General features: G+C 73.5%; 51 protein-coding genes (2 of these 51 cut by a window edge). 30 read left to right on the top strand and 21 right to left on the bottom strand.

All coding sequences use genetic code 11. The features are described from left to right. Positions 1 to 674, top strand: partial view of a uroporphyrinogen-III synthase gene (locus AB0873_RS03015; RefSeq protein ID WP_155330128.1) — the final stretch only. 907 nt of this gene lie to the left of the window's left edge; only the last 674 of its 1,581 coding nucleotides appear in the window; the start codon falls outside the window, past its left edge; the stop codon is at positions 672 to 674. A 14-nt stretch (positions 675 to 688) separates the two neighbouring features. Continuing rightward, positions 689 to 1,672 (top strand): porphobilinogen synthase, encoded by a 984-nt coding sequence (gene hemB / locus AB0873_RS03020; RefSeq protein ID WP_366598183.1) that lies wholly within the window; start codon positions 689 to 691, stop codon positions 1,670 to 1,672. On the opposite strand, the gene AB0873_RS03025 is transcribed toward hemB, so the two are convergent. Continuing rightward, positions 1,666 to 2,784, bottom strand: a complete 1,119-nt coding sequence (locus tag AB0873_RS03025; protein ID WP_366598184.1) for a hypothetical protein — start codon at positions 2,782 to 2,784, stop codon at positions 1,666 to 1,668. The two genes, hemB and AB0873_RS03025, sit on opposite strands and share 7 nt — an antisense overlap. 2 nt (positions 2,785 to 2,786) lie before the next feature. Next, positions 2,787 to 3,326 (bottom strand): sigma factor-like helix-turn-helix DNA-binding protein, encoded by a 540-nt coding sequence (locus AB0873_RS03030; protein ID WP_155330131.1) that lies wholly within the window; start codon positions 3,324 to 3,326, stop codon positions 2,787 to 2,789. Positions 3,327 to 3,586: 260 nt separating this feature from the next. Between AB0873_RS03030 and AB0873_RS03035 the strand changes: the two genes are divergently transcribed. Then, positions 3,587 to 4,087, top strand: a complete 501-nt coding sequence (locus tag AB0873_RS03035; protein WP_155330132.1) for a helix-turn-helix transcriptional regulator — start codon at positions 3,587 to 3,589, stop codon at positions 4,085 to 4,087. Between the two features lie 57 nt (positions 4,088 to 4,144). On the opposite strand, the gene AB0873_RS03040 is transcribed toward AB0873_RS03035, so the two are convergent. The 3 genes from AB0873_RS03040 to AB0873_RS03050 all read right to left on the bottom strand — a co-directional run bounded on the left by AB0873_RS03040 (position 4,145) and on the right by AB0873_RS03050 (position 9,884). After that, positions 4,145 to 7,423 (bottom strand): lamin tail domain-containing protein, encoded by a 3,279-nt coding sequence (locus tag AB0873_RS03040; RefSeq protein ID WP_366598185.1) that lies wholly within the window; start codon positions 7,421 to 7,423, stop codon positions 4,145 to 4,147. Positions 7,424 to 7,514: 91 nt separating this feature from the next. Further along, entirely contained in the window at positions 7,515 to 8,531 is a 1,017-nt protein-coding gene (locus AB0873_RS03045) for a GNAT family N-acetyltransferase (RefSeq protein WP_366598292.1), read from the bottom strand. Positions 8,532 to 8,603: 72 nt separating this feature from the next. Beyond that, positions 8,604 to 9,884 (bottom strand): lytic murein transglycosylase, encoded by a 1,281-nt coding sequence (locus AB0873_RS03050; protein WP_366598186.1) that lies wholly within the window; start codon positions 9,882 to 9,884, stop codon positions 8,604 to 8,606. Between the two features lie 56 nt (positions 9,885 to 9,940). Here AB0873_RS03050 and AB0873_RS03055 point away from each other — a divergent pair, with 56 nt between their 5' ends. Continuing rightward, a complete protein-coding gene (locus AB0873_RS03055; RefSeq protein ID WP_155330135.1) occupies positions 9,941 to 10,156 on the top strand; it encodes a zinc ribbon domain-containing protein in 216 nt (71 codons plus the stop codon). A gap of 154 nt (positions 10,157 to 10,310) precedes the next feature. Then, positions 10,311 to 13,184 (top strand): adenylate/guanylate cyclase domain-containing protein, encoded by a 2,874-nt coding sequence (locus AB0873_RS03060; RefSeq protein ID WP_366598187.1) that lies wholly within the window; start codon positions 10,311 to 10,313, stop codon positions 13,182 to 13,184. Positions 13,185 to 13,286: 102 nt separating this feature from the next. Here AB0873_RS03060 and AB0873_RS03065 read toward each other — a convergent pair whose 3' ends face one another. Continuing rightward, a complete protein-coding gene (locus tag AB0873_RS03065) occupies positions 13,287 to 13,820 on the bottom strand; it encodes a phospholipase (RefSeq protein ID WP_155330136.1) in 534 nt (177 codons plus the stop codon). Between the two features lie 174 nt (positions 13,821 to 13,994). Next, the gene (locus AB0873_RS03070) at positions 13,995 to 15,650 is read right to left on the bottom strand and encodes a family 10 glycosylhydrolase (protein ID WP_366598188.1); all 1,656 of its coding nucleotides are present in this window, start codon (positions 15,648 to 15,650) and stop codon (positions 13,995 to 13,997) included. Positions 15,651 to 15,987: 337 nt separating this feature from the next. On the opposite strand from AB0873_RS03070, the gene AB0873_RS03075 reads away from it, so the two are divergent. Then, the gene (locus AB0873_RS03075; RefSeq protein ID WP_366598189.1) at positions 15,988 to 16,995 is read left to right on the top strand and encodes a LacI family DNA-binding transcriptional regulator; all 1,008 of its coding nucleotides are present in this window, start codon (positions 15,988 to 15,990) and stop codon (positions 16,993 to 16,995) included. Positions 16,996 to 17,129: 134 nt separating this feature from the next. Here the strand turns inward: AB0873_RS03075 and AB0873_RS03080 are convergent, their stop codons facing one another. The 3 genes from AB0873_RS03080 to AB0873_RS03090 form a co-directional block, all read right to left on the bottom strand. After that, entirely contained in the window at positions 17,130 to 17,855 is a 726-nt protein-coding gene (locus tag AB0873_RS03080) for a methyltransferase domain-containing protein (protein ID WP_366598190.1), read from the bottom strand. 221 nt (positions 17,856 to 18,076) lie between these two features. Beyond that, complete coding sequence (locus tag AB0873_RS03085) at positions 18,077 to 18,394, bottom strand: hypothetical protein (protein ID WP_155330140.1); 318 nt, start codon at positions 18,392 to 18,394, stop codon at positions 18,077 to 18,079. A 38-nt stretch (positions 18,395 to 18,432) separates the two neighbouring features. Continuing rightward, complete coding sequence (locus tag AB0873_RS03090) at positions 18,433 to 20,070, bottom strand: ABC-F family ATP-binding cassette domain-containing protein (protein ID WP_366598191.1); 1,638 nt, start codon at positions 20,068 to 20,070, stop codon at positions 18,433 to 18,435. 143 nt (positions 20,071 to 20,213) lie between these two features. Between AB0873_RS03090 and AB0873_RS03095 the strand changes: the two genes are divergently transcribed. Together AB0873_RS03095 and AB0873_RS03100 are read left to right on the top strand one after the other, a co-directional pair. After that, positions 20,214 to 20,975: an ROK family protein gene (locus AB0873_RS03095; RefSeq protein WP_366598192.1), complete on the top strand. Its 762-nt coding sequence runs from the start codon at positions 20,214 to 20,216 to the stop codon at positions 20,973 to 20,975. A 113-nt stretch (positions 20,976 to 21,088) separates the two neighbouring features. After that, complete coding sequence (locus AB0873_RS03100) at positions 21,089 to 21,451, top strand: tetratricopeptide repeat protein (protein ID WP_155330143.1); 363 nt, start codon at positions 21,089 to 21,091, stop codon at positions 21,449 to 21,451. 60 nt (positions 21,452 to 21,511) lie between these two features. On the opposite strand, the gene AB0873_RS03105 is transcribed toward AB0873_RS03100, so the two are convergent. After that, positions 21,512 to 22,249, bottom strand: coding sequence for a class I SAM-dependent methyltransferase (locus AB0873_RS03105; protein WP_366598193.1), 738 nt, complete (start codon positions 22,247 to 22,249; stop codon positions 21,512 to 21,514). A gap of 145 nt (positions 22,250 to 22,394) precedes the next feature. Here AB0873_RS03105 and AB0873_RS03110 point away from each other — a divergent pair, with 145 nt between their 5' ends. Together AB0873_RS03110 and AB0873_RS03115 are read left to right on the top strand one after the other, a co-directional pair. After that, positions 22,395 to 22,649: a Smr/MutS family protein gene (locus AB0873_RS03110; RefSeq protein ID WP_155330145.1), complete on the top strand. Its 255-nt coding sequence runs from the start codon at positions 22,395 to 22,397 to the stop codon at positions 22,647 to 22,649. A 60-nt stretch (positions 22,650 to 22,709) separates the two neighbouring features. Then, the gene (locus tag AB0873_RS03115) at positions 22,710 to 22,928 is read left to right on the top strand and encodes a hypothetical protein (protein ID WP_155330146.1); all 219 of its coding nucleotides are present in this window, start codon (positions 22,710 to 22,712) and stop codon (positions 22,926 to 22,928) included. A 91-nt stretch (positions 22,929 to 23,019) separates the two neighbouring features. On the opposite strand, the gene AB0873_RS03120 is transcribed toward AB0873_RS03115, so the two are convergent. Next, positions 23,020 to 25,392, bottom strand: a complete 2,373-nt coding sequence (locus AB0873_RS03120; protein WP_366598293.1) for a M28 family peptidase — start codon at positions 25,390 to 25,392, stop codon at positions 23,020 to 23,022. Positions 25,393 to 25,737: 345 nt separating this feature from the next. On the opposite strand from AB0873_RS03120, the gene AB0873_RS03125 reads away from it, so the two are divergent. From AB0873_RS03125 to AB0873_RS03155, 7 genes are all read left to right on the top strand, one after another. Next, the gene (locus AB0873_RS03125) at positions 25,738 to 26,943 is read left to right on the top strand and encodes a PP2C family protein-serine/threonine phosphatase (RefSeq protein WP_155330148.1); all 1,206 of its coding nucleotides are present in this window, start codon (positions 25,738 to 25,740) and stop codon (positions 26,941 to 26,943) included. After that, a complete protein-coding gene (locus tag AB0873_RS03130) occupies positions 26,940 to 28,715 on the top strand; it encodes an ATP-binding protein (RefSeq protein ID WP_366598194.1) in 1,776 nt (591 codons plus the stop codon). Before AB0873_RS03125 ends, AB0873_RS03130 begins: the two co-directional genes overlap by 4 nt. Next, the gene (locus AB0873_RS03135; RefSeq protein ID WP_155330150.1) at positions 28,712 to 29,164 is read left to right on the top strand and encodes a response regulator; all 453 of its coding nucleotides are present in this window, start codon (positions 28,712 to 28,714) and stop codon (positions 29,162 to 29,164) included. The genes AB0873_RS03130 and AB0873_RS03135 overlap by 4 nt, the downstream gene beginning before the upstream one ends. After that, positions 29,157 to 29,969, top strand: coding sequence for an inositol monophosphatase family protein (locus tag AB0873_RS03140; RefSeq protein ID WP_366598195.1), 813 nt, complete (start codon positions 29,157 to 29,159; stop codon positions 29,967 to 29,969). The genes AB0873_RS03135 and AB0873_RS03140 overlap by 8 nt, the downstream gene beginning before the upstream one ends. Positions 29,970 to 30,147: 178 nt before the next feature. Continuing rightward, the gene (locus AB0873_RS03145) at positions 30,148 to 31,155 is read left to right on the top strand and encodes a hypothetical protein (RefSeq protein ID WP_366598196.1); all 1,008 of its coding nucleotides are present in this window, start codon (positions 30,148 to 30,150) and stop codon (positions 31,153 to 31,155) included. Positions 31,156 to 31,191: 36 nt separating this feature from the next. Continuing rightward, a complete protein-coding gene (locus AB0873_RS03150) occupies positions 31,192 to 32,745 on the top strand; it encodes a fused MFS/spermidine synthase (protein WP_366598197.1) in 1,554 nt (517 codons plus the stop codon). A 70-nt stretch (positions 32,746 to 32,815) separates the two neighbouring features. Then, positions 32,816 to 34,513 carry a serine/threonine-protein kinase gene (locus AB0873_RS03155; RefSeq protein ID WP_366598198.1) on the top strand — a complete coding sequence of 566 codons (1,698 nt, stop codon included), beginning with the start codon at positions 32,816 to 32,818 and terminating at the stop codon, positions 34,511 to 34,513. Positions 34,514 to 34,524: 11 nt separating this feature from the next. On the opposite strand, the gene AB0873_RS03160 is transcribed toward AB0873_RS03155, so the two are convergent. Then, the gene (locus AB0873_RS03160) at positions 34,525 to 35,157 is read right to left on the bottom strand and encodes a TrkA family potassium uptake protein (protein ID WP_366598294.1); all 633 of its coding nucleotides are present in this window, start codon (positions 35,155 to 35,157) and stop codon (positions 34,525 to 34,527) included. 25 nt (positions 35,158 to 35,182) lie between these two features. Beyond that, positions 35,183 to 36,517, bottom strand: coding sequence for a potassium transporter TrkG (locus tag AB0873_RS03165; RefSeq protein WP_366598199.1), 1,335 nt, complete (start codon positions 36,515 to 36,517; stop codon positions 35,183 to 35,185). A 147-nt stretch (positions 36,518 to 36,664) separates the two neighbouring features. Here AB0873_RS03165 and AB0873_RS03170 point away from each other — a divergent pair, with 147 nt between their 5' ends. Continuing rightward, entirely contained in the window at positions 36,665 to 37,792 is a 1,128-nt protein-coding gene (locus tag AB0873_RS03170) for a glycerophosphodiester phosphodiesterase (RefSeq protein ID WP_366598200.1), read from the top strand. A 557-nt stretch (positions 37,793 to 38,349) separates the two neighbouring features. Here the strand turns inward: AB0873_RS03170 and AB0873_RS03175 are convergent. Further along, positions 38,350 to 38,580, bottom strand: coding sequence for a winged helix-turn-helix domain-containing protein (locus AB0873_RS03175; RefSeq protein WP_366598201.1), 231 nt, complete (start codon positions 38,578 to 38,580; stop codon positions 38,350 to 38,352). Positions 38,581 to 38,879: 299 nt separating this feature from the next. Here AB0873_RS03175 and AB0873_RS03180 point away from each other — a divergent pair, with 299 nt between their 5' ends. From AB0873_RS03180 to AB0873_RS03215, 8 genes are all read left to right on the top strand, one after another. After that, positions 38,880 to 39,173 carry a DivIVA domain-containing protein gene (locus AB0873_RS03180; RefSeq protein WP_366598295.1) on the top strand — a complete coding sequence of 98 codons (294 nt, stop codon included), beginning with the start codon at positions 38,880 to 38,882 and terminating at the stop codon, positions 39,171 to 39,173. Further along, positions 39,170 to 39,421: a hypothetical protein gene (locus AB0873_RS03185; RefSeq protein ID WP_366598202.1), complete on the top strand. Its 252-nt coding sequence runs from the start codon at positions 39,170 to 39,172 to the stop codon at positions 39,419 to 39,421. The genes AB0873_RS03180 and AB0873_RS03185 overlap by 4 nt, the downstream gene beginning before the upstream one ends. Positions 39,422 to 39,881: 460 nt before the next feature. Beyond that, on the top strand, positions 39,882 to 41,087 hold the full coding sequence (locus tag AB0873_RS03190) for a substrate-binding domain-containing protein (protein WP_366598203.1): 1,206 nt from the start codon (positions 39,882 to 39,884) through the stop codon (positions 41,085 to 41,087). 5 nt (positions 41,088 to 41,092) lie between these two features. Continuing rightward, positions 41,093 to 41,836 carry an ABC transporter ATP-binding protein gene (locus AB0873_RS03195; protein ID WP_155330161.1) on the top strand — a complete coding sequence of 248 codons (744 nt, stop codon included), beginning with the start codon at positions 41,093 to 41,095 and terminating at the stop codon, positions 41,834 to 41,836. After that, positions 41,833 to 42,561, top strand: a complete 729-nt coding sequence (locus tag AB0873_RS03200) for an ABC transporter ATP-binding protein (protein WP_366598204.1) — start codon at positions 41,833 to 41,835, stop codon at positions 42,559 to 42,561. Before AB0873_RS03195 ends, AB0873_RS03200 begins: the two co-directional genes overlap by 4 nt. Next, the gene (locus AB0873_RS03205) at positions 42,561 to 43,451 is read left to right on the top strand and encodes a branched-chain amino acid ABC transporter permease (RefSeq protein ID WP_155330163.1); all 891 of its coding nucleotides are present in this window, start codon (positions 42,561 to 42,563) and stop codon (positions 43,449 to 43,451) included. Before AB0873_RS03200 ends, AB0873_RS03205 begins: the two co-directional genes overlap by 1 nt. Then, positions 43,448 to 44,575, top strand: a complete 1,128-nt coding sequence (locus AB0873_RS03210; RefSeq protein WP_366598205.1) for a branched-chain amino acid ABC transporter permease — start codon at positions 43,448 to 43,450, stop codon at positions 44,573 to 44,575. Before AB0873_RS03205 ends, AB0873_RS03210 begins: the two co-directional genes overlap by 4 nt. 114 nt (positions 44,576 to 44,689) lie before the next feature. Beyond that, entirely contained in the window at positions 44,690 to 45,436 is a 747-nt protein-coding gene (locus tag AB0873_RS03215; RefSeq protein WP_366598206.1) for an SDR family oxidoreductase, read from the top strand. A gap of 87 nt (positions 45,437 to 45,523) precedes the next feature. On the opposite strand, the gene AB0873_RS03220 is transcribed toward AB0873_RS03215, so the two are convergent. Further along, positions 45,524 to 46,330, bottom strand: coding sequence for a hypothetical protein (locus tag AB0873_RS03220; RefSeq protein WP_366598207.1), 807 nt, complete (start codon positions 46,328 to 46,330; stop codon positions 45,524 to 45,526). Positions 46,331 to 46,475: 145 nt separating this feature from the next. Here AB0873_RS03220 and AB0873_RS03225 point away from each other — a divergent pair, with 145 nt between their 5' ends. The 3 genes from AB0873_RS03225 to AB0873_RS03235 all read left to right on the top strand — a co-directional run bounded on the left by AB0873_RS03225 (position 46,476) and on the right by AB0873_RS03235 (position 51,410). Then, entirely contained in the window at positions 46,476 to 48,185 is a 1,710-nt protein-coding gene (locus tag AB0873_RS03225) for an AfsR/SARP family transcriptional regulator (protein WP_366598208.1), read from the top strand. A 43-nt stretch (positions 48,186 to 48,228) separates the two neighbouring features. Beyond that, on the top strand, positions 48,229 to 50,340 hold the full coding sequence (locus tag AB0873_RS03230) for a DEAD/DEAH box helicase (RefSeq protein ID WP_366598209.1): 2,112 nt from the start codon (positions 48,229 to 48,231) through the stop codon (positions 50,338 to 50,340). 122 nt (positions 50,341 to 50,462) lie between these two features. After that, positions 50,463 to 51,410 (top strand): hypothetical protein, encoded by a 948-nt coding sequence (locus AB0873_RS03235; protein WP_366598210.1) that lies wholly within the window; start codon positions 50,463 to 50,465, stop codon positions 51,408 to 51,410. Positions 51,411 to 51,435: 25 nt separating this feature from the next. On the opposite strand, the gene AB0873_RS03240 is transcribed toward AB0873_RS03235, so the two are convergent. The 3 genes from AB0873_RS03240 to AB0873_RS03250 all read right to left on the bottom strand — a co-directional run bounded on the left by AB0873_RS03240 (position 51,436) and on the right by AB0873_RS03250 (position 55,097). Beyond that, positions 51,436 to 51,852: a helix-turn-helix domain-containing protein gene (locus tag AB0873_RS03240; RefSeq protein WP_155330170.1), complete on the bottom strand. Its 417-nt coding sequence runs from the start codon at positions 51,850 to 51,852 to the stop codon at positions 51,436 to 51,438. Positions 51,853 to 51,993: 141 nt separating this feature from the next. Then, entirely contained in the window at positions 51,994 to 53,217 is a 1,224-nt protein-coding gene (locus AB0873_RS03245; RefSeq protein WP_366598211.1) for an SAM-dependent methyltransferase, read from the bottom strand. 227 nt (positions 53,218 to 53,444) lie between these two features. Then, complete coding sequence (locus tag AB0873_RS03250) at positions 53,445 to 55,097, bottom strand: DEAD/DEAH box helicase (protein ID WP_366598212.1); 1,653 nt, start codon at positions 55,095 to 55,097, stop codon at positions 53,445 to 53,447. Between the two features lie 297 nt (positions 55,098 to 55,394). Between AB0873_RS03250 and AB0873_RS03255 the strand changes: the two genes are divergently transcribed. Next, complete coding sequence (locus AB0873_RS03255; RefSeq protein ID WP_366598213.1) at positions 55,395 to 56,087, top strand: ferritin-like fold-containing protein; 693 nt, start codon at positions 55,395 to 55,397, stop codon at positions 56,085 to 56,087. Between the two features lie 81 nt (positions 56,088 to 56,168). Here the strand turns inward: AB0873_RS03255 and AB0873_RS03260 are convergent, their stop codons facing one another. Both AB0873_RS03260 and AB0873_RS03265 read right to left on the bottom strand, forming a co-directional pair. Beyond that, on the bottom strand, positions 56,169 to 56,396 hold the full coding sequence (locus AB0873_RS03260; RefSeq protein ID WP_155330173.1) for a DUF3107 domain-containing protein: 228 nt from the start codon (positions 56,394 to 56,396) through the stop codon (positions 56,169 to 56,171). Positions 56,397 to 56,460: 64 nt separating this feature from the next. Continuing rightward, positions 56,461 to 56,821 carry the 3' portion of a TetR/AcrR family transcriptional regulator gene (locus AB0873_RS03265; RefSeq protein ID WP_155330174.1) on the bottom strand. Its footprint extends 278 nt past the window's final position, so the window shows 361 of its 639 coding nt (coding positions 279-639); its start codon lies beyond the right edge, outside the window; it ends in the stop codon at positions 56,461 to 56,463.

The raw sequence follows: 56,821 nt of genomic DNA on the forward strand, positions 1-56,821 counted from the left end.
GGGTGATCTTCACCTCGGTGAACGCGGTCCGCGCGGTGTGGGAGAAGTTCGCCGAGCACGGTCTCGACGCCCGGCACTTCGGCGGCGTCAAGATCGCCTGCATCGGTGAGGCGACTGCCGACGCCGTTCGCGCGTTCGGCATCCAGCCGGAGCTGATCCCGTCCGGGGAGCAGTCCTCGGAGGGCCTGCTGGCCGAGTTCTCGCCGCACGACGAGGTGCTCGACCCGGTCGGCCGGGTGCTGCTGCCGCGCGCCGACATCGCCACCGAGACGCTCGCCGCCGGGCTCACCGAGCGCGGCTGGGAGGTCGACGACGTGACCGCGTACCGGACGGTCCGGGCGGCGCCTCCGCCGGCCGAGATCCGCGACGCCATCAAGTCGGGTGGGTTCGACGCCGTGCTCTTCACGTCGTCGTCCACGGTCCGGAACCTGGTCGGCATCGCCGGGAAGCCGCACGCGCGTACCGTTGTTGCTGTCATCGGGCCCAAGACGGCGGAGACCGCCACGGAGTTCGGCCTGCGGGTCGACGTGCAGCCTCAGCACGCCTCGGTGCCCGACCTGGTGGAGGCGCTGGCCGCCTACGCCGTCGAGCTGCGCGAGAAGCTCGCCGCCATGCCGGCGAAGCAGCGGCGCGGTTCGAAGGTGCAGGGGCCGACCGCCCTGAGGTTCCGCTGACCCTGGAGGGTTCCGTGCCGTACCCCGAGATCCGGCCCCGCCGGCTGCGCCGCAACGCCGCCGTGCGGCGGCTGGTCTCCGAGACCCGCGTCGACCCGGCCGAGCTGGTCGTACCGATGTTCGTCAAGGAGGGGCTGACCGAGCCGCGGGCCGTCGCGTCGCTCCCGGGCGTGCTCCAGCACTCCCGGGACTCGCTGCGCAAGGCCGCCGTCGAGGCGGTCCAGGCCGGGGTCGGCGGGATCATGCTCTTCGGGGTACCGGAGTCGCGGGACGAGCACGGCTCGGGCGGGATCGACCCGAACGGCATCCTCAACGTCGCCATCCGGGACGTGATCTCCGAGGTGGGCGACGCCACGGTCGTGATGAGCGACCTGTGCCTGGACGAGTTCACCTCGCACGGGCACTGCGGCCTGCTCACCCCCGACGGCGGGGTGGACAACGACGCCACCCTGGCCGCGTACGGCGAGATGGCGGTGGCCCAGGCCGCCGCCGGGGTCCACGTGGTCGGGCCGTCCGGCATGATGGACGGCCAGGTCGGTGTGGTCCGCCGGGCCCTGGACGCCGCCGGGCACCAGGACGTGAGCATCCTGGCGTACGCCGTGAAGTACGCGTCGGCGTTCTACGGCCCCTTCCGGGACGCGGTGGAGTCGGCGCTGGAGGGCGACCGCCGCAGCTACCAGCAGGACCCGGCGAACCTCCGCGAGTCGCTGCGCGAGGTCGAGTTGGACGTCGCCGAGGGCGCCGACATGGTGATGGTCAAGCCGGCGCTGCCGTACCTCGACGTGGTCGCGGCGGTCCGGGCGGCGGTGGACGTCCCGGTCGCCGCCTACCAGGTCTCCGGCGAGTACGCGAAGGTCGAGGCGGCCGCCGCTAACGGCTGGATCGACCGTGAGCGGGTGATGCTGGAGTCGCTCACCTCGATCCGTCGGGCCGGCGCCCAGATCATCCTCACCTACTGGGCGGTCGAGGCGGCCGGGCTGCTCCGCCAGCGCTACTGAACGCGGACGGTCGCCACCTTCCGCACCAGATCGTCCACGGAGGCGTCCCGGCCCAGGTGCACCGGCAGCCCGGCCCAGGCGACCCGGACCGTCGCGTCGTCGGCCCAGGCGACGCCCGTGATCGGGCCTGGCACGAAGGCCGGATCGGCGATCAGCTGGTCGGCCCGGAGCGCTCCCGTGGCGGTGTCGAACACGGCCAGCCGTTGCTCCCGTCGGTCGCCTGAGGTGTCGAGGGGGCGGTAGGGGACCGCGACCAGGGCGCCGTCCGGTGAGAGGCGCAGGCCGTTCACGCATAGGCCGCTGACGGTCAGCCGGGCGATCCGCTTCCCGTCGGTGGTCCGCCGCACGTCGGTGTGGCAGCCGTGGTCGTCCCGCTGCTCGACGAGCCGGTCCGGGCGTACGTCGGTCTGGCTCGCCGCGAGCAGGTCGACGCCGGCGGTCGACGACCGGAGAAGCGACTTCTCCCGACCGGTGAGAAGGTCGTGCGTCACGATTCCGGCGTCCCGGGCGAGGTAGGCGACCGTCGTGTCGGCGCCCAGCAGTTCGATCCCCTGACCCTCGACCCGCACCTCGCGGCTGCGTTCCACACCGTCCGGACCCAGCACCACCAGCCTGATCGAGAGCCCCTCGACGTCCGGGCCGTCGCTGCGCGCGACACCCGGCGTCAGGTCGGTGTACACGAGTCCGACCAGCCGCCCGTCGGGCAGCGCCGCGCCCAGCGAGAAGTCCTCCGGTACGCGGTGCCGGCGTATGGACCCGCCCGGCAGCACCTCCTCGACGACTCCGGGCGGGCTGTCGCGGTCCACGGTGACCATCAACCGCTGCGCTGGTTCCGGCCACCGCGCCGGCGGTGACGGGGTGGCGGTCATCGTCGGCCGGCTCGTCGTCCCCGCTGGCCCGCTCGTCGAGGCCGACGGGCTCCGGGCCAGCAGCGGTACCGCCCCACTGGTGAGCGCCACCAGCAGGGCCAGCCCACCTGCCGTCGTTGCGCTCCGCCGACGCCGTCGAGCCCGTGCCCGGCGGAGAACGGCGGCCAGATCTGAGGTGCGCGACGGGGTCGTCCGCGCGGCGCGGTGCACCGCCTTGGCCAGATCCTCGGGTACGTCGTCCATCGTCACTCCTTCTCGGCCAGCGCCGCTCGCAGTCCGGCGAGACCTCGGGAGAGCCGGCTCTTCACCGTGCCCTCGGTCAGGTCGAGCACCGCTGCGGTCTCGGCGGTGGACAGGTCCAGCAGGACACGACAGACGATCACCGCCCGCTGGGCGGTGGGGAGCCGGTCCAACGCCGACCGGGCGGCCATCCCGGCCGGGTCCGGCCCGGACACGGCCGCACCCCGGTCGCCCGGTGCGGGTGGGCGTTCCCGGCGGACCTTCCGCCACCACGAGGTCGCCCAGTTCAGCCCGACCCGGAACACCCATCCGGCGGGGTTGTCGAGCTGCCGGACCCGGTCCCACCGTGCGTACGCCCTTGCCATCGCCTCGTCGGCGGCCTCGCGGGCCAGTCCGACGTCCCCCGTGGCGAGGGCCAGTGCCCGGTGGATCCGGTCGACGTGCGCCCGGTAGAACCGCTCGAACGGCACGGCCGGGTCGGCGTCGGGCCCACCCGGACCGAGCTCGTCGGACGGCCGGACCGGCGAGGCGACGTCGCTTCCCATGCCAGGTACACGCTTCCCACCCGGGATCGGTTCCCACCCGTCCGCGCCGACTCTGCGAACAGTCGGCGGGTGGGACGAACCTCTGTTCCGCCCCCTTTGCTCTGCTTCAACGGACGCAACAGATCTCGTTGATTTCTGATGCGTGGGTTGAAGCAGAGCAAAGGAGGCGAATGGGCAGGGTGTGACCCCCGGCGAGCCGTTGTCCACAGGCTTGTCCACAGGGGTTGCCGCGCCGGCCGCCGAGCCAGGACAGTTTCGACATGACCTCCGCCTTCGACCCGCCCGACACGGGGCCGACCCTGGGACCGTTTCCCGTCGAGGGAATCGTCCGCCGGGCGCGCCGCATCGTCGGCCTCAGCCAGATCCGCATGGCACGGTTCGCCAAGGTGGCACCGTCGACCGTCGCCCGGGTGGAGGCCGGCACCCTGACGCCGAGCCTGGCGGTGCTGGAACGGCTCCTCGGCGCGGCGGGGCTCTATCTCGTCGTGGTCGACCAGGAAGGCCGCCTCGTCCGTCCGATGGAAGTGTGGGACGACACGCGCGACGGCGCCGGCCGTCGCTATCCGGCGCACCTCGACACGATCCTCGACCCGAAGCCGGGCGAGTGGTGGGCGGACATCTACGGGCTGGCGCGGCCGCCGGAGACGTTCCACCGCTGCCCCGTCGAGCGGGAGATGCGGCGCCGCCTCAGCGTGTGGGAGGTACGCGTCGCCCAGAACCGGTCCGCCCCTCGACCGCCTGATCCGGACCGGTACGGCTGACGGCCCGCCGGCCAGGCGAAGGGCCTGGCCGGCGGGCCGTCGTCGAGCGGACCCGGATCAGTCGTCGTCGACGATGGTCCCGGTGCCGAGCGGGTCGGCGAGGCGCAGACCCGGTATGCCGGCCACGAGCAACGTCAGCTTCTCGTCGGCCTCGCGCTTCCGGTCACCGCGCACGGTCACCGGGAAGGTGAGGGTCGTCTGACCGGCTGCGAGGGTCCTGCACCCGACGTACGACTCGTAGTCCGAGCCGGACCGGGCGGTCGTCCCGTAGGTCGCGGCGCACACCAGCACCGGCTGGGACAGCGGTCGCGAGACGGTGACGGTGAAGTCGAGCCGGACGTTGCCCCGGTCGCCCTCGACCACCGACGCGTCGGCCACGCTGAGCGACGCGCGGGAGCGGAACCGCGCCACCTGCGGGTCGTGGTCGCTGGAGCCGCGCGTGCCGTCACCGGCGTGCTCGGCCGGCCAGTCGGCGTTGATGTGCGCGGCGCGCATCTGCACCAGGTCGCGGTGCAGCGCCCCGTTCACGAACAGGTGGTCCAACGTCTGCGCCTGCCCCTCGAAGCTGTACGAGTAGGCGGACGACGGTGCGTCGGCGAGCAGGTCCTCCCAGAGGTTGCGCAGCCCCGCCTCGTACAGCGGACCGAGCTGGTCCGACGGGGTCGGGTCCGCCCCGGTCGCGATCGGGTCGTCGGGGCGTGGGAAGACGTTCAGGTCACCGCCGTACACCACGCGCGCGTTCGGGTCGGACGCCTCGATCGCCGTCACGATCGCGGCGCCGTAGGCGGCCTGCTCCCGGCGCTGCCCCACCCGGGCGTCCGGCGTGGACGAGTAGTGGTTGCTCGCCGCCCACACCGTGAACCGCTCGCTCGACCCGGGCGCGGCGGCCACGGAGAACTTGCCGAGCTGCGGCGCCCGGGTGAAGACGTTGTTCCCGTCCTTGCCGGTCGAGGTGTCCACGTCGGACGGCAGCACCGCGTTGAGCGCCTTCGGGTTCTGCACGTCCGCGTTCGTCGGCAGCCCCGCCGAGCGGTACTGCACCGTCGGCGACGAACCCAGCAGCGGGTCACCGGCGGTCGCCTCGGCCAGCGAGACCCGGTCGGTGCGGAAGAGGAACGCCGAGGTGATGCCCCGGTCGTCCGCGCCGGTGCGGTCGTACGCGGCCGCGTAGGCGGGGCCGCCCTTCGCGGCGATGGTCAGCGCCAGCTCCTGGAGGGTGTCCGGGGCGCCGTCGGCGTCGTTCGTGGTGCCGCAGACCAGCTCACTGCCGCTGACCGTGCAGATGTCCTGGTCCTCCGCCTCCTGCACGAGGATCAGGTCGGGGGAGTGCAGGTCGGTGGTGATCTGGTCGGCCAGCGCGGCGAGCTGCTCCCGGTACTCCTCGTCACTGCCCGGCACGTAGTCGAACGGCGGGCGGACGCCGGTGCAGCCGGCGTTGCCGGCGAAGTCGCAGCCGTCGAACGGGTCGTCGCGGAAGTCGTACAGGTTCTCCACGTTGTACGTCGCGACCGCGAACTCCGCCGACCGCCTGGCCGGCTGCGGCGGGTTGTTCTTCGACGGGTCGGCCCCGGCGGCGAAGGCGGCCGACTCGACCTGGACGCCGTACTTCTCGAAGGAGTAGTAGAGGCCGCCGACGGCGTCACCGGTCAGCGTGTCGAAGGTGTGCGCCGGCGGCAGCAGGGCAGCGTTGTCCCCGGCCACCGCCTTGACGCCCATGCTGCCCAGCATGATCCGCTGACCGTTGCCGTCGTCGAAGGTGCGCGTCGGGTCGTTGTCGAGCGGGTGGGTGTCCCGGAAGACCCGGCGGGTGTACGGGTCCGCGCGGTCGAGCAGCGGGTCGTCCCGGTCGATGACGAAGGTCTCGGCGTCGGCCGTGGAGGCGAAGACGTTCCGTCCGCTCACCGCGGCGCTCCCGGCGCGTACCCGGAGCCGCGCGCCCTCGTGCCGCTCCCAGAAGCGCTGCGCGTCCGCCAGGTCGACCGGCGGAACCGCGTCGGTCACCGCGACCACCGCGTTCACGTCCAGCCCGGAGGCGACCTTGCGGACCAGCGACGCGCTGGACAGCTGGGTCATGTTGAAGTACTCGGAGACGCGGGCCCGCAGCACCACCTCGTCGCCGACGGTCGGCACGTAACCGCCGATGAGCGACGTGAACGAGCCCATGAAGACGAAGATGCCGTCGGAGCTGGTCGGGTCGCCGTCGGTGGCGTCGGAGCGGCTCTGGAGGAAGAAGCCGTGCTGGTCCCGGCCGGACGAGTCCCGGGCCAGGGTGCGCTGGGTGACGACCCCGCGGACGTCGTGGAGCGTGCTGCTGGTGCCGTTGCCGCTGGCCGGCGCGAGCGGCGAGCGGTCGGCCGGGCCGGACTCGGCGTCCGTGGTCGGGCCCTGCACCTCCCCGACGGTCAGCTCCCGGGTGACCTGCACGGTCAGGGTGCAGGTGGCGGTGGTGCCGTCCGCGTCGGTCGCGGTCAGGAGCACTGAGTACGCCCCGGCGGCCAGGTCGGCGCTCGCGGTGACGGTGGCCCGGGCGGTGCCGCCGGCCGCCTCGGCGGGGGTGACCGCGGTACGGCTGATGGAACCGGCGGTCGGCGTCGGGCTGACCGAGGTGACGGCCAGGTCGACGATCCGGTCGTCCGGGTCGGTGGCGGTGACCTCGCGGGTCGCGGCGGTGCCGGCCGACGTGGCGAGCGTGCCGCCACACGTGACGGTGGCCGGCGCGTCGACCGGGCCGCCGCCGTCGGTCGTGTGCGCGCCGAGCCCGTCGACCGTGTCGACGGCGAAGCCCGCCCACTGGGCGGCCGGGTCGAAGGCGTCGGCGGGATCGGTGTCGCCGGCGGTGACGGCGCCCAGGCGGCGCAGCGTGTTGTCGGCGGTGCTGGTCGCCCCGGCACCCCATTCGGTGCCCGGGTCCACGCCCACCTGGCCGATCGAGTCGAGCACGGTGTCGCCCCGGCGGAGCACGACCGCGTCGTCGCCGTTGAACAGGCCGCTGCCGGTGGTCTGGTCGGCCTGGGCGAGGATCGCGGCGTTCGCCGAGGAGTGGGCGAAGACGTGGACGTCACCCGCCGCCACCGTGCCGGTCAGGGGGAAGGCCGTCGGAGTGGTGGAGCCGTTGAAGTACAGCAGCAGCTGGTAACCGCCGGCGCTCAGGTCGATCGGCGCGCCGGTGCCGTTGAAGAGCTCGATCGCCTTGTTGTTGGACGAGCCTTCGACGTACTCCGAGATGAACAGGTCGGTGGGCGCGGCGCTGGCCGCGGTGGGTGCGACTCCGACGGCCGTGACGGTGACGGCGGCGGTGGCGGTCGCGAGCGCGGCGAACGTGCGGCGCGGGCGCATGGAGCCTCCACGGTGGGTGGACATGAACTAACGCACGTTAAGTGGCGTGGTTGACTGCCGTCCATCCCCCGACGGACGCTTTCGTGAACTCTCAGCGCCCCGGGTCGAGCCGGTGCACCAGGTCGGCGACGTCCACGCTGTACTCGCACCACTCGCGGTCGGGGCGGTACCCCAGCTCGGCGTTGACCTTGAGCATCGCCTCGTTGGCCTGGGCGTTCCAGGTCTGCACCTCGACGAGCTGCGGTTCGGCGGAGCGCAGCTCCAGCAGCATGCGTGCCTTGATCGCCCGGTCGATGCCGTACCCGCGGTGGTCCTGGACGACGATCGTGTCGTACTGGTCGGCGCGGGTCGGGTGCTGGGCCGGCACCACCACCTCGGTCAGGCCGGCCACCTCGCCGGAATGCTCGTGCAGGGCGAGCACGATGTACGGCTTCATGCCCCGCCGGTGCAGGCAGTCCAGGCTGTCGCGCAGCCGCTGCGGATCGTACGAGCTGGGGCGCAGTTCGCCGTCCTCGACGTCGCGCACCTCGGCCTTGGCCCGCGCGTACGCCTCGATCAGCTCGTCCGGGGGCCCACCGGGGTGGAACTCCAGGTGGTAGCCCGCGCCGATGCCGGAGGCCATCTCGGTCAGCTCGGCCCAGTCCACCGTGGCGAGGTCGAGCACGCTGCGGGTCTCCACGTACTCCTTGGCGAAGCCGAGCGCCTCGTAGAAGCCGACCGCCGGGGTGTCGCCGACCACCTCGACGCCGATCGACTGGAACCCCTCGTGGTAGACCCGGCGGGCGGCGGTCAGCACCAGCTCGCGGCCGAGGCCGGTGCGGCGCGCGGACGGGTGCACCAGCACCTCCAGCACGCCGATGTCACCGAGCAGCAGCACGTGGACCTGACCCATGATCGCCCCGGGGACGCCGTTCGAGGCCGGCTCCGCCTGGGCGACCCAGGAGATCCGGCGCTCACCGGGCATCACCTCGGCCAGGTATTCCCGCAGGGAATTTTCCTGCCACGGCGGATCCTGCGGCAGATCGGCCGCCAGGACCGCGTTCAGCGTGTCCAGCAGCGACGCGATCTCGGCGGACGACGCGGTCCTGGGGTCCCACTCGCGCACCATCACCCGTCTAGCTTGCCGCTAACGGCTGCCCGGGGGAAGTGTCCAGTTCTCCAATGTATGCGGACGATCACGTCACGTGCGGCTGGCCTGCCCGTACTGGTTGGCCCTGTCGAACACGTCCTGGGCGTACGCCCGGACGTCGTTGTACGACAGGATGGCGTTCCACCAGTCACCGGCGATGGTCAGGTTGCGGCTCCCCTTGCACAGGTAGTTCGCGGCGGCCAGGGCGGCGTCGTCGATGTCGTGCGGGTCCTTGCGGCCGTCGTTGTCCGCGTCGGCGCCGACCTCCTGCCACGTGGTCGGGATGAACTGCATCGGCCCGATCGCCCGGTCGTAGGTCGGGTCCCGGTCGAGCACCCCGCGGTCGGTGTCGCGGATCAGCATCCGGTTGTCGCGCCCGTCCAGCGGGAGGCCGATGATCTCGGGGGCGGCCCGGCCGTCCGTCCCGAGCCGGGCGCCGTTGGCCTGCCCGTGCGCGGACTCGACGTGCCCGATCGCGGCCAGCGTGGTCCAGCTCAGCCCGCAGCTCCGGTTGGTCTGGGCGAGCACCAGCTCGGCGTACCCGTACGCCTGCATGGCCACCGGGGCGATGCCCACCTTCGGGCCGATCTGAGCGGCCCAGGCGGCGAGGGCGTCGGCGGGCCGGCCGGTGCCGGGCGCCGGGACGACCGTGCCGCCGGTGGGCGCCACGGCCGTGGGTCCGCCGAGCGGCGGCAGCGTCGTGGCCGGCAGCGGTGCGCCCGCCGCCAGGGTCGGGTCGGCAGCGGTCGTCGGCGCTCCCGCGCTGGCGTCGACCGCGACCGGCCGGGAGCGCACGGCCGCGGGTACCAGCAGGGCGCCGGCCGCGGCGGTCGCCGCCACCAGGAAGAGCAGGAAGACGCCGGGCAGGGTGAGCCGCCCGCTGGGGCGCCGCGACCAGTCGCGGACCGCCCGTGTCGCACCCGCCGCCAACCGTCCCGGCGGGATCCGTACGGCGTGCGCGAAGGGGACCCGGCGCCGCCGGGCTGCCGCGGACCGGTCCGGGGCGGCCGGGTCGACCGGGGGCAGCGGGTCGACCCGGGTGACGGTGAGGTCGTCGCCGGTGCGCGGCGGCGCCGTCCCGGCAGGGCCGTCGGTGTGCGCCGCCGTGTCGTCGGTGTGCGGCGGGTCGTCGTCGGTGTGCGGCGGGTCGTCGTCGGTGTGCGCCGCCGTGTCGTCGGCGGAGGGTGTCGCCGAGCGCAGCCACGGCCGGCGTGGACGGGGCACCGAGGCGAACGGCTCGTCCGGGGCGGCGCCGGAGCCGACGAACGGGCCGTCGGGCGGCGCGGCCGGCCGGAGGGGTCGAAGGGTCGTCCTGTCCTCGCCGTCCACCACCCGTCGAGTATCACCCATGTTCCGCGCGACGTCAGGACCGGTCGTACGCTGATGCCATGCCCCGGTACGAGTTCCGCTGCCGCGCCTGCGGCGACACCTTCGAGGTCAACCGTCCCATGGCGCGGGCCGCCGAGCCGGCGTCCTGCCCGCAGGGGCACGACGACACGGTGAAGCTGCTGTCCACGGTCGCGGTGACCGGCCGCGGTGGGGCGGGCGCGCCCGCCCCGGCACCGAGCGGTGGCGGCTGCTGCGGCGGTGGCTGCGGCTGCTGAGCCGCACTCGGAGTCCGTCGGTACGACTGTCGCGCTTGCCCGCACGAGGTCCTAGTGGCACGTTGGGGCGGAGCCGGGGCGACCGTTCTCACGATGCGTGACGGCTTGCCTTCAGGCAGCATGAACCCGACGTCACGGGGCGGAGGTTCCACGCATGTCGCCACGGATCCACCTCCCGACCGGGTTGGTGACCTTCGTCTTCACCGACATCGAGGGCTCGACCCGGTTGGCCCAGATGCTCGGGCCCGACTACCGGCCGGTGCTGCGGGAGCACCGGCGGCTGCTGCGCCGGACCATCGCCGCCACCGAGGGCGCGGAGCTGCTCACCGAGGGGGACTCGTTCTTCCTGGCCTTCGGTGACGCGACCGCCGCGCTGACCGCCTGCCTGACCGCCCAGCGGGCCCTGGCCAGTCACGACTGGCCGACGCAGGAGGCCGTGCCCCGGGTGCGGATGGGCCTGCACACCGGGTGGGCCGAGCCGCGCGACGGCGAGTACGCGAGCCCCGAGGTCCACCGCGCGGCCCGGGTCGCCGCGGCCGCGCACGGCGGGCAGGTGCTCTGTTCCGCGGCCACGGCGAGGCACGCCGACCCGCTGCCGTCCGGCGCGTCGCTGCTCGACCTCGGCCTGCACCGGCTGCGCGGCTTCGACGACCGGGAGCGCCTGTTCCAGCTCGTCGCCCCCGGGTTGGAGCGCCAGTTCCCGCGCCCGCGTACCGCCGACGCGGTGGCGCACAACCTGCCGACCCAGGTCACCTCGTTCGTGGGCCGGCAGAGCGAGCGCGCCGAGCTGCGGCGGCTGGTGGAGGGGCACCGGCTGGTCACCGTGCTCGGTGCGGGCGGCACCGGCAAGACGCGCCTCGCCGTGGAACTCGCCGGTGACCTGGTGGAGTCCTATCCGGACGGGGCCTGGTTCGTCGACATCGCCACCGTCACCGACCCGGGTCTGGTGGCGTTCGCCATCGCCGCCGTGCTCGGCCTCCGCCCGGAGCCGGGCCGCCCGATGGTGGACACCCTGGTGGAGTACGCGGCCGCCCGCCGGATGCTCGTCCTCCTGGACACCTGCGACGCCCAGCCGGCCGCGTCGGCCGAGGTGATCTCCCGGCTGCTCGCCGGCGGGACGGGCGTGCGGGTCCTCGCCACCAGCCGGGAGTCGTTCGGGCTGCCCGGCGAGGTGGTGTGGCGGATCCCTCCGCTGTCGGTGGACCGGCCCCCGGACGGCGCGGAGAGCGACGCGGTCGCGCTGCTGCTCGACCGGACGGCCGCGGCCCGGGGCGGCCGGCAGCCGGATCCGGCCGAGTCGGCCGACCTGCGCCGGGTCGTGCAGCGGCTGGACGGCCTTCCGCTCGCCATCGAGCTGGCCGCCGCCCGGCTGCGGGTGCTCTCCGTCGGCCAGCTCGCCGAACGACTCGACGATGTGCTGGGCACCCTGGACGCCGGCCGGGACGACCCGGAGCCGCCGCCGGCCGACGGCGGCTGGACGGGTAACCAGCAGGACACGGTGGATCTCGTCGCGGCGGCGGCCGGGATCAGCCCGCCCAGCCCGGCGACCCGGGCGGTGCAGCGGTCGGCGACCGAACGGCACGTCACCATGCAGGCCACCGTCACGTGGTCGTACCGGACGCTCGGGCCGCGCGCGGCCCGGCTGCTGCGGTGGCTGGCCGTGTTCGCCGGGCCGGTGGACCTGCCGACGGTGGAGTGGCTGCTCGGGGACGACCCGCTCGACCCGCTGTCGGTACTGGTGGACAAGTCGATGGTGCTGGCCGAGCCGCACGCGTCGGGCAGCACGTACCGGATGCTCGACCCGATCCGCGCGTACGCGGCGCGGCGGCTGGTGGAGGCGGGGGAGGAGCAGACCGCCCGGGACCGGCACGTGGCCTGGTCCGCCCACGCCCTCCAACGGGTGCACCTCGGTCCGGACGGCCGGCCGGCGACCCTCTCGCTGTACGCGCTCGATCCGCTCGCCGGCGAGCTGCGCGCCGCGCTGCGCTGGTGCGCCACGGGTGGCAGCGCCCGGGCGGGGCTGGAACTGGCCGGTGGGCTGGACCAGTGGTGGCGGGAGCGGGGGCTGGCCCGGGAGGGGCGGCTCTGGCTGTCCCGGCTGTACGGCCGGATCGCCGAGACCGGGGAGCGCATCCCGGAGGCGGAGCTGGCGGCGGCGTACCACATGCACTCGCTGCACGCCGGCGCCGACGGCGAGTTCGCCGAGGAGCTGCGCTTCTCCCAGCGCGCGGAGGAGGCGGCGCGGCAGGCCGGTGACGCGGGCCTGCTCGCCCGGGTCCTGGCCGGTCGGGCGGCGCCGCTGGTCGACATGGGACAGTTCGCCGAGGCGGAGCGGGTGTGCCGCGAGGTGATCGACTGGGCGCACCGGCAGGACGTGGTGGGTGACGCCCTGTTCGCCGTGTTCAGCCTGGCCGAGCTGCTCTGGCGCCGGGGCGCGCTGGACGAGGCGGCCGAGCTGCTCGGGGCGGCCCGCCCGGTGGAGGCGGCCCGCCCGGTGGAGCGCGGCCGGCGCTCGGTGGACATGCTGCTCGGCCTGGTCGCGCTGGCCCGGGGGGACCTGATCGCCGCGCACGAGCACCTGCTGGTGGCGCTCCGCTCCCGCATGGCGCACGGTTTCCACGGTCGCGCCTGCGACACGCTGCACGCGATCGCCGTGCGCTGCGCCGCCGGGGGTGACCCGCTGGCCGCCGCGCGGCTGTTCGGGGCGGCGCAGGCGACGCGGGCGAGCCTGCGCTCCACGCCGGGCATCTACGGGGCGTACTGGGCGCACCGCCAGATGGAGCTCCGCGAGGCGTTGGGTGACGCCGCCTTCGACGACGCGTACGCCGTGGGTGCGGAGTTGGGTCTGGAGGAGGCGGCCGCACTGGCGCTCAGCATCGAGCACCCCGACCTGGCCGCCGATTCGACCCGCTTCGCCACGGGCACCCCCACCCCCACCCCCAACCCCCGCCAACCCACCGCCACCCCCACCCCCACCCCAACCCCCACCCCAACCCCCACCCCCACCCCCCACACCGAACACGCCTGACCCTCACCGCGTTGATCATGAAGTTAGCGGGCGGTTCGATCTCCATTTCACCCGCTAACCCCATGATCAACTTGGTGATACCCCTGGGTGCGGGGGTGTCGGTCAGGTGCGGGCGCGGCGTTCGGCGTCGGCCTTCATCTTCGCGGCGCGGTCGATGTCGGACTGCTGGACGGCGGCGACCGAGCCGAAGATGCTGACCGCCTGGTAGTAGGTCCAGGCCAGGCTGTAGCAGGCGGGCCGGACGACCGAGCTGTACGTGGCGCAGACCCGCTTCAGGTCCTCGTAGAAGGCGCTGTCCAGGCGGGCCTTGTTCGACGAGAACAGGCCCATCGCCTTGTAGTTGCGGTACCCGAAGTCGTGGCGGTAGCAGGAGAGGCTGAAGTTGAACCCGAGTGGGTTGTCCGGGCTCGACGAGCAGTAGTCGGTGGACCAGTCGAAGGCGTACTCGGACCAGGCGGCCTTGTTCAACCGGCCGGCGTTCCAGGCGTTGTAGCTGGTGGCGCTGGTCTGGGTCCAGCCGGACAGGACGGAGAGCTTCTGCTCCCGGGTGACGGCCGCGGCGGGGGAGGCGAGGCCGAGGGCGACGAGCAGGGTGACCGTGAGCGAGGCGAGGAGGGTGGCGAGGCGTCTGGACACGATTACCTCCGCGAGGGTGAGCGGGACGGCATGTTACCGGCGGGTTACCGGGTGTAGATCAGTGTCGATGCCGTACCTCGCGGCGACCTCGCGGCGGTCTCAACATTTCGTGTCCGGCGCCTAAACAGACGAATGCCCCGGGCGCCAGGGGCGCCCGGGGCATTCAGCGCAGGGTCAGCGCACGAAGGCCGGCGGGCTGGCCGGTCCCTCGTTGGCCACCCGGTCGACCGCCCGCACGTAGTACGTGTACGAGTGGCCCGCCTCCGCGGTGGTGTCCACCCAGGACTCGACCCCACCGGTCGCCCGGACCGTGTCGACCAGGTGCGCCGCGTCGGCGAAGTCGCACCGGCCGGCCAGGTCGAACCCGTCGAGGCGGTAGATCGCGTACGACGTGGCGGTGCCCAGCGGGCCCCTCCCGTCGGCCGGCTGCCGCCAGGTCAACTTGACGCCGTCGTCCTGCCGTTCCTTACCGGTGACCACCGGCATGAGTAGCGGCTTGGCGGGCAGGTGCGGCATCGCCGGCAGCAGGGCCGGGCGGGAGTAGTGCTCGGCGGCGTAGATGTCGGTCGCGCCGAGGCGGTTGGCCCGCACCTGGACGGCCGAGAAGTGCACGTTGCCGAGCACCTCGGGGTACTGCCGGTTGAGCGTCAGGTGGTCGGACAGCTCGCGCGGGTTCATCCAGAACGAGCCGTACGCCGGCTCCCCGCTCTTGTAGTCGGCCTGTCCGATGTAGAGCTGCACGCGGGTGCCGCGCACCTGCTCGGCCCACCACGGGACCAGGCGCGCGTAGTCGGCGGCCGGGTACTGGCCGATGTACCAGTACAGCTGCGGCACCACGTAGTCGATCCACTCCTCCTTGATCCACTTGCGGGTGTCGGCGGAGATGATGTCGTACGACTGGCTGCCGGTGGTGTCCGAGCCCAGCGGGTCGACGGACTTGTTGCGCCAGATGCCGAACGGGCTGACGCCGAACTTCACCCACGGCTTCTCGGCCTTGATCTTGGCGTTCATCTCCTGGATCAGCAGGTTGATGTTGTCCCGCCGCCAGTCGGCCTTGTCGGTGAAGCCCCGGTTGAACTCCGCGAACGTCGCGTCGTCCGGCACCTGGTGGGTGCCGCTCGGGTACGGGTAGAAGTAGTCGTCGAAGTGGACGCCGTCGATGTCGTACCGCTTCACCGCGTCGAGCATCGCGGTCCGGACGAACTCGCGGACCGCCGGGATGCCGGGGTTGTAGTAGAGCCGGCTGCCGGCGACGCCGGCCGGCGGGTACGCGAAGACCCAGTCCGGGTGCTCGCGGACCGGGTGGTCGGGCGCCAGCTTGCTGATGTCGGCGCCGGCGCCGCTCGGTGCGGGCATCGAGACGCGGTACGGGTTGAACCAGGCGTGGAACTCGAGGTTCCGCTTGTGCGCCTCCTCGACGACGAAGGCCAGCGGGTCCCAGCCCGGGTCCTTGCCGCGCTCCCCGGTCAGGTACTCCGACCACGGCTCGTGCGGCGAGGGCCAGAACGCGTCGGCGGTCGGGCGGATCTGGACGACGACGGCGTTGTGGTTGAGCCGCTCGGCGAGGTCGAGCCAGCCCAGGTACTCGGCCTGCTGCGCCGCGACCTGGTCCGGCGCGGTCCAGGAGCCCTTGGTGGGCCAGTCGATGTTGGTAACCGACGCGATCCACATGGCACGGAACTGCCGCTTCGGGGTGGCCGGGTCGGTGGTGCAGGTCGTGGTGGAGGCAGCGCTGGCCGTGTCGGGCGCCGCGGCGGCCGGGGTGGCGGCGACGAGCGCCCCCAGCAGCGCGGCAGCGAGCCCGGCGGCGCCGAGCCGAGTTGCCTTCATACGGTGTGTCCCTTCGTTGGGCCCCCGTGACAGGGTTCGACGCGGCCCTCCCGGCAACATCCGCCGTTGAGTAAGTGCCGCTGGTAGAAAATTTTCACACCGTACGTGCTCCGCGCAAGGGTCTGCGCCCGATCGATACGTCCGTCGCTTTCCGGATCCGTCGAGTGGCCCCCGTCACCGTGCCGACGGTGACCATCTCCCCACCCTCTGTCGCCGCCCGGTAGCGCCGACGCAGGTGTCAAGAAGGGCCCCTTGTACAACGCCAGGCGTCAACAAGGGGCCCTTCCTTCCTTGACCGCCACCGTAGAGTGCGGGCCAGCAGTGGGGGGAGGGAGCGGTGCGGCACAGGCTCAAGGACGTCGCGGAGCGGGCCGGAGTGTCGGTCAAGACCGTCTCCAACGTGGTCAACGGCTACGTGCACGTCCGGCCGGACACCCGGGCGCGGGTCGAGGAGGCCATCGCCGAGCTGAACTACCGGCCCAACCTGTCCGCCCGCAACCTGCGCAAGGGGCGCACCGGGGTGATCGCCCTGGCCGTGCCGGAACTGGACATCCCGTACTTCGCCGAGCTGGCCCGGCACGTCGTCACCGCCGCCGCCGAGCTGGGCTGGACGGTCCTGATCGACCAGACCGGCGGCGGCCGGGAGCAGGAACGGGTCGCCGCCGCGGGCATCGGCGACCACATGATCGACGGTCTGATCTTCAGCCCACTCGCGCTCACCGCCGACGACCTGGCCGGCCTGGACGGCATCCCGATGGTGCTGCTCGGCGAACGCGTCGACCACGGCCCGGCCGACCAGGTGGGGATCGACAACGCCGCCGCCGCCCGGGCGATGACCGCCCACCTGATCGGGCTCGGCCGCCGCCGGGTCGCCGCGATCGGGTCGCGGCGCACCCCCGAGGGCGCGAGCGCGCGGCTCCGGCTCGCCGGCTACACCGCCGCGCTCGCCGACGCCGGCATCGCGTACGACGAGTCGCTCGTGGCGCCCGCGCCGGCTTGGCACCGCGCGGAGGGCGCGGCCGCGATGCGGTCCCTGCTGACCTCGGGGGTACGCCCCGACGCCGTCTTCTGCTTCAACGACACCCTCGCGCTCGGCGCGCTGCGCGCCCTGCACGAGGCCGGCCTGCGCGTGCCGGAGGACGTCGCGGTGGCCGGCTTCGACGACATCGAGGACGGCCGTTTCTCGGTCCCCACCCTGACCACCATCGCCCCGGACAAGGAACGCATCGCGCGCCTGGCGGTCGACCTCCTCGCCAACCGCCTCGTGGGCGACCGCACAGCCCCCCCACGCGACCTCCCCGCCCCCTGGACCCTCCTCCCCCGCGAATCCACCACCCACCCCTAACCCCCCACCCACCCCCACCCCCCCGGGGCCGTCCTGGTCGATCATGGAGTTAGCGGGTGGTTTGATCTCCAATTCACCCGCTAACTCCATGATCGACACGACCCGAGTGGGTGGGGTGGGGTGGGGTGGGTGGGTTAGGCGAAGAAGCGGGCCAGGTGGGAGGGGGACGGGCCGTCGGCGTCGGGCGGGAGCGGGGTCAGGTCGGCGAAGATGCTGGCACCGTCGCAGCCGGCGTGCAGCGGGTACCAACGCGGGGTGCCCGGTGGGCGCTGCGTGCAGATCCCCTTGATGGTCTGGACGTCGAGCAGCCGGACATGGGTGGGGTCGGCGACCGCGTTGACGTGCCCCCACCAGGGGCTCATCACGTGCAGGACGCCGCCCGGGCGCAGCACCCGGTGCGCCTCGTCGACCAGCGGCAGGAAGTCGATCAGGTGCTCCAGGATGTGGACGGTGAAGAGCACGTCCACCGAGTCGTCGGCAAGGGGCAGCGTGCTCGACAGGTCCGCGACCGCGTCCACGCCCGGCGCCGGGAAGATGTCCAGTCCCAGGTTGCCCGGCCACTGCTTGGTCGGCCCGCAGCCCAGGTCCACCACGACGGGGTCCCGTCCGCCGACGCGGACTCGGCACCAGACGGCCAGGACCCCGGCGAGCCGGCCGACGCGGTCCCGCACCAGACGCAGGTCGTCCGGCTCGCCGACCTCCCCGGTCAGGTGAGCCACCCCCCGGTCGAAGCGCACCTCGACGGCGAGGTCCCGCAGGCGGTCGTCGTGCCGCGCCTGGTCCGTCCAGGCTTCGGCGAGGAACTCGTCGACCGCCCGCAGCCGCTCGGCCGAGGGCGGGGTCAGTGCCAGCGCGACCATCGGCCCACCTCCGGCCGCCCGTTACCCACATCGCCGCCTGGTATGCCCTGCCCTTCGGTGGACCTGCCCCGGGCCCCGGGACACAACACTCGGCTCGCCCGCCCGCCCGCGATCGACCCGATGGCGGCGGCATCGGGCGGTCCCGGCGTCGTCGACACCGCCACGCCGGCGGCATCGCGGCCGACGTGAGCTCCGGCGCCCGGCCGGTAGTGCGGTGGGCGTCAGCCGGAGATCGTGCGGCGGGGCCGGCCCACCGTACGCATCCGGGCACGCGGCTGGGGAGCGGCCGGCTTGGGCCGTTTCAGGTGGTAGCGGTGCAGCTCGTTGTTGCCGGGCAGGGACGGGTCCTCGCTCATCGCGACCAGCTCCCAGCCCTGGTCGCCGGCCCGGTTCAGATGGGCCAGCGCGGTGTCCCCGTACGGCGTGACGTCGACCATCGTGCCGTCCGGGCCGTACCAGACGAAGACGACCTCCCAGCCGACGTCGGTGGTGGCCGCCTGCCGACGGCGGACCAGCAGCGCGTACTCCCACTTGAGCATGGGCTCATTCTCACCCGCCGCTACCGGGTCGGCACGGATCAGTCCTCGGCGATCCGTCCGGCGTCCACCCGGAGCCGCCGGTTGACGCTCACCGCGCCGAGCATCCGCCGGTCGTGGGTGACCAGCAGCAGCGTGCCGGGGTAGCCGGCCAGCGCGGACTCCAGCTGTTCGATGGCCGGCAGGTCGAGGTGGTTGGTCGGCTCGTCGAGCACCAGCAGGTTCACCCCGCGCCCCTGCAACAGCGCCAGCGCCGCCCGGGTGCGCTCACCGGGAGAGAGGGTCGCCGCGGGCCGCAGCACGTGCGCCGCGCGCAGGCCGTACTTGGCCAGCAGGGTCCGCGCGTCGGCCGGTGACAGGTCGGGTACGGCCAGCCGGAAGGCGTCGAGCAGCGGCGCGTCGCCGAGGAACAGCCCGCGGGCCTGGTCCACCTCGCCGACGACGACACCGGGCCCGAGCGAGGACCGTCCGGCGTCCAGCGGCAGCCGGCCGAGCAGGGCGGCGAGCAGGGTGGACTTGCCGGACCCGTTCGCCCCGGTGACGGCTACCCGGTCCGCCCAGTCGATCTGGAGGTTCACCGGGCCGAGGGTGAAGGCGCCGCGGCGTACCACGGCGTCGCGGAGCGTGGCCACGACGGCGCCGGCGCGGGGCGCGGCAGCGATCTCCATGCGCAGCTCCCACTCCTTGCGCGGCTCCTCGACCACCTCCAGCCGTTCGATGAGCCGCTCGGTCTGCCGGGCCTTGGCCGCCTGCTTCTCGCTCGACTCGGAGCGGAACCTGCGGCCGATCTTGTCGTTGTCGGTGGCCTTGCGCCGGGCGTTGCGCACGCCCTTCTCCATCCATCCCCGCTGCATGCGGGCTCGCCCCTCCAGGTCGGCGCGGGTCTCGGCGTACTCCTCGTAGTCGGCGCGGGCGTGCCGCCGCGCCACCTTCCGCTCCTCCAGGTAGGCGGCGTAGCCGCCGCCGTAGTGGTTGACCTGCCGCTGGTGCAGGTCCAGTTCGAGGACGCGGGTCACGGTGCGGGTGAGGAACTCGCGGTCGTGGCTGACCAGGACGGTCCCGGCGCGCAGGCCGGTGACGAACTCCTCCAGCCGCTCCAGCCCGGCCAGGTCCAGGTCGTTGGTGGGCTCGTCGAGGAGGAAGACGTCGTACCGGCTGAGCAGCAGCGACGCCAGCCCGGCGCGGGCGGCCTGGCCGCCGGAGAGGCCGGTCATCTCCAGGTCGAGGGAGACGGCGAGGCCGAGGTCGGCGGCGACCTGCTCGGCGCGTTCGTCCAGGTCGGCGCCGCCGAGGGCGAGCCAGCGGTCCAGCGCTTCGGCGTACGCGTCGTCGGCGCCGGGCGCCCCCGCGGTCAGCGCCTCGGTGGCCGCGTCCAGCGTCGCCTGCGCCCCGGCGACCCCGGTGCGCCGGGCCAGGAAGTCGCGGACCCGCTCGCCGGCCCGCCGCTCCGGCTCCTGCGGCAGGTGCCCGACGTTCGCGGTGGGCGGGCTGATCGTGACGCTCCCGGCCTCGACGGGCGACAACCCGGCGAGCGTACGCAGCAACGTCGACTTGCCCGCACCGTTCGGCCCCACGAGCCCGACGACGTCCCCGGGCGCAACGACAAGATCGAGCCCGGCGAAGAGCTCCCGCTCCCCGTGCCCCGCGCTCAGGCCTTTGACAACCAACGTCCCACTCATCAGCCCGCAACCCTATCCGCACCCCACCTACCCCGCGATCTTCACTTCGCGTCCGGACGCAACGGGGCAAAGCTGGCATACGGTGGGCCGGAAATGCATGATCGGCGAGGGTGGTCCGCCACGGACCGGGCACACTTCTCGGCGTGGTGACGACTCTCGCGATCGACTGCGGCGGCGGTGGGCTCAAGGCGTCGGTTCTCGACGCCGCCGGGACCATGCGGGCGCGGCCGGTACGCGTGCCGACGCCGTACCCGCTGCCGCCCGCGCTCTTCGTCAAGACCCTGCGGGACCTGGGGTCGCGGCTGCCGCCGGCGGACCGCCTGACCGTGGGGATGCCGGGCATGATCCGGCACGGGGTGGTGGTGGCCACGCCGCACTACGTCACCCGCTCCGGCCCGCGCAGCCGGGTGGACCCCGAGCTGGTCGCCGAGTGGTCGGGGTACGACGCGCGCAGCGCCCTCGCCGACGCCTTCGGGGTGCCGGCGCTGGTGCTCAACGACGCCGAGGTGCACGGGGCCGGGGTGGTCGCCGGCACGGGTTGTGAGCTGGTGCTGACCCTCGGCACCGGGCTGGGCAGCGCCCTCTTCGACGGGGGCGTGCTCGCCCCGCACCTGGAGCTGTCCCACGCCCCCGTGCGCTGGGGCACCAGCTACGACACGTACGTCGGGGAGGTCGAGCGGCGGCGGCTCGGGGACGCCTTCTGGTCGCGACGGGTACGGCAGGTGGTGGAGGGCCTGCGGCCCGTCTTCCGCTGGGACCGGCTCTACCTCGGCGGGGGCAACTCGCGGCTGATCCGCCCCGAGCAACTGACCCGGATGGGTGACGACGTGGTGGTGGTGCCGAACACGGCCGGCATCGTCGGCGGCGTCCGCGCCTGGGACCTCGCCACCGCCCGGTCGGTCTGACGCGCCGCCCGGTGCCGCAAGGCGGCGCAATTCCCAGCGGGGAACAGTCGCGGTACGGCTGGTGTTGTGCCAGCGTCGGTTCAGTGACGATGTGACACGAGGGGGTGGGTCGGATGGATCTTCTGGCCGAGTACCGGCGGGCGACTCTGTTCTTCGAAGCCGGTGACCCGACCGCAGCGGCCCGGCTGCTCGAGCCGATCGTCGAGGCCGAGCCCGGCAACTCCGCCGTCCGGCAGCTGCTGGCCCGCGCGTACTTCCAGTCGGCCCAGCTCAACCGGGCCGAGGAGCAGCTCCGCGAGCTGGTCGACCGGGACCCCAGCGACCACTACGCCCACCACGTGCTGGGCCGGACGCTGGAGCGGCTGAACCGGCCGGCCGACGCGCTGCGGCACCTGCGCATCGCGGCGGCGATGCACCACGCGAACGACGACTACCAGGCGGCGCTGCGCCGGGTGGAGACCCGGTTCGGCCGCTGAGCGGCGACGACGGGGCGGTCCCTTTCCCGGGGGCCGCCCCGTCGTCGTCTCCGCCCCCGGTCAGGCCGGGAGGCGGTAGACGGACACGTGGGACCGCGAGTCGGCGGTGAACTCCGCCCCGGCCCAGTCGGCGTGCCGGCTCTCCAGCTCGAACCCGGCCAGCTGAGCCATCAGGTCCAGCTCCGCCGGCCAGATGTAGCGGTGCGGGCTCAGGGTGACCCGGGCCTGGCCGTCCTCGTCGTACCGGACGTGGTGCGACACGGCCCGCTGGTGCAGCACGTCGTACGTGTCCAGGCCGAGGTAGCCGGGCTCGCAGTGCCAGACCACGGCCGGCTGGCCCGGTGGGAGCTTGCGGAGCTCCGGTACCCACAGTTCGATCACGAACCGGCCACCGGGTTCGAGGTGCCGGGCCGCGTTGCGGAAGCAGGCGACCTGCTCCGCCTGGGTGTACAGGTTGGAGATCGTGTTGAAGACGAGGTAGACCAGCGTGTACGTCCCCGGGGCGGCGGTGACCGCCATGTCGCCCCGGACCACCGGGATCGTCTCCTCGTCCACCTTCGTCCGCAGCCGCTCGATCATCGGGCGGGACAGTTCGATCCCGGTGACGGGTACGCCCCGCTCGGCGAGCGGAACGGCCACCCGGCCGGTGCCGACGGCGAACTCGAGGGCGCGGCCGTCCCCGGCCAGCTCGACGAGTCGGTCCACCGTCGGCCCGAGCACATCGGGGGCGAACATGCCCGTGCCCGGGGTGTCGTAGCGGGCCGCGGCGTCGGCGTTCCAGAGGTCCTCCTGTCGCATCCCCCGACGGTGGTCGTCGGCGGCGGCGATGTCGACCGATTTCCGGCGGGCGGAGCCGCCCGGCAGGGCCGGTGCCCGGGTCCGCCGAGCGGCGGGCCGCCTACGATGGGGCTGCCATGGAACCCGACCCGGTGGAGGCCCGGCCGTGAAGCTCAAGCTGGACCTGCACGACATCTACAACAAGGGCACCGACATCGACCGTGCCCTGCGCGGGATCATGGACGAGGCGGTGGCGAAGAAGGCCACCCTCGTGGAGATCATCCCCGGTAAGGGTTCCGGCCAGCTCAAGAAGCGGGTGCTGCGGTTCCTCGACCAGAAGGACGTCAAGGCGCTCTACCACCGGGTCGAGAAGGACTCGAAGAACTTCGGCCGCCTCTTCATCCATTTCCGCTGGAAGTAGCGACGGTGGCCTGGTGGCTACCGCTACCGGCCGTCCGGGCAGCTGTTGTACGGTCGCCAGGTGATCGTCGAGGAGCACTGGTGGAACGGGGACGCGACGGCGCGAGGACGTCGTGACGTCTATATCCGCACCGACGGTCGGCGCTGGGAGGTGCAGGCGCAGATCGGTGGTGCGAACGGCCGGTCGAAGGTGCTGGAGTGCCACAGCCGTAGTTCGGCGGCCATCCTTGCGGGGGCTTGGCGCGGGGCCGACCCGGCCTGGCGCGAGGTGCTCCGCTGAGCGTCACCGGCTGCTGATCCCGGCCGGGAGGGTTCGCCCCGGTCGGGACCCCTCGTCGTTCCGGCTACCAGGTTTCCTCGGGTGACCGGGTTCAGAGCGGGTACGTGCGGGCCACCGCGAGCAGCTCCGAGCTGTGTGAGCCGACGATGCCGACGTCCGGTGGGCGGGGGCGGAAGCCGGGGAGCGCGTCCAGGCCGTCGCTGGCGTCCATCGCGCGGAACGCCACCTGGCCCGCCTTCGGTGTCACCGTCAGCGTCACCTCGATGCCCTCGGCCGGCGGTGCGTGGACGACCACCCCGAAGCCCCAGCGGCCCTCGCGCGGCTCGACCGGCACCGACCGGCCGGCCACCTCCGCGCGCAGCACGGTCGCCGTGCCGGTGTCGACGTGCAGGGCGGCCAGGCGGGCCGGCCGCTGCGGCGTGAGCCGTAGCCGCAGGGTGCGTTCCGCACCGGCGGTGGTGTCGGCGAGGACGTCCAGCCTCGGGGCGGGCAGGCCCGCCGCCTGGGCCGGCCCGGCCAGCAGCCGCTCGTCCCCGAAGGCCGGGAACTCGTCGGCCACGGAGACGGGGTCGCCGTCCACGTACCCGTCGGTCCACGGCCGCGGCTCGGCCTCGTGGCTGAGCCAACGGGCCTGGCCGGTGCCGGCGTCGAGCGCGTACATCAGGTGGGTCGGCACGGGGTGCGCGGCGTCGAACCGGTCGACGCCGAGCCCGACGCCGGCGAACACCACGGCCGCGAGCGTCGCGGCGGCGGCCGGCAGCGCGCCGAGCCGGCGGGCCCGGAGGGCGACCGTCCCGCGCTGCCCGCCGGCCTGCGGGTGCAGCAGGTCGACCACGGGCAGCGCCGCCAGGCCGAGCAGCACCGCCACGAGCGCGGCGACACCACCCATCGCCATGCCGAGCGCGGGGAAGAGCAGCACGACGGTGGGCAGCAGCACCGCCACGGCCACCGCGCCGGCCAGCGTCACCGCGACCACCGGCCACGGCCCGTCGATCCGCGTGGCGAGCGCGACGAGCCCGGCGAGGGCGCCGGCCAGGGCGGGCAGGGTCACCAGGTACGCGCCGCCGGGCACCAGCACGGCCAGCAGCACCCCGAGCAGGGCCAGCCACCCGAGCGCGCCGACGGCCAGCGCGGCCGGGCCGATCCGCCGGCGGGTGAGGGCGTACCAGGTGAACAGGAGCGCCGCGGCGAGCGCCAGCACGGCGAGCCGGTACCAGGTGGGCCGGTACGGGTCGAGCAGTTCGGCGTAGCCGGGGCGTGCCGCGGTGATCCCCGCCCAGAGCAGGGTCGCGCCGACCGGGGCGGCCACCAGCGGCACGAGCGCCAGGCCGAAGCCGGCGGCCAACCGGCCGGTGGTCACCCGCCCCCGGCGCCGGGCGAGCCAGCCGAGCGCGACCACGCCGGCGAGCGCGAGCAGCGCCAGCGGCAGCACCAGCCAGCCCGGGTAGCGGACCAGCCCACCGGGGACGGGGAAGTACGTGGCGTCGTGCCCGGCGTCGAGCGTCGCCAGGTCGACCCGGCCGAACTCGCGGGCCAGGCCGAGCGTGTTGTCGCCGTGGTGCTGGAGGCTGGCCCGGTCCATCGCGGCCGGCGTGTCCAGCGGGGTGTGGTAGATCGCCCCGCCGTCGATGTACGCCGAGTTCAGCCCGACGAAGCCGGCCTCGTCGAGGAAGGCGGTGAAGTCGGTGTCGTTCGGCAGGGCGCGGTAGATCTCGACCGCGAACGAGGTGCCCACGGGGTGCGGCGCGGCCCGGCCGAAGGCGTCGACCAGGGCGGCGTTCCGTTCGGACGTCTCGAACATGATCACCGGCCCGGTCGAGCCCCGCGCCTCCAGGTTCAGCACGACCCCGCCGTCCGCGGCGAGGGGGTGGGCCGACGCGAACGCGGCCGCGCCGCACAGGCACGCCTCCTCGGCGTCGGTGAGCACGAAGACGACGTCGTTGCGGGGCCGCGGTCCGGCGGTGAGCGCCCGGGCCACCTCCAGGATGGTCGAGGTGCCGGCGGCGTCGTCGTTGCCGCCCGGCCCCACCTGGACGGAGTCGTAGTGCGCGACGAGGAAGACCTTCCCGGTCGGGTCGGTGCCGGGAAGGCGGGCCACCACGTTGCGTACCCGGGCCAGGGTCGCGCCCCCGGCCGCGCCGCTGAGCTGGCCGGCCTCGGGGGCGACCGTGTCCTGCACCCCGGCCTCCAGGCCGAGGCCGCGCAGCACCCCGACCAGGTGTTCGCGGACCTGGTCGTTGGCCGGGCTGCCGGCCACGTGGGTGCGGGCCGCGACGACCCGCACGTGCTCGTACGCCCGCGCCGCGCTGAACTCGCCGGGCGCCGTGTCGGCCGGGCGCGGCTCGGGGGCGCGCAGGTCGAGCAGGGTGACGGCGCCGACCGCGACGAGCGCGACCAGCGCGGCCACGGCGGCGGCGAGGCGCCGGCGGGGTCGGGCCAGGGCGCGTTCGGCGGAGCGGACCAGCGCGGTCGCGGCGGCGGACCGGCGCTTCGTGGTCGGGAGGGGAGGTACGCCCACGGGACTCCTCGGGGTGCGGGTGGCACCATCCTGCACCCCGCCGGGCGCCGGCGGGACTGCCGGTGCGGCCGGTCTCGACGACGGCTCGCCGGATTCATCCCCTCTGCGCCGGCCCGTCCCGTGATCGGGGGCATCGGGCGTCGAGCCGAGGCCGTCGTGTTGTGTGGGACCGTTGTCTAATACAGGATCAGCAGGGCACTCGGAAGGAGCCCCGACATCACCAGCGAACTTCCGCGTCTCGCGGCGGTGACCCGGCCGCACCGGGGGGCCGGCCTGGCCGGCCCTTCCGTCGTGGGCCGGGCCGAACCGGTCGGCGCTCTCGGGCACCACGGCACCGTGCCACCCGGCGAGCGGCTGCGCGTGCTGCTGGTCGAGGACGACGAGGGCGACGCCTTCCTGGTCGGCGAGCTGCTCGCCGAGACCAACTCGGGCATCGACCTGCTGGTGGCGACCAGCCTGCGCGACGCCCGCAAGCGGGTGATGGGTGTGGACTGCGTCCTGCTCGACCTCGGCCTGCCGGACGCGCAGGGCATCGACGGGCTGCGCCAGGTGCTGGAGATGGCCAGCGGCGCGGCGGTGTGTGTCCTCACCGGCCGGTCCGACGAGCACCTCGGCATCGTCGCGGTCGCCGAAGGCGCACAGGACTACCTGGTCAAGGGCCAGGTCGACGGGGTGCTGCTGACCCGTGCCCTGCGGTACGCGGTGGAGCGCAAGCGGGCCGACGAGAACGCCCGCCGGCTGCGCGAGGTGGAGCTGCGCCAGGCCGAGTCGGCCCGCCTGGAGCGCGGCCTGCTGCCGCAGCCGCTGATGACGACCGACCAGGTCGCGGTGCACACCTTCTACCGGCCGGGCCGGCACGCCGCCCTGATCGGCGGCGACTTCTTCGACGTGGTGCAGACCCGCCCCGACCGCCTCGACCTGATCGTCGGCGACGTCTGCGGGCACGGTGTGGACGAGGCGGCGCTCGGCGTCGAGCTGCGGGTCGCCTGGCGGGCGCTGATCCTGGCCGGGGTGCCGGACGACGAGGTGCTGCCGGCGCTGGAGCAGGTGTTGATGAGCGAGCGCCGGCTCCAGGAGATCTTCGCGACCGTCGCCACCACCCGGCTGCACCTGGACGCCAACCGGGCCACCGTGCGGCTGGCCGGGCACCCGCCGCCGCTGCTGCTTCGCGGGGGGCGGGTCGCGCCCGTCCCGGCGACCGGCGGGCTGCTGCTGGGCGTACGGCCCCGGCGGCCGGTCGCGTACGACCTGCAGTTCGACACCGAGGACTGGTCCCTGTTGATGTACACCGACGGTCTGATCGAGGGGCGGGTGGGCGAGGGCGACGAGCGCCTGGACGTCGACGGCCTGGCGGGCCTGCTCGCCGACCCGGCCACCGCCGGGGTGCCCCTGCCCGAGCTGCCGGCCTGGCTGGTCGGCCGGGCCGAGCAGCTCAACGGCGGCCCACTGGCCGACGACGTCGCCATGCTGCTGGTCACCCGCGGCGGTGGCCGGTGACGACCGGGGCCCAGGGCTGGACGCTCCGCCGCCGCGTGGGCGCGCTGCTCGCGGTGGTCGGCGTCCTGCTGAGCATCCTGGTCGCCGCCGTCATCGGGGCGGCCGCCCAGAACCGCCAGTACACCCACGAGGTGCTGGACCGCTGGGGCCCGCTGCGGGCGCAGTCCCAGGAACTGCTCGCGGTCCTGGTCAACCAGGAGACCGCGGTCCGCGGCTACGCGGTCACCGGTGACCGGGCGAACCTGACGCCGTACACCGAGAGCCTGGACCGCGAGCAGGACCTCTACCGGGGGATGCGGTCGTTGGTCGGCACGTACCCGGACCTGGCGCGGCAGTTGGACACGGTGGAGTCCCGCGCCGCCGCCTGGCGGGGCGCGGTCGCCGAACCGGTCATCCAGGCCACCACGCAGGGCGGGACGGCGGCCGGTCAGGCGCTGATCGGCGACGAGAGCCGGCAACGCTTCGACGGCATCCGCGCCTCGCTCGCCGCGCTCCAGGAGGGCATCCTGGCCGAGCGCGAGGAGGGCGCACAGAACATCTACCGGACCAGCACGCTGGTGGTCGTGCTGCTGATCGTGGCCGCGCTGGTGGTCGTCGTCGCCGGTGGGGTGCTGCTGGTCTCGCTGGACCGGATCGTGGTCCGTCCGCTGACCGACCTGGCCGGGCAGGTCCGGGAGGTCGCCGAGGGTGACTACCGGCACCGGATCGCCGGCTCCGGCCCCCCGGAGTTCCTCATGGTCGCGACCGACGTGGACGCCATGCGGCAGAAGATCGCGAAGGACCTCGACGAGGTACGCGAGGCCCGTGAGCGGATCGAATGGGTCAACAGCCAACTCCAGAAGCAGGCCGAGGAGCTGACCCGCTCGAACCGTGACCTGGAGCAGTTCGCGTACGTCGCCTCCCACGACCTGCAGGAGCCGCTGCGCAAGGTGGCGAGCTTCTGCCAGCTGCTGCAGCGCCGGTACGCGGGTCAACTCGACGAGCGCGCCGACCAGTACATCGCGTTCGCCGTGGACGGGGCGCAGCGGATGCAGCGGCTCATCAACGACCTGCTCGCCTTCTCCCGGATCGGCCGGCTCACCACCGGCTTCACCGAGGTCGACCTCAACAAGGTGATGGGCGACGTGGCGGCGCAGACCGAGGCCGCCCGCCAGTACACCGACGCGGAGCTGACCTGGGGCGAGCTGCCGGTGATCCGGGGCGAGGAGCCGCTGCTGACGAACCTGCTGGCCAACCTCGTCAGCAACTCGATCAAGTTCCGGCGCCCGGACGTCCCGCCGAAGGTGCACGTGTCGGCCCGGCTGGTCGGCGACGAGTGGGAGATCAGCTGCGCGGACAACGGCATCGGGATCGAGCCGGAGTTCGCCGACAAGATCTTCGTCATCTTCCAGCGGCTGCACGCGAAGGACGCGTACCCGGGGACCGGCATCGGGCTGGCCATCGTCAAGAAGATCGCCGAGTACCACGGCGGTCGGGTCTGGGTCGACACCAGCCTCGCCGAGGGGACGGCGATCCGTTTCACGCTGCCCGCGCTGCCCGAGGACGTGCGCGCCGCCGAGGGCGACGACACCGGGGAGGCCGCGACCGCCGGCACGACCGACGGGCCGACGGACGACGGGTCGGGCGGTCGCGTGGACGGTGGACCGGCGGGGGACCCGATGACCGGTGCCGGGCCGACGGACGGCGACGCGGACGGCGCCGGAACGGCGGACGGCCCCGGCGGCGAGCGGGGAAGCGGTAGAACGGGTGACATGAGGGAGACGGTGGGATGACCGTGCCGGCGGACGGCAACAGCCCGATCGAGGTGCTGCTGGTCGAGGACGACCCGGGCGACGTGCTGATGACCCAGGAGGCGTTCGAGGAGCACAAGCTCCGCAACCGCCTGACCGTGGTGTCCGACGGTGCCGAGGCCCTGGCGTACCTGCGGCGTGAGGGGCCGTACGCGGACGCGGTCCAGCCGGACCTGATCCTGCTCGACCTGAACCTGCCCCGCCGGGACGGGCGGGAGGTGCTCGAAGAGATCAAGAAGGACGAGCAGCTGTGCCGGATCCCGGTCGTGGTGCTCACCACCTCGCAGGCCGACGAGGACATCCTGCGCAGCTACCAGCTCCACGCGAACGCGTACGTGACCAAGCCGGTGGACTTCGAGCGGTTCATCTCGGTGGTGCGTCAGATCGACGAGTTCTTCGTCAGCGTGGTCAAGCTCCCGCCGCGTGGCTGACACCCTGCTCGACGACGTCGGTGGGCTGCTGCGCGAGGCGGCCGACCAGGCCGTGCTGCCGCTGTTCCGCAAGCTCGACGACGACGACGTCGCGGAGAAGGCCCCGGGCGACCTGGTCACCGTCGCCGACCGGGCGGCCGAGGAGCTGATCTCGGCGGGCCTGCGCCGGCTGCGGCCGGGGTCGGTGGTGGTCGGCGAGGAGGCGGTCGCCGACGATCCGGGCCTGCTGCGGCACCTGCGCGGCTCGGGTGACGTGTGGCTGGTGGACCCGATCGACGGCACCGGCAACTTCGCGGCCGGCCGCCGCCCCTTCGCGCTGATGGTGGCGCTGCTGACCGACGGGGAGCCGGCCGCCGCGTGGGTGCTCGACCCGCTGGCGGACACCCTGGCCATGGCTCGGGCCGGTGCCGGGACGTACCTCGGCGGGCGGCCGGTGCGGACGGGCGACGCGCCCTCCGCGCCCGGTGACCTGCGCGGCGCCGCGATGTTCCGCTTCCTGCCGTCCCCGGCCCGGGCGCGGGTGGAGGCCGGCGGCGCGCGGCTGGGCGAGCTGCTCCCCGGTCAGCACTGCGCCGGCCGGGAGTACCTGGACGTGCTCACCGGCGACCAGCAGTTCGTGCTCTTCTGGCGCACCCTGCCGTGGGATCACGCCCCCGGCACCCTCCTGGTGCGGGCGGCCGGCGGTGTCGCCCGGCGGTTCGACGGCACCGAGTACCACCCGGCCGACGACGGGCACGGGTTGCTCGTCGCCGCGAACGAGCGGGTGTGGACCGCGGTACGGGACGCGCTGCTCGGCGGAGCGTGACCGGCACCGCGACGGAGCGTCGATGTTCGATGGTCTGTCGGGTCGCGGGCCTGGTCAGCGGTGAGCGGTCCGGTATCGTGTCCGGCGGTCTCCGCCCGCGGGCCGCCACCGGCGCCCGGCGGGGCCGCCGCCGCGCAGTGGCACCGACCGGGGGCCGGCGGCCGACGGAAGGATGGACGTGCGTACGACCCTGCCCCGCGGGCGTCGCGGCCCGCTGATCGCCCTCCTCGCCGCCGTGGCGCTGCTCCTCGGCGTCGGTGCGGTGCCCGCGTACGCGGAGCCCAACGAGGGCGGGACGAAGAAGCTGCGGGACGCCCTGGCGGCCACCGCCAAGGCGCACATCGAGGCGACCACCAAGCTGGAGAACTCCAAGCGGCGGCAGAAGGCGCTGACCGCCGAGGTCCAGGCCATCGAGGTGCGCCTGGTCGACCTGACCGCCCAGGTGGCGGAGGTGGCGGCGCAGTCGTACCGGCTGGGCCGGCTCACCTCGGCGGCGATGCTGCTGGAGAGCTCGTCGCCGGAGGCGTTCCTGGAGCGGGTGGCGAGCCTGGACACGATGGCCCAGCGCGACGGCCGGAAGGTGCGGGAGCTGACTGAGGCCCGGCAGGCGGCGCGGGACGCCAAGATCGCCATCGACGTCGAGGTCCGCGAGCAGACCAAGCAGGTCGCCGTGCTGGCCAAGAACAAGAAGGCGGCCGAGGCGGCACTCGCGTCGGTCAGCTCCGGGGGCAGCTCCGGCTTCAGCGGTTCGTCGGCCAGCGCCAGGCCGGCCCCACGCAACTCGGACGGCTCGTGGCCGTCGGAGTCCTGCTCGGTGGACGACCCGACCACCTCGGGCTGCATCACCCCGCGCACGCTGCACATGCTCCAGCAGTCCAAGGCGGCCGGCTTCACGCGGCACTCCTCCTGCCACCGCAGCGGCGGCGACGGCGAGCACCCGAAGGGGCGGGCCTGCGACTTCTCCGCCGCCACGGGCGGCTTCGAGAACGTCTCCGCGACCGGCGGCGACAAGACGTACGGTGATCGCCTGGCCGCGTACCTGAAGAACAACGCGAGCCGCCTCGGCGTGATGTACGTGATCTGGTACCGGCAGATCTGGATGCCGAGCACCGGATGGCGGTCGTACAGCGGTGGGGGCAGCCCCGCCGCCGACCACACAAACCATGTTCACGTTTCGATGTACTGACCCGGGCGGTCAGGTTCGCTGCGTACCATCGCGCGGGTGAACCCTGCATCGTCCGACGTCACGGTCCCGCCGGCCCGACCCGCGCCGGCGACCGGCCGGGCCCTGCCCACCGGGCTCGCCGCGTTCCTGGTCTTCTTCTCCAGCGGCGCGGTCCTGGTGCTGGAGACCGCCGCGCTGCGCCTGGTCGGCCCGTACGTCGGGGTGACGCTCCAGGTGACCAGTTCGGTCATCGGCATCGCGCTGGCCGCCATCGCGTACGGGGCGTGGGCCGGCGGGTGGCTGGCCGACCGGCGGGACCCGCGTACCCTGCTGGCGCCGGCCCTGGTGCTGGCCGGCATCGCCACCGCGGTGACCCTGCCCGCGGTCCGCTACGCCGGTGAGGTGCTGCGCGGTGGCGCCGCCAGCGCGATCCTCCTGCTCGTCGCGCTCGCCGTGTTCATTCCGGCGATGCTGCTGTCGGCGGTCACCCCGATGGTGGTCAAGCTCCAGCTCGCCGACCTGCGCCGCACCGGCCAGGTCGTCGGCCGGCTCTCCTCGATCGGCACGCTGGGCGCCGTCACGGCCACCCTGGTCACCGGCTTCGTGCTGGTGGCGGCCCTGCCAAGCACGGTTATCCTGCTCGGCCTGGCGGTGTCCCTCGGGGTCACCGGGCTGGCCCTCGGCGGGTGGCTGCGCCGGAGCGCCGGCGCGCAGCTGACCGGCCCGGCCCGGGTGTCGGCGAGCCTCGCGGTGCTCGGCCTGGTCGGCGCCGGCCTGACCGCCGTCGCGCCGAACCCGTGCGACATCGAGACCGCGTACCACTGCGCCCGGGTCGAGGCCGACCCCCGCCGGGAGGGCGGGCGCACGCTGCTGCTCAACTCGGCGGAGCACTCGTACGTGGACCTGGCCGACCCGACCCACCTGGAGTACGCGTACACGAAGTGGATCGGCGCGGTGGCGGACGTGGCGGCACCGGCCGGGCGGCGGCTCGACGCGCTGCACCTCGGTGGGGGCGGGTTCACCGTGCCGCGGTACCTGACCGCCACCCGCCCGGGCACCGGCAACGTCGTGTTCGAGATCGACGGCGGGCTGGTCACGCTGGGCGAGGAGAAGCTCGGCGTACGCCAGGGACCGGACCTGCGCGCGGTGGTGGGCGACGCCCGGATGCTGGTGGCCGACGAGCCCGCGGGCAGTCGCGACCTGGTGGTGGGGGACGCGTTCGGGCACCTGGTGGTGCCCTGGCACCTCGCCACCCGCGAGATGGCCGCCGAGATCCGCCGGGTGACCCGCCCCGGCGGGGTGTACGTGCAGAACGTCATCGACTACCCGCCGATGCGGTTCATCCGCAGCGAGGTCGCCACCGTGGCCGCCGAGTTCCGGCACGTCGCCCTGATCGCCCCGCCCGCCGCGCTGGCCGGCGAGAAGGGCTCGAACTTCCTCATCGTCGCCTCGGACGCCCCGCTGCCGCTGGAGGCGGTCCGCACCCGGCTCGACCGGGTCGACCCGTCGGTGACCGTGCTCGACGACGAGGCGCTGGGCGATTTCGTCGGCGACGCGCTGGTGCTGACCGACGACTACGCCCCGGTCGACCAACTGCTCGCCACCGCCTGATCGGGTGACTTCGCGAACCGAATCCGGTTCGGAGGTGTAGCCCGGCCGGTCCGGGGCAACAACGATCCCCATGGGAGGGGTCCGCGACGGCGCGCAACTGCTCGGTGAGCGGTACCGGCTGATCGAGCAGCTCGGTGCCGGCGGCATGTCCGTGGTCTGGCGGGGCTACGACGAGGTGCTCGGCCGCCAGGTGGCGGTCAAGGTGCTCGCCTCCCGGCTCGCCAGCGACCGGGCCTTCCGGCACCGGATCCGGGTCGAGGCCCAGGCCGCCGCCCGGCTGTGCCACCCCAACATCACCAACGTGTACGACTACGGCGAGTCCGAGCAGGTCGGGCTGACCGTGCCGTACGTGGTCATGGAACTGATCGACGGCGAGTCCCTGACCGGGCGGCTGCGGCGGGGACGGCTGCCCTGGCGGGAGGCGGTGACGGTCGGCGCGGAGGTGGCGTCCGCACTGGCCACCGCCCACGCGCGCGGGGTGGTGCACCGGGACGTCACGCCCGGCAACATCATGCTGACGACGACCGGCGTCAAGGTCGTCGACTTCGGCATCTCGGCGCTGGTGGGGGAGAAGGAGAAGGGCCCGGACGGGGCGCTGCTCGGCACCCCCGCGTACCTGGCCCCGGAGCGGCTCGACAACGGTGACGTGTCACCGGCCACCGACGTGTACGCGGTGGGGCTGCTGCTCTACCGCATGCTCACCGGCCGGCTCCCCTGGGAGGCGAGCACCACCACGCAGATGCTGCGCGCGCACATGTACAACGACCCCGAGCCGATGCCGCCGGTGCCGGGGCTCCCCGACGAGGTCGCCGACCTGGTGCGCCGCTGCCTGGCGAAGCGCCCCGAGGACCGGCCGGTCACCGCCGAGGTCGCGCGTACGCTCGCGGCGGCCGCCGGCATGGTCGCCGCCGTGCCGGTCTCCCCGGCTCTCGGTGGCCTCGTCGACGTGACCACCGTGGCGAACCTCGGCACCACGATCCTGCCCTGGTCGGCGTCGACCGACGCGCTGCCCTTCTCCCGCAAGCGCAACCGGCGGGCGCTGGCCCGGCGGCGGCGGGTGGAGGCCGGGGTGGCCGCCGCGGGGCTGGTCGCGGTGACGGCCACGATGTGGGGGGTGACCTCCGGCAGTTCGGCGAGCGGCGGCGTCGACCAGCCGACCGAGGTGCGGATGGGCGCGGAGGAGGAGATCTCCTGCCGGGTGACGTACGCGCTGCGTACCGATTCGGGTAAGGACTTCGCGGCGGAGGTGTCGCTCACCAACACCGGTGGCCGGGAACTGCGCGACTGGCGGCTCGCCTTCGCCTTCCCCGCCCAGCAGACGGTGACCAAGGCGTCGCCGGTGCCGGTCCGCCAGGAGGGTCGGAACGTCCACGTACGGCCCGCGCCCGAGCGGGCCGCGCTGGCCCCCGGCGGGACCGAGAAGTTCACGCTCACCGGTCGCTACACCGGGGTGAATCCGCTGCCGGTGGAGTTCCGCATCGCCGACGAACTGTGCGGCGTCCAGGTCTCCGGGGTGGCGGGAACGGTCCCCAGCACGGCCCCCGCCACGAAGGCGCCGGTGAAGAAGGCACCGGCGAAGAAGGCGCCGGCGAAGAAGGCGCCGGCGAAGAAGGCGGCGACGAAGAAGGCGGCGACGTCCCGGGATTCCGGCTCGTCCGTTACCAAGGCCAAGCGCGGCGGCGCTGGCAAGGGTGGCGGGATGAAGGTCGTGGAGCGGGACGACGACGATGACGACGATGACGACGACGATGAGGGCGACGACGACTGAGCGCGCGGCGCTCAGCTGAGCGCCGCGAACCGCTGTACCGCGTCGATGCTCCCCTCCACGATCAGCATGCTTCCGGGTGCCGGCACGGTGGCGTCGGTGGCGTACCGGAACCGCTCGTCCGGGAGCTTGACCCCGACGACCCTGACGTTGTATTGGTCCGCCGGCCGCAACTCGGCGAGGGGACGCCCGGTCATGCTCGGTGGGGCGAGCACCTTGGCGATCGCGAAGTCGTCGCCGAACTCGATGAAGTCGAGCATCTTGCTGACGATCAGGTGCGCCACCCGCTCACCGGTCTCCCGCTCGGGAAAGATCACGTGGTGGGCGCCGACCGACGACAGGATCTTGGCGTGCTTGCTCGACGTCGCGCGGGCCCACACCTGCGGCACGCCCAGCTCGACCAGCGCGAGCACGGTGAGCACGCTCGCCTCGACCGAGTCGCCGATCGCCACCACGGCCCGCTCGACGTCCTCCACGCCGAGCTGCCGGAGGACGCTCTCGTCCGTCGCGTCGGCCTGCACCACCCGGTCGAGCTGGGCCGACCAGCGCTGCACCGGGGCGGCGTCCCGGTCGATCGCCAGGACCTGGTGTTTCTGCTGGATCAGGGAGCCGGCCAGGTGGGACCCGAACCGGCCCAGTCCGATCACCACGATGCCACCGGGTTCGGAAGTGTTAGCCGACAATGGGTTGCTCCTCCGGGTAGCGGTACAGCCTGCGCCGGGTGTTCAACGCGATCGCCGACCCGAGGGTCAGCGGCCCGACCCGGCCGATGTACATGAGGACGATCAGGACGAGCTGCCCGCCGTGGGGCAGTTCCGCGGCGATGCCGAGGGACAGGCCGGTGGTGGTGAACGCCGAGGTCGTCTCGAACAGCGCGGCGTGGTACGGCACTCCCTCGGTGAGCAGGATCAGGGCCACGGTGCCGGCGACCACCAGCGCCACCCCGAGCAGCGCCACCGTGATGGCCTGGCGCTGGCTGGCGGTGGCGACCCGCCGGTGCCCGACCGTGACGTCCGGCTCGCCGCGTAGCTCGGCCCAGATGACGAAGGCGAGCAGGAAGAACGTACTGACCTTGATGCCGCCGGCCGTGCTCGCACTGCCACCACCGATGAACATCAACGCGATGATCAACGGAACGCTCTCCTCGCCGAGCGCGTCGATGTCGACGACGTTGAACCCGCCGGTGCGGATGAAGGCGTTCTGGGTGAACGCGATCAGTGTCTTCTGCGGCCAGGAATGGATGCCCAACGTGTACGGGTTGGACCAGTCGAACAGGAGCAGGGCGCCGGAGCCGAGCACCAGCAGCACGAGGCTGCCCCAGACGGTGAGCTTGGTGGCCACCGCCCAGCCCGCCGGGTGCCGCCACTCGCGGACGGCCTCGAAGAGGGCCGGGAAGCCGAGCCCGCCGACGATACTTCCGAAGGCGAGCGGCAGAGTGATCCACGGGTCCTGGGAGAAGCCGATGAGGTTGTCGGTGTAGAGGGCGAAGCCGCCGTTGTTGAAGGACTGGACGGCGTGGAAGACGCCGATCCAGAGCGCCCTGCCGAGCTCGTAGTCGTAGCGGCCCGACAGTCGCAGCGTCAGGATCGCCATGATGATCAGTTGGCAGCCCAGTGAGGTGGCGGCGATGCGCAGCAGCAGGCGCCGGATGTCGCCGATTCCGAACTCGGCGGTCTCGGCCTGCACGAGCAGCCGGTTTCGCAGCCCGAGCCGGCGGGCCACCGCGAGGATGACCAGCGTCGCGCCGGTGAGGATGCCGAGCCCGCCGATCTGCGTGAGCACGGTGATCATCGCCAGGCCGAACTCGGTCCAGTAGTTCGGGGTGTCCACCACCGTCAGGCCGGTCACCGAGATCGCCGACGTCGCGGTGAACAGCGCGATCATGAAGGGGGTGTACCGCTGCTGGCCGGTCGCCCACGGCAGCATGAGCAGCAGCGTGCCGACCAGGATCGCCAGGCCGAACCCGATCGGCACCAGGCGGACGGGGCGACGCAGCAGCCAGCGCACCCGACAATCTTCACTTTTCCCTCCACGTGGTGGTGGCGGAAACGGCATCCCGGAGGGTTCATCCACCGGCCAGGGACCGACCACCCAGCCGTCAACGTCGACGGTTCTGCTGAGGCGATTGCCCCTGACGAACGACAGGAGACGGCGTTGCGACGACGCACCCTTTCCGCCCTCGGCCTGGCCGGCGCCCTGCTCGCGGCCACGGTGGCCGTCCCGGCCGTGACCGCCTCCGCCGACCCGGCACCGGCCGCCGACCGGTCCCGCGCCGACGACCGCCCGATCGTGATCGGCCATCGCGGCGCGAGCGGCTACCGGCCCGAGCACACCCTGGAGGCGTACCGGCTGGCGATCCGGCAGGGCGCCGACTACATCGAGCCGGACCTGGTCGCCACCCGCGACGGCGTGCTGGTCGCGCGGCACGAGAACGAGATCGGCGGTACGACCGACGTGGCGGCCCGGCCGGAGTTCGCCGCCCGCAGGACCACCAGGACCATCGACGGCGTGGCGGTGACCGGCTGGTTCACCGAGGACTTCACCCTCGCCGAGCTGAAGACCCTGCGCGCCAAGGAGCGGCTGCCGCAGGTCCGGACGCAGAACACCGCCTTCGACGGGCAGTTCGAGGTGCCCACGCTCCAGGAGGTCGTCGACCTGGCCCGCGCCGAGGGCCGGGCCCGGGGCCGGACCATCGGCATCTACCCCGAGACCAAGCACCCGACGTACTTCGCCTCGATCGGGCTGCCGCTGGAGAAGCCGCTGGTCGAGGTGCTGCGGCGCAACAAGCTGACCCACCGGAACTCGCCGGTCATCATCCAGTCCTTCGAGACAGCCAACCTGCGCCACCTCAACAAGGTCATCGACGTCAAGCTGGCCCAGCTGCTGAACGCCAGCGGCCGCCCGTACGACTTCACCGTCGCCGGCGACACCCGCACCTACCGGGACCTCGCCACGCCGGCCGGGCTGGAGTGGATCGCCGGGTACGCCGACGGCGTCGGCGTCAACAAGGACCTGATCGTCCCCCGCGACGCCACCGGCAAGCTGCTCGCCCCGACCACGCTCGTCCGGGACGCGCACCGGGAGAAGCTGATCGTGCACGCCTGGACGTTCCGGGCGGAGAACCAGTTCCTCCCGGCCGACCTCCGGATCGGCACCGACCCCAACGCCCGTGGTGACATCCAGGCCGAGTACGAACTCTTCTACGGCCTGGGCCTGGACGGGGTCTTCACCGACCACCCGGACACGGCGGTCGCCGCCCGCGCCGGCCTGCCCCGCCGCTGACCCCGCTTCCCGCCCTGTCGGCCCGCCACCCCGGTTCGGGTGGCGGGCCGACACCGTCTGTCCACGGCACGCCCACCTCGACTTCGCGCCCGTGGCGCGCTGACACCCCGACTTCATTGAGATTGGGGGTACAGGCGCTCTGCGACACCCCGACTTCATGGAAGGCGAGTCGATCAAGGGGTTACCGGACGCTCGGTGGCGGTGGCGGTGGCGGTGGCGGTGGCGGTGGCGGTGGCGGTGGCGGTGCGGTCGACGGCGGCGGCAGAGTAGCTGTCGAGCTGGCCGGTCTGTGCGACCGCTGCCGGGCGCGGGCCCTCTCTGGCGGGGCCGCACGAACGACCCGGCGACGAGCCTGGGGCGGTCGGCGCCTGGGGGTGGGGTGGGGTGGGGTGGGCGATCGCCGTCCTGTGGACCTGATGGCCTGGATGGATCAGCCCAGGTTCTATTTGATCAACTCAGTGCCGGCGGCATGGGGGTGTCCGGGGCGAGCGGATACCGCGACGCCGCCGGCATGGCGGCGATCAGCCGAGCTTCCCTCGGCCACCCGGCGGGACGGGTCACCGCCCGGGCTGCTCGGCGACGTAGGTGCCCCGGCCCGGTTGGCCGGTGATCAGTTCCCGATCGTGCAGGAGCGACATGGCCCGGTAGGCCGTGTTCATGCTGACGCCGTATTGGTCGGCGATCTGCCGGGTCGATGGCAGTTTGTCGCCAGGTTTCAGCTCGCCGCTCTTGATCTTCGCAGTGAAGTCGTTGGCGATCACTTTGTAGGGCGCAGGCGCTGTGGGCATGACGAAGACTCCGGTTGGTTCGGCGACTTCGATCCTGCCCTACCTACACAAGTAACTGCAACAGGTTGTCGACGCGGCGGTGACTCAGGGCTCGACCAGCGCAAGATACTGGTGTAGGTTTTCGGTGTCCGGCTCCGGTTGGTTCGGCAAACCTCGGGGTCGGGCCCGAAAGTGGGCTCCGGGGTCGTACCGCCGATCAGGGCTGCGGTCGCGGGGCCGGCGGTCCGGTCCGCGTCCCCTATCGGCGGGCCGGGCCGCCCTCCAGGTCACATCCATCGAGGAGGTCTCGATTGCGCACCGTGCTCAACCTGTTCCGCCGGAACAGACGCCAGCGGCCGGGGCGATCCCCGAACGGCGGGTGGTACCGGTCGGAGTCGTGCCGGCCGTTGACCGCCGGGCAGGTGCGGGACCGGCGGTTCCGGTCGGTACGGCGAGGGCTCGACCCGGCCGAGGTGCACGCGTTCCTGTACCGGGTGGCTGGCGAACTGGCCGCCACCCGGCGCGACCTGGTGACGGTCACCGAGGAGAACGTCCGGATCAAGCGGGCGCTGCGGAGCTGGCAGGCCCGGTTCGCGCCGGGGGCACGGCGGTGAGCCGGGACCGCTTCGTGGTGCACCTGCCGGTGCTCGCCGCCGACCTGGCCGCCGCGAAGCGCTTCGCCCGCACGATCACCCGCTCGCTCGGCTTCCTGCCCGACATCGACCCGGCCGAGACGACGGTGTCGGAGGAGGACGCGCAGTTCGTACGCCATCGGGTCTTCTGCGACGCCCGGCTCGACGGCGCCGGCCGCTGCGCGCGCCCGGCCGACCACGACGGCCCCTGCGTCCCGCCACGGCGGTGACCCGCTGCCCGCCCGGCCGGCTGGAGGGGGCGAGCGGCGACGCTTCGGTGACCGGGCGGCAGCCTGCGCCGGATGACGTGCCCGGCGCCACGCATGGCCGGGAAGCGGCACGATCCTGACTGATCCACCGACGACGTCAGCTCCACAGCTGCCGGTGGTCGCACAGGTGGGGCAGCTCGACAGCGTCCCCATCCGCGAATGCTCCGGCGCGCCAGGACCAGGGACGCGAAGCCGGAACGCGAAGCTTGGTGGCGGGGGGCGACACAGGGCCGCCCGACACCGTGGCGGTTGCGGCCATCGCCCCGGCGGGCCGTCACCGCCGGTCAGGTGGCGCTGTCACCGGGGGCCATCCATCCCCTGTTACTTGTGTGTTTCCGCCACATAGCCCGTGGGTGACGTCACTTCTAGCGTGAGCCGACAAACAAGTTCCCCTTCCTCCGAGTCCTCACGTGGAGTCGCAATGACGGTCCGGACGACGCGGCGGGTGTTCCTCTCCGCCGCCACGATGATGGCGGCGGCGCTCGCCGCCACGGCCTGTGGTAGCCCGCAGGAAACCGCCTCCGGTGGCGGCGACAGCGCCGCGCCGGTGAAGGTTGGCCTGGTGTACTCCCAGTCGGGAGCGCTGGCCAGCTACGGAAAGCAGTACATCGAGGGGTTCAAGGCCGGTCTCGACTTCGCCACCAAGGGCACCAACAAGGTCGGTGACCGGGCCGTCGAGCTGACCGAGGTCGACGACGCCGGTGACCCGGCGAAGGCCGTCAACGCCGCCAAGGACCTGATCGGCAAGGGGCACAAGATCATCGCCGGGTCGACCGCGTCCGGCGTGGCCCTCCAGGTCGCCCCGATCGCCGCCCAGAACAAGGTGCTGTTCATCTCCGGGCCCGCCGCCACCGACGGCGTGACCGGCGCGAACAAGTACACGTTCCGCTCGGGCCGGCAGTCGTACCAGGACGTGGTGACCGCGAAGTCGTTCATCGGCGACCCGGCGGGCAAGAAGGTGGTCGTCTTCGCGCAGGACGGCGCGTTCGGCGACGCCAACGAGGCGGCCGTCAAGGCGGTCATCGGCGGCGCCGGCGCCACCGTCAGCAGCGTACGGGCCCCCGCCAGCGCGACCGAGTTCACGCCGTTCGCCAGCCAGATCAAGGCCGCCAAGCCGGACCTGCTCTTCGTCGCCTGGGCCGGCACCACCGCCCCGGCGATGTGGCAGACCCTCGACCAGCAGGGCGTGCTGACCTCCACCACGGTCGTCACCGGTCTGGACATCCGCGCCTCGTGGCCCACCTTCGGTGCCGCCGGCAGCAAGATCTCCTTCCTGTCGCACTACTTCGACGGGGCCACCGACAACGAGGCCACCAAGGCCGCCAAGGCGAAGATCCCCGGCGGCACCCTGGACCTGTTCCACCCGGACGGGTTCCACGCCGCGCAGATGGTCGTCCGCGCCATCGCCGAGGGCGGCGACGACGTCGAGAAGATGGTCACCGCCCTGGAGGGGTGGAGCTTCGAGGGCGTCAAGGGGCAGCTGACCATCCGCAAGGAGGACCACGCCCTGCTCCAGCCGATGTTCCAGGCGAAGCTCTCCGGCAGCGGCCAGGCGTTCACCGCCACCGCGCAGAAGAGCCTCACCGGTGACGAGACCGCGCCGCCGGTCGTGGCGATGAAGGGCTGACCGGAATGCTCGCCACCCGCGGTCTGACCTGGCGGATCGGTGAGGTCGCCATCGTCGACGGCGTCTACCTCGACCTGGCGCCCGGGGAGTTCCTCGGCGTCATCGGGCCCAACGGCGCCGGCAAGACCTCACTGTTCAACCTGATCACCGGCCTGCGCCGGGCCACGGAAGGTCGGGTCACCCTCGACGGGCAGGACATCAGCACCCTCCCGCCGTACAAGCGGGCCCGCCTCGGGCTCGGCCGTACCTTCCAGGCGTCCTCGGTCTTCGGTTCGCTCAGCGTGCGGGAGAACGTCCGGCTCGCCGTGCAGGCGTACCGCGGGGGCTCGATGAAGCTGTGGCGGCGGGCGGCGGCCGACCGGGAGGTCGCCGCCGCCGCCGACGCGGCGCTCGACCGGGTGGGCCTCGCCCACCGGGGTACGGCGCTCGCCGGCACCCTCGCCCACGGCGAGAAGCGCAAGCTGGAGATCGCCCTGCTGCTCGCCGGTGAACCCCGGGTGATGCTGCTCGACGAGCCGATGGCCGGGGTCAGCGCCGAGGACGTGCCCGAGCTGGTGCAGGTGATCCGGTCGCTGACCGGCGACAGCGGCCGCTCGGTGCTGATGGTCGAGCACCACATGGACGTGATCCTGGAACTGGCCGACCGGATCGCCGTGATGCACCACGGCGCGCTGCTGGCCTGCGACACCCCGGAGACGGTCATGGCCAACCCGACGGTGCAAGAGGCCTACCTGGGGGAGTCGCTGTGACCGAGCCGATCCTCAGCGTGGAGAACCTGTCGGTCCGGATCTCCGGGCTGCACATCCTCCAAGGGGTGTCCTTCACGGTCGCCCCGACCGGCGTCACCGTGCTGCTCGGGCGGAACGGCGTCGGCAAGACCACCACGCTCCGCGCCGTCGTCGGGCTCACCCCGCGCGCGGGCGAGGTGCGCGGCACCATCCGGATGGGCGCGCAGAGCCTGCTGGCCCGGCCCACCCACCGGCTGGTCCGCGGTGGGCTCGGCTACGTGCCGGAGGACCGCTGCGTCTTCGCCGGACTCACGGTCGCCGAGAACCTGCGGCTCGCCGAGCGGCGGGGCACCACCCCGGCGTACGACCGGGTGTACGCGCTCTTCCCCGAGCTGGACCGGCGCGGCCGGCAGCGGGCCGGCTCGCTCTCCGGCGGGCAGCAGCAGATGCTGGCGATCGGCCGTGTGCTGCTCAACGACAACCGGCTGCTGCTGATCGACGAACCGACCAAGGGCCTCGCGCCGAAGGTCGTGACCGAGGTGGCCGAGGTGCTGGAACGGGTCGCCGAGTCGGTGCCGGTGCTGCTGGTCGAGCAGAACCTGGCCGTGGTGCGCCGGCTCGCCCGGGACGCGGTGGTGCTCGCCGCCGGCAAGGTGGCCTGGACCGGCGACGCCCAGGAACTGCTGATGGAGACCGGCCTGACGAAGTCCCTGCTCGGGGTCGGCTCCGCGGAGGTGCATCACTAGTGGACACGATCATCCTGTTGACGCTGACCGGGCTCGGCCTGGCGGCGCTCTACTTCCTGGTCGCCTCCGGCCTGTCCCTGGTCTTCGGCCTGGCCGACGTGCTCAACTTCGCGCACGGGCTGTTCCTCGGCGTCGGCGCGTACGCGACCTGGTGGGCGGCCGGCAACCTGCCCGGCGCCGGCGGGGACGGGTTCGGCTTCGTCGTCGCGGTCGCCTTCGGCGTGGCCGCCGGCACCCTGGTCGCGGTCCTGGTCGAGCTGGTGCTGATCCGGCCGCTGTACTCGCGCACCATCGAGCAGGTCCTGGTCACCGTCGGCCTCTCGCTGGCCGGGGTGGCACTGCTCCAGGCGACGTGGGGTGCCGACCCGCGCACTTTCCCGCGCCCCGAGTGGACCCGGCAGGTCACCAACGTGCTCGGGGCCAACGTCCCCAACGGCGGCCTCCTGCTGATCATCGCGGCGGTGCTGGTCCTCGGCGCGATCCTGGCCTTCCTCCGCTGGACCCGCTACGGCCTGGTGATCCGGGCCGGCGTGGAGAACCGGGAAATGGTCACCGCGCTCGGCATCGACGTACGGAAGGCGTTCACGCTGGTCTTCGCGATCGGCGGGGCGGCCGCCGCGCTGGCCGGTGCGCTCGGCAGCGTCTACTTCGGCACCGTCTCACCCGGGCAGGGCGGCTCGCTGCTGATCTTCGCGTTCATCGTGGTGGTGATCGGCGGCATGGGCTCGGTCGTCGGGTCCGCGTACGCGGCCGTCGCGGTGGGGCTGCTGCAACAGTTCGTCAACTACTACGGCACCTCCGGGCTGGGCGACATCTGCGTGGTCGGGCTGCTCGCCGTGGTGCTGCTGCTGCGCCCGCAGGGCATCGCCGGAAAGGTGGCAACGGCATGACCGAGGTCAAGAGTCCGGAGGTTCCGGCGCCCCCGGCGGCGGTGCCGTCCGAGCTGGCGCCCACCGGCGGCCGCTGGAGTCGGGTACGCCCGTTCCTGCCGCTGGTCGCGCTGGCCGTGGCGCTGACGCTGCCGTACTCGACGCTGCACCTGCCCGGGATCTTCGAGGGCGCGCTGAACGAGCCGGGCACCCTGCAACTGCTCGCCGTCTGCCTGATCTTCGGCGGGCTCGCCGCCGGCTACGACCTGCTGTTCGGGCGTACCGGGATGCTCTCCTTCGGGCACGCCCTCTACTTCGCCGCCGGTGTCTACGGCACCGACATCCTGGTCACCAAGGCCGGGCTGCCGCTGTGGCAGGCCGCGCTGTTCACGATCGCCGGCGGCACGATCCTCGCCGCGCTGATCGGCGCGGTGGCGCTGCGGACCGTCGGCATCGCGTTCGCCATGGTCACGCTGGCCTTCGCCCAGGTCGGCGCGATCCTGGTGGCCCGCGACTTCGGCGGGCTGACCGGCGGCGAGGAGGGCCTGCCGCTGGACGTCTCCGGGGTGCCGGAGGCGCTGGTCGGGGTGACGAACACGGTCAACCTGTACTGGCTGGCGCTGGCGTACCTGGCCGTCGTGGTGTTCGTGGTGCACCGGGTGAGCGGCTCGCCGACCGGGCGGGTGCTCGCCGGGCTGCGTGACGACGAGCGGCGGGTCGGTGTGCTCGGGCTCGACCCGTACCGGTTCAAGCTGGTGGCGTTCACGCTGGCCGGCGGGCTCGCGGCGGCCGGCGGCGTGGTCTACTGCCTGATCGTCGGCGGCGCCTCCCCGCACATCACGTCCAGCGAGCTGACCCTGTCGCTGCTGGTCATGGTGGTACTCGGCGGGCCGGGCACCCGGTGGGGGCCGGTGCTCGGCGGCATCCTCTACATGTACCTGGACCACCGGCTGGTCGCCTTCGGCACCAGCGAGGCGGTGGACGCCCTCCCGGCGTTCCTCAGCCGGCCCCTGTCCCAGCCGCTGTTCGTGCTGGGCACGGTGTTCATCCTGGCCGTGTACTTCTTCCCCGGCGGCCTGGCCAGCCTCGCCCCCCGCCTGGCCCTCCTCCGCACCTCCCTCCGGATGCCCTCCCGGCGCCGCTGACCCGAACAGCGCACCGGGACCACCCGCCGATCATGACGTTATTGTTGCGCCACGCCGTGTGTCTGGGCGACAACCTCATGATCGGCGGGTTTCGGCGGGTGGGGAGGGTGACGTATGGGTGAGCGGCTTGCGGTCGTCAGCGGTGGCGGGACCGGGATCGGGGCCGCTGTTGCCCGGGTCCTGGCCACCGACGGGTTCGACGTGGTCGTCGTCGGGCGGCGGAAGGACGTGCTGACGGACACCGCCGAGCGGATCTCCTGGGACATCGGGCGTCCCCGTGCCGTCCGGCCCGTGGTCGCCGACCTGACCGACCCGGAGCAGGTGTCCGGGGTGGTCGAGGCGGTCGCCGACCGGGCGGTGGACGCGGTCGTCAACAACGCCGGGGGATACCTCGGCGGCGACACCGGCGGCCTGGCCGGGACCGCCGCGCACTGGCGGGCGAACCTCGACGCCAACGTGCTCACCGCGGTCCTGCTCACCGAGGCGCTGCGGCCGGCCCTGCGCCGCCCGGGTGGGCGGGTGGTCCTGGTCAGCTCGATCGCCGCCCAGCGGGGCGGCGCGGGGCCGTACTCGGCGGCGAAGGCGGCGCTGCACGGCTGGGCGTACGACCTGGCGGCGCAACTCGGGCCGGACCAGATCACGGTCAACGTGGTCAGCCCCGGTTACGTCGCCGACACCGAGTTCTTCGGCGACCGGATGACCCCGGAGGGGCACGCCAAGCGGGTGGCGGCCACCCTGGTCGGCCGGGCCGGCACCCCGGACGACATCGCCGAGGCGGTCCGCTACCTGGCCGGCCCCGCCGCCGGCTACGTCACCGGTCAGGTCCTCGGCGTCAACGGCGGGTCCGTCCTCGGCCGCTGAGGCGGGACGGACGAGGGCCGCGACCCGTTCGGCCGCGGCCCCGTACGCCGCGGCCCCCCGTGTGGCCGCGGCCCGGTGCGCCGTGGGTCAGCTGTTGAACATCTCGTAGGCCGACGCCGGCGCCGCCGTCGCGCCCTCGGGCGCGGTGATCGCCGGCGCCTTGCCGAAGTCGTAGTACTTCACGACGAACTTCAGCGCCTTCTGCTTGCCGGCGGCCGGAATGTCGAGGGTCAGCGAATTGAGGTTGCCGTCCGGCCCCACCACCGCGGTGAACGGCACGGCCTTCGCGGCGTCCCCGAGCGCGGCGACGTCGACGCTGTCCATGGCGTCGGCCGCCTCCTGGCCGGACAGGTCGACCGTCCCGGTGTACGTCCCGTCGGCCTGCTTCTCGACGGTGGTGGCGGTGGCGAGGATCGGGCGGGCGTTGCCCGGGTCCGCGCCCTCGTAGCCGGGCACGGCCTCCGAGTCGGTGAGCTTCGCCTTGTCCAGCTCCATCCAGTTCTTCGGGAGCTTGAGCAGGGTGTGCAGCTCCTCCGACCCACCGAAGTCCACCTTCACCCAGGACTGCTGGTCGACGAAGCGGAAGGACATCTTCATCGTGAAGCCGGCCTCGGCGTCCTTCTCGGTGACATTCAGTTCGATGCCCTTGCTGGCCGGGTCGACGGAGCCGGTGACCGTGCCGTCCGCGTCGGTGCCGCTGAAGAGGAACGCCGGGTCCTTCTCGTCGGGCACGGCGGCCAGCAGGTCGGCCTTGGGGTCGGGCGACGGGGACGGCGCCGCCGAACCCCCGTCCTTGCCGGTGCACCCGGCCAGCAGAGCCGTGGCGGCCAGCATGGCGGTCGCGCCGGTGACGGCCCGCCGGGCCAGGGCCGCGGTGCCGGTTCGCTGCGTCATCAGATGATCTCTTTCTCGTACGGGGCCGTTGCCAGGGCCGATACTGGCACGACTCCGCTGCCGGGCCACTGCCGCTATGCTGCCGTCCGACTGCCGCACGCTGTCATCAGGCGCGCGGCCGGGGTGGTCAGGAGCGGGGACTCGCATGTCAGGGGCGCTGCGCTTCGCGCTTCTCGGCCCTCAACGGGCCTGGTACGCCGACCGCGAGCTCGACCTCGGTCCGAGCAAGCGGCGTGCGGTGCTGGCTGTGCTCCTGCTCGCCGCCGGCCGGCCCGTGTCCACGACGCAGATCGTCGATGCCGTCTGGCCGGACGATCCGCCCGCGAACGGCCCGAACGTGGTGCAGAAGTACGTCGCCGGGCTGCGCCGGATTCTGGAGCCGGAGCGGTCGCCCCGTACCCCCGGGCAGGTGCTCGCGCTGACCGACGCCGGCTACGTCCTCCACGTGTCCCCGGATTCGCTCGACGCCGTCCGCTTCGAGCAGGCCGTACGCCGGGCGGAGCGGCACCGGGAGGCGGGCCGGCCGACGGACGCGCTGGCCGAGCTGAGCGCCGCCCTGGAGCTGTGGCGGGGTGAGCCGTTCACCGGCTTCGCCGGGCCGTTCTTCGAGGCGGCACGGCTGCGGTACGTCGAACTGCGGGCGACCGCCCTGGAGAGCTGGGCCGAGCTGGAACTGGACCAGGGTCGGCACCGGGAGCTGGTCGGCCCGCTCGTGGAGCTGGCGGGGGAGTTTCCGGTGCGGGAGCGGCTGCGCCGGCAGCTGATGCTGGCCCTGTACCGCAGCGGCCGGCAGGCCGAGGCGCTCGCGGCGTACCGCGACTTCGACGAACTGCTCCGGGACGGGTACGGCATCGAGCCGGGCGAGGAGTTGCGGGAGCTGCACCGGCGCGTCCTGGCCGCGGACCCGGCGCTGCTGCCGGCGCCGGACCCCGGGCCGGTCGCGGCCGACGCTCCGGCCCCGCCGGCCGGAACCGCGACCGCGCCACCCGCCGCCACCGCGCCAGCCGAGCCGCCCGCCCGCAACGCACCCCCTGCTCCGCCGCCGGTATCCGCCGCCACCCCGTCCGGCACCGGTCCGGCACCACCGCTGCCGGGGTACGGGCCGCCGGGACTCCTCCCGTCGCCGCCGATCCTGCCGCCCCGGCGGAGGCGCTGGCCGGCTGAGCCGGCTCCCCGGTGGCTGGCCAACCTGGCGACCACCCTCGGAACGCTGCTCGTCCTGGTGTCACTCGGGTTCATCACCTGGCTGATCGTGTTCGTGTACGCGGTGTGGCGGCAGAGCGGGCGACTCGCCCTCGCGGGGGTCGGCTACCTCGTCGTCCTCGTCGGTTTCATCGTGGTGCTGGAGAACATGAACCCGGATCCCGAGGCCGAGCTCACCGACTTCGAGGGCTTCTACATCCTGGGGTTCCTGCTCTCCTGCTGGGCTGCCGGTGCCTTGCACGTGGTCCTGCTCAACCGGCGGGTGTGGGCGCTGGTCACCGGCGGCAGCCGGGCAGGCCGGGCCGCCGAGAAACGCCGGCTCCGCCGGGAACACGCCCGTCTCCTGCTCCACTACCATCCGGCGGCCCGCCACGAGCTGCGCATCGGCCGGCCGGACCTGCCGCGGACCTTCGACGACGGCGGGCTGATCGACGTCAACTCGGTGTCCGAGGCGGTGCTCGCCGACCTGCCGGGCCTGACGACGGACCAGTGGCGGCAGGTCGCGGTGGACCGCTGGCTGCGGGGCCCGTACGGCTCGGTCGAGGAGTTGGCCGGCCGGTGCATGCTGCCGCCGGCGTCCACCGAGCAGCTCCGCGACGTCCTCCTGTTCCTTCCGCCGAACCCCGCGCCGCACCAGCCGGCCGCGCCGTGACGCGCCGTACGCCCCGATCACCCGACGCTGGTAGAAATGCCGGATGAGCCAGGAGCGGACGGCGGTACGCGAGCGGGCCGAGGCGGTGCTGCGGCAGCTTGCCGGGGAGCACGCCCGGCTCCGGGAGGACCAGTGGCGGGCGATCGAGGCGCTGGTCGTCGACCGGCGGCGGGTGCTCTGCGTCCAGCGCACCGGGTGGGGCAAGTCGGCCGTCTACTTCGTGGCCACCGCGCTGCTTCGGGAGACCGGTGAGCACGGTCCCACGGTGATCGTGTCCCCGCTGCTGGCGTTGATGCGCAACCAGGTCGAGTCGGCCGCCCGGGCCGGCATCCGCGCCCGGACGATCAACTCCGCGAACCTCGACGAGTGGGACGAGATCGTCGCCGAGATCCACGCGGGGGCGGTGGACGTCCTGCTGATCAGCCCGGAACGGCTGAACAACCCCGACTTCCGGGACACGGTGCTCCCGAAGCTGGCGGCCACCACCGGGCTGCTGGTGGTGGACGAGGCGCACTGCGTCTCCGACTGGGGGCACGACTTCCGCCCGGACTACCGGCGGCTGCGGACCTTCCTGGGCAACCTGCCGTCCGGCACGCCGGTACTGGCGACGACGGCGACCGCCAACGCCCGGGTGACCCAGGACGTCGCCGAGCAACTCGGCGACGCCCTGGTTCTGCGGGGCAGCCTGGACCGGGAGTCGCTGCGGCTCGGTGTGGTCGACCTGCCCGGCCCGGCGCACCGGCTGGCCTGGCTCGCCGACCACCTCGACGAGCTGCCCGGCTCCGGCATCGTCTACACGCTGACCGTCGCGGCGGCGGGGGAGACCGCCGACTTCCTGCGCTCCCGGGGCTACCCGGTGGCCTCGTACACCGGGCAGGCCGAGGACGCGGACCGCCGCGCCGCCGAGCAGGACCTGCTCGACAACAAGATCAAGGCGCTGGTCGCCACCAGCGCGCTGGGAATGGGCTTCGACAAGCCGGACCTCGGCTTCGTCGTGCACCTCGGCGCACCACCGTCGCCCATCGCGTACTACCAGCAGGTCGGCCGCGCCGGCCGCGCCGTCGCACACGCGGAGGTGCTGCTGCTCCCCGGCGCCGAGGACGCGGCCATCTGGCGGTACTTCGCCTCGCTCGCCTTCCCGCCGGAGGACCAGGTGCGGTCCGTGCTCGCCGCCCTGGCCACCGACCGGCCGCTCTCCACGCAGGCCCTGGAGCCGGTCGTCGACCTGCGCCGGGCGCGGCTGGAGCTGATGCTCAAGGTCCTGGACGTCGACGGCGCGGTCCGCCGGGTGCGCGGCGGGTGGCTCGCCACCGGCGAGCCGTGGAGCTACGACGAGGCCCGGTTGCGGCGGGTCGCCGCCGCCCGCACCGCCGAGCAGGCGGCGATGCGGGAGTACGCGACTACACCCGGCTGCCGCCTGCGTTACCTGCGGGAATGCCTGGACGATGCCGGCGCGTCCGACTGTGGCCGGTGCGACCGGTGCGCGGAACCCATCTTCTCCGTCGACGTCTCCGGGCCCGCGCTGAGCGCCGCGCAGGCTTTCCTCGGCCGCCCCGGCGTCGAGGTCCCGCCGAAGAAGCTCTGGCCGACCGGGCTGGAGGCGGTCGGCGTACCCGTCAAGGGCCGCATCGCCCCCGCGGAGCAGGCGCTGCCGGGCCGGGCGGTCGGGCGCCTGTCCGACCTCGGCTGGGGTGGCCGCCTGCGCGAACTGGTCGGGCCGGACGCCGTGGACGTCGACGTCCCGGAGGACGTGGCCGCCGCCGTGGTCGAGGTGCTGAAGGCGTGGGCGCACGGCGACGCTCCCTGGCCGCGCCGGCCGGCGGCGGTGGTCGCGATCGGATCGCGCCGCCGGCCCCGGCTGGTCGGCTCGCTCGCCGGCCGGATCGCCACGGTGGGGCGGCTGCCGCTGCTCGGCAGCGTCGCCGTGACCGCGCCGGGAGGCCCGCGCGGGAACAGCGCCCAGCGGGTACGCGCCCTGCACGGCGCGGTGACCGTGCCGCCGGATCTGGCCGGCGCCCTCGCCGGGCTGGACGGGCCGGTGCTGCTCGTCGACGACCTGGTCGACTCGGGCTGGACGCTGACCATGGTCGCCCGCGAACTGCGCCGCGCCGGAGCCCCGGACGTGCTGCCGCTCGCCCTGGCCGTCGCGGGCTGAGCCGCCGGCCGGCGGTCGGTCGAGGAGGCCGGGAAGTTCCCGGGCCCGGCGGATTGCGACGGTCGCCACGCCCGGCGGGCACCCGCCCGCCGGCGCGCGTCGCCGACGGTAGCGTGGGCGGTATGACCGGTCAGCCGCCGCCCGACGCCCCGCGCGCTGACCGTGTCTCCGCCCTGCCCGACCGGAGCACCCTGCGGCTGGCGCTGGTGGTGGGCGGGCTGATCCTCGCCGTCCTGCTCGGGTTCGGCCTCGGCCGGGCCGGCGGCGGCCCCACCGCGGCGGTCGGCTACGGCAGCGCGCTGGCCGACCACACCCACGCACCCGGCACCGGGGCGCACGAACACGGCGCCGACCAGGGCCTGGCGGCGGAGGCCACCGGGTTGTCGGTCAGCGCCGCCGGCTACACCATCGCCCCGTCGGTCGTGGACCTCGTCGCCGGCCGTCCCGGCGAGCTGAGGTTCCAGATCCGCGACGCGCAGCGCCGCCCGGTGACCCGCTTCGCCGTGGTGCACGACAAGCCGCTGCACCTCATCGTGGTGCGCCGTGACCTCACCGGTTACCAGCACCTGCACCCCGCGATGGCGGCCGACGGCACCTGGTCGGTGCCGCTGACGCTGCCGCAGCCGGGCGTCTGGCGCGCGTACGCCGACTTCACCGCCCTCGCCGACGACGGCCGGCAGACGGCGGTGACCCTGGGGACCGACCTGGTCGCCGCCGGTGACTACGAGCCGCGCCCACTGCCGGCGGCGGCCACGTCGACCACCGTGGGCGGGTTCACCGTCGCCTACCAGGGCACCCCGCAGTCCACCGTGTCGGTGCCGCTGACCTTCCGGATCACCGGTGAGGGTGGCCGACCCGCGACGCTGGAGCGGTACCTCGGCGCGTACGGGCACCTGGTCGCGCTCCGCGAGGGAGACCTCGGATACCTGCACGTCCACCCGGAGCCGACCCTGGTCGACGGGGCGGTGCGGTTCTGGGTGACCGTGCCCGGCGCCGGGCGTTACCGCCTCTACCTGGACTTCCAGGTGGCCGGGGCGGTGCGGACCGCCGAGTTCACGCTCGACGCCTGACCGGGGGCGCGGCCCCGCCGGTCCGTCAGCCGACCCGGCGGATCGGGCGGCGGGCCAGGTACCGCAGCAGGTCCCGGATGTGGTGCTTCTCCTCGGCCGGCACGGTCGGGTCGGCAAGTCGCTGGAGGATCACCCGGACGTCCGCCTCGACCGGCCCGTCGTCGCTGCGGCGGCGGGGCGCGGGGCCGGCGTCCGGCAGGCCGAGCGCACGGAAGGCGGCCGCGACCGGCAGGTCGAGCGCGGCGCAGAACCCGCGCACCTTGGCCAGCTCGGGGTAGTCCTGCCAGTCACCGGCGAGCCAGCGGAAGACGGTCGAGCGACCGACACCCGTGTGGGACGCCAGGTCGGTGACGGTCCACCCCCGCTCCTCCCGGGCGTCGTCGATGGCGCGCCGCACGAAGCGCGCGAACGCCGCCTGCGGCGATACCTCTACCGAAGCCATTCCAGCGGGTCTTCCCTCCCGGCCGGGCACCTGACGGTGCGTGGTTCGAGGGTAGTACGGCTCGCGGCGGAAGCAATTGACTGATCGACCAGACTGTCCCGTGGGCGGGACCGTACGTGCGGCGCGGAGTTCGTCCGGGTGTCAGCCCGCGGCCGCCCCGGCGGGCGTGCCGCCGGTGACGTGGTCCGCCGCCTCGGCGGTGCCGCCGGTGGCGTCGCCCCCCGGGCCGCCGAGCAGGGTCGCCAGCCTCGGCGTGACGACCCACTGGTCGACCAGCGCCCGGTACTCCGCCCGCTGCGCGCCGGTCGGTGCCGCGCCGGTACGGCGTGCCCGGATCAGCAGGTTCCGCGGCGTGTGCCGCGAGTCGACGAACTCCACCACCTCGGCCCGGTAGCCGTGCAACCGCAGCAGTCCCGCCCGCACCGCGTCGGTCAGCACGTCCGCGAAGCGCTCCCGGAGGATGCCCTGCCGGGTCAGGAGGTCGTACGGCGGCGGAGCCGGCCGGGAGCGCAACTGCGCCGCGACGTCGTGGTGGCAGCACGGCGCCGCGAGCACCCAGCGGGCTCCCCAACGCACCGCCCTCGCGAGCGCCTCGTCGGTGGCCGTGTCGCAGGCGTGCAGCGCCAGCACCAGATCCGGAGCGGGCTCGACCGCCGCGTCGGCGATCGTGCCCGCGACGAAACGCACCCGGTCCGCCCAGCCCAGCCGCTGTGCCAGTTCGGTGTTGCGCTGCCGCTGGTCCTCGCGGACGTCCACGCCGACCAGGTGCACGTCGAGCCCCCGCCGGGTCAGCCACCGGTACGCGGCGAATGTCAGGTACGCGTTCCCGCACCCCAGGTCCACCACCCGCAGCGGGCCGGGCAGATCGTCGGGCAGCGTCGCGGCGAGCGCCCGCAGGAAGGCGTCCACCTGACGTCGCTTCGCCGCCGATCCGCCGATCTCGGCGAAGATGGGGTCACCGGGGTCCAGCAGGTAGTCCTTCGCCCGGTCGTGTCCGGCCGGCTCGGTCGGCGAGCCGGAGTTGGCCGCGCGGTGCACCTGCGCCTCCCCGGACTTCGTGACCCGCAGTTGCAATGTCGTCCGCACGGTCTCCACGTGCCAGTTGCCGAACGGCTCGGCGAGCAGCGCGTCCACGGCCGCGTCCGCGTCGCCGCCGGGCGCGACGTTGCGGGTGTAGGGCCGGCTGCCGTCGGAGGTGGCGATCTGGAGGCGTGGACCGGCCTTGAGGGTGACGGGCCGCAGTTCCGCCCGGACCACCGAGGGGCGCTGCCCGCGCCGCCGGCCCGCGGCCACCGCCCGCGTCAGCCCGGGGTCGAGCAGCAGCGCCCGCACCTCGGCGAGCGCGGCGTCCAGTGGCTCCGGCATGGGTTGATCCTTCCCGGTCGTGCCCGGCGGCGACGAACTGATGTGCCCCGCACTGCCCTTTGCTCTGCTTCAACGGACGCACCGGAAAGCGGCGCGTTCCGGTGCGTCCGTTGAAGCAGAGCAAAGGAGGCCGACCGAGTGGTCGACGGCGGCCCGGGCGGTGTCTACCTGAGCGCGCGACGTCCCCCGCTCGGCGAACGAGGCGGGGGACGTCGGACGTGCGTGTGTCAGTCGGCGGTCGCCTCGGCCGGCGTACCCCCGCCGGAACCACCGCCACCGCGACGGCGCCGGCGGCGGCGCGGCTTCGCCGACGCGCTGCCCTCGGCGGCGGCCGTCTCCGGCTCGGTGCCGCTCTCGGTGGAGATCACCGCGGTCGGCTCGCCCGCGACCACCTCGCCCGCCCGGCGGCGCCGGCGGCGACGCGGGCTGCGCTCCTCGGCGGCGTCGTCGGCCGGCGCGTCCGTGGTCGACGCGACGGCCGCCTCCCCGCCCCGGCCGCGGCCGCGCTCCCGGCCGCGGCCCTCGCCGCGCCGCGAGCCCCGGCCGTCGCCCCGACGCGACCGGCCGCCGAGGTCCTCCTCGACCTCGGCCGCGAGCCCCGCGCGGGTGCGCTCGGCAGTCGGCAGGGTGCCGGTGACGTCGGTGGTGATGCCCAGGTCGGTGTAGAGGTGCGCAGAGGTGTGGTACGTCTCCAGCGGCTCGGCCATGTCCAGGCCCAGCGTCTTGTCGATGATCCGCCAGCGGGGCATGTCGTCCCAGTCGACGAAGGTCACCGCGACGCCGGTCGCACCCGCCCGGCCGGTCCGACCGATCCGGTGCGTGTAGGTGTCCTGGTCCTCGGGGCAGTCGTAGTTGATGACGTGGGTGACGCCGGTGACGTCGATGCCCCGGGCCGCGACGTCGGTGGCGACCAGCGTGTCGATCTTGCCGGCGCGGAAGGCGCGCAGCGCCCGCTCGCGGGCGCCCTGCCCGAGGTCGCCGTGCACGGCGGCAACGGCGAAGCCACGGAAGTCCAGATCCTCCGCGACCCGGTCGGCGGCCCGCTTGGTGCGGGTGAAGATCATGGTCAGCCCGCGACCCTCGGCCTGGAGGATCCGCGCCACGATCTCGATCTTGTTCATCGAGTGGGTGCGGTACGCCAGCTGCTGGGTCTGCGGCGACGGGCCGGTCTCGGCGGTGTGCCCGGCGTGGATCGTCACCGGACGGCGCAGGAAGCGCCGGGACAGCGCGACGATCGGGTCCGGCATGGTGGCCGAGAAGAGCATCGTCTGCCGGTCCTCCGGCAGCATCGCCAGGATCTTCTCGACGTCGTCGAGGAAGCCCAGGTCGAGCATCCGGTCGGCTTCGTCGAGGACCAGCGCGCGCACCCGGTCGAGCCGCAGGTGCTTCTGCTTCTGCAGGTCCATCAGGCGACCGGGGGTGCCGACGAGGATCTCCACGCCCTTGCGGAGCGCGTCGATCTGCGGCTCGTACGCCACGCCACCGTAGATCGGCAGCACGCGGACGCCCCGGCTGCTGCCGGCGGCCTGGAGATCCTTGGCGACCTGGATGCCCAGCTCGCGGGTCGGGACCACGACGAGTGCCTGCGGGACGCCGTCGCCGCCCTCGGTGGGCGCGAACACGCGCTCCAGCAGTGGTACGCCGAAGCCGAGGGTCTTGCCGGTGCCGGTGGGCGCCTGGCCGATCAGGTCGGCGCCGCGCAGCGCGATCGGCAGCGCGTACTCCTGGATGGCGAAGGCGCGGGTGATGCCGGCCGCGGCCAGCGCGTCGACGGTCTCCTGACGCGCGCCCAGCTCGGCGAAGGTGGGTGCCTCCGGGCGTACCGGGGCGGTGGGGGCCAGCTCGTGGCCGTCCATCAGTTCTTGCGTCAGCTCGCTCATATGGATGTGGGGGTGCCCTCTCGTGGGTGCGCCCCGTTTAGTCCTCAGGGCGCGGACGGTATGGCGCGGGCCACACGGTCGGCGGCGGATCTGCCGCGCGGGACCGGGCCGCACGCGCGCCGTGGACCGACTGCGACCAGATCGAACATCGGTCGGCGCCCACGGCAACTGCTCCAGTCTACCTGAACAGCGTTGACCCCGTCCTGATTCCTCGGCGGCCGTGCCGCCTGCCGAAACGGACACCTGTGACGGCACTCACATCAACGGCGATTCGCCGCCGGGCGGTACCCTGCGCTGGTGTCCGCCCCAAGCGAACCCGCACCGACCCCGACCGGCCCGGCCGGCGGTGTCGTGACCGATCCCGCGCTCGTCGACCTGCTCGGCCTGGTGGCCTTCGGTGAGCTGCTCGCTTTCGAGCGGATGGCCGCCGACGCCCGGCTGGCTCCCGACCTGCGCCGACGGGCGGCGTTGAGCGAGATGGCCGCCGCGGAGATCCGCAACTACCGGCGGCTCGCCGACCGGCTGGGCGACCTGGGCGTGCTGCCCGACGACGCGATGGCGGTCTACGTGGAGCCGTTGCAGGCGTACCACGACTCGACCGAGCCGAGGGACTGGGCCGAGGCGGTGACCAAGGCGTACGTCGGGGACGGCATCACCGACGACTTCATCCGGGAGATCGCCGGGGCGCTGGCCGAGCCGGACCGGAGGCTCGTGCTGGAGGTGCTGCACGAGTCGCGCTACGCGGACTTCGCCGCCGCCGAGATCCGCGCGGCCATCGAGGCCGACCCCCGGGTCGCCAACCGGCTCTCCATGTGGGCGCGTCGGCTGGTCGGTGAGGCGCTGTCGCAGGCCGGTCGGGTCGCGTCCGCCGACCGGGGGGCGTTGACCGCGCTCATCGCGCGGGGGGAGCAGGTGGACGTGCAGGGCCTGTTCCGCAGGTTGACCGCCGCCCACACCGCCCGCATGGGCGCCGTCGGACTCAACAACTGACGAAGGACGCCGCAGCAGGTGACCGGCACGTGCCGCGGCGTCGGACCGCGTCGACGGGTGTGGGGCGGGTGCGCCCGCGGCTCAGCGGACGGTGAACCCGACGGCCCGGGGGGACGCCTCGGCGATCTCCACGTAGGCGACCTTGTCGACCGGCACGATGACCCGCCGGCCCTTCTCGTCGGTGAGGGAGAGCGTGCCGCCGTTGCCGGCGATGGCGTCGGTCACGATCTGCTCGATCTCGGCCGGCGACTGCGCGCTCTCCAGAACCAGCTCGCGCGGCGCGTACTGCACGCCGATCTTGACCTCCACAGTGCCTCCTCAACTGGGGCGAATATGCCGCCCTGCGAAGGCTATCCGATCACGCGGGCGGCGGTCAGGCTGACTCACCTTGCAGCGGGAAGCTCGCGATGCCCCGCCAGGAGAGCGCGGCGACCAGCGCCTCGGCCTCCGCCTTGGCCACCTGCCGGCCGCTGGCCAGCCAGAACTGCGCGGCGGTCTCGGCCGCACCGACCAGCCCGGACGCGAGCAGCTCGGCGTGCGACCGGCTCACACCGGTGTCCGAGATGATCGTGTCGGTGATGGCCGCGATGCAGCCCTGCTCGACCCGCTCGACCCGCTGGCGCACGGCCGGGTCGTTGCGCAGGTCCGACTCGAAGACGAGGCGGAACGCCTCGCTCTCGTGGTCGACGAAGTCGAAGTACGCGCGGACCGAGGCGCTGACCCGCTCCTTGTTG

The sequence above is a fragment of the Micromonospora sp. NPDC047707 genome, assembly GCF_040704235.1.
GTDB lineage: Bacteria > Actinomycetota > Actinomycetes > Mycobacteriales > Micromonosporaceae > Micromonospora.

Coding starts and splice junctions, on each gene's coding strand:
- AB0873_RS03025 (WP_366598184.1), bottom strand. CDS start 2,784: ATGGACGACGTACCCGAGGATCTGGCCAAGGCGGTGCACCGCGCCGCG.
- AB0873_RS03030 (WP_155330131.1), bottom strand. CDS start 3,326: ATGGGAAGCGACGTCGCCTCGCCGGTCCGGCCGTCCGACGAGCTCGGT.
- AB0873_RS03035 (WP_155330132.1), top strand. CDS start 3,587: ATGACCTCCGCCTTCGACCCGCCCGACACGGGGCCGACCCTGGGACCG.
- AB0873_RS03040 (WP_366598185.1), bottom strand. CDS start 7,423: ATGCGCCCGCGCCGCACGTTCGCCGCGCTCGCGACCGCCACCGCCGCC.
- AB0873_RS03045 (WP_366598292.1), bottom strand. CDS start 8,531: ATGGTGCGCGAGTGGGACCCCAGGACCGCGTCGTCCGCCGAGATCGCG.
- AB0873_RS03055 (WP_155330135.1), top strand. CDS start 9,941: ATGCCCCGGTACGAGTTCCGCTGCCGCGCCTGCGGCGACACCTTCGAG.
- AB0873_RS03060 (WP_366598187.1), top strand. CDS start 10,311: ATGTCGCCACGGATCCACCTCCCGACCGGGTTGGTGACCTTCGTCTTC.
- AB0873_RS03070 (WP_366598188.1), bottom strand. CDS start 15,650: ATGAAGGCAACTCGGCTCGGCGCCGCCGGGCTCGCTGCCGCGCTGCTG.
- AB0873_RS03080 (WP_366598190.1), bottom strand. CDS start 17,855: ATGGTCGCGCTGGCACTGACCCCGCCCTCGGCCGAGCGGCTGCGGGCG.
- AB0873_RS03085 (WP_155330140.1), bottom strand. CDS start 18,394: ATGCTCAAGTGGGAGTACGCGCTGCTGGTCCGCCGTCGGCAGGCGGCC.
- AB0873_RS03090 (WP_366598191.1), bottom strand. CDS start 20,070: ATGAGTGGGACGTTGGTTGTCAAAGGCCTGAGCGCGGGGCACGGGGAG.
- AB0873_RS03100 (WP_155330143.1), top strand. CDS start 21,089: ATGGATCTTCTGGCCGAGTACCGGCGGGCGACTCTGTTCTTCGAAGCC.
- AB0873_RS03105 (WP_366598193.1), bottom strand. CDS start 22,249: ATGCGACAGGAGGACCTCTGGAACGCCGACGCCGCGGCCCGCTACGAC.
- AB0873_RS03135 (WP_155330150.1), top strand. CDS start 28,712: ATGACCGTGCCGGCGGACGGCAACAGCCCGATCGAGGTGCTGCTGGTC.
- AB0873_RS03155 (WP_366598198.1), top strand. CDS start 32,816: ATGGGAGGGGTCCGCGACGGCGCGCAACTGCTCGGTGAGCGGTACCGG.
- AB0873_RS03175 (WP_366598201.1), bottom strand. CDS start 38,580: ATGCCCACAGCGCCTGCGCCCTACAAAGTGATCGCCAACGACTTCACT.
- AB0873_RS03190 (WP_366598203.1), top strand. CDS start 39,882: ATGACGGTCCGGACGACGCGGCGGGTGTTCCTCTCCGCCGCCACGATG.
- AB0873_RS03195 (WP_155330161.1), top strand. CDS start 41,093: ATGCTCGCCACCCGCGGTCTGACCTGGCGGATCGGTGAGGTCGCCATC.
- AB0873_RS03210 (WP_366598205.1), top strand. CDS start 43,448: ATGACCGAGGTCAAGAGTCCGGAGGTTCCGGCGCCCCCGGCGGCGGTG.
- AB0873_RS03215 (WP_366598206.1), top strand. CDS start 44,690: ATGGGTGAGCGGCTTGCGGTCGTCAGCGGTGGCGGGACCGGGATCGGG.
- AB0873_RS03220 (WP_366598207.1), bottom strand. CDS start 46,330: ATGACGCAGCGAACCGGCACCGCGGCCCTGGCCCGGCGGGCCGTCACC.
- AB0873_RS03225 (WP_366598208.1), top strand. CDS start 46,476: ATGTCAGGGGCGCTGCGCTTCGCGCTTCTCGGCCCTCAACGGGCCTGG.
- AB0873_RS03230 (WP_366598209.1), top strand. CDS start 48,229: ATGAGCCAGGAGCGGACGGCGGTACGCGAGCGGGCCGAGGCGGTGCTG.
- AB0873_RS03235 (WP_366598210.1), top strand. CDS start 50,463: ATGACCGGTCAGCCGCCGCCCGACGCCCCGCGCGCTGACCGTGTCTCC.
- AB0873_RS03240 (WP_155330170.1), bottom strand. CDS start 51,852: ATGGCTTCGGTAGAGGTATCGCCGCAGGCGGCGTTCGCGCGCTTCGTG.
- AB0873_RS03245 (WP_366598211.1), bottom strand. CDS start 53,217: ATGCCGGAGCCACTGGACGCCGCGCTCGCCGAGGTGCGGGCGCTGCTG.
- AB0873_RS03250 (WP_366598212.1), bottom strand. CDS start 55,097: ATGAGCGAGCTGACGCAAGAACTGATGGACGGCCACGAGCTGGCCCCC.